Source organism: Pseudoalteromonas sp. 2CM28B (assembly GCF_023161935.1).
In genome coordinates this window covers 173,014-230,684 of sequence record NZ_JALNTH010000003.1, presented here as the reverse complement: position 1 = coordinate 230,684, position 57,671 = coordinate 173,014, and the positions used below count along the sequence as shown (strand labels likewise).

At 40.2% G+C, this 57,671-nt stretch carries 50 protein-coding genes and 1 tRNA gene (2 of these 51 only partly in view); 34 read left to right on the top strand and 17 right to left on the bottom strand.

Going from position 1 to position 57,671, the window contains the following annotated elements:
• Positions 1 to 307 carry the 5' end (the start) of a GlxA family transcriptional regulator gene (locus MTN96_RS05720; RefSeq protein ID WP_008131596.1) on the bottom strand. The gene continues 704 nt to the left of window position 1, outside the view, so 307 of the gene's 1,011 nt are visible here — the first part of the coding sequence; its start codon is at positions 305 to 307; the stop codon falls past the left edge of the window.
• Between the two features lie 124 nt (positions 308 to 431).
• Here MTN96_RS05720 and MTN96_RS05715 point away from each other — a divergent pair, with 124 nt between their 5' ends.
• From MTN96_RS05715 to MTN96_RS05705, 3 genes are all read left to right on the top strand, one after another.
• Entirely contained in the window at positions 432 to 2,339 is a 1,908-nt protein-coding gene (locus tag MTN96_RS05715) for a beta-ketoacyl synthase (protein WP_064385486.1), read from the top strand.
• Positions 2,340 to 2,987: 648 nt separating this feature from the next.
• Positions 2,988 to 4,736, top strand: a complete 1,749-nt coding sequence (locus MTN96_RS05710) for a DNRLRE domain-containing protein (RefSeq protein WP_248530932.1) — start codon at positions 2,988 to 2,990, stop codon at positions 4,734 to 4,736.
• A 391-nt stretch (positions 4,737 to 5,127) separates the two neighbouring features.
• Positions 5,128 to 6,153 (top strand): energy transducer TonB, encoded by a 1,026-nt coding sequence (locus tag MTN96_RS05705; protein WP_248530931.1) that lies wholly within the window; start codon positions 5,128 to 5,130, stop codon positions 6,151 to 6,153.
• 61 nt (positions 6,154 to 6,214) lie between these two features.
• On the opposite strand, the gene MTN96_RS05700 is transcribed toward MTN96_RS05705, so the two are convergent.
• Together MTN96_RS05700 and MTN96_RS05695 are read right to left on the bottom strand one after the other, a co-directional pair.
• Positions 6,215 to 7,399: a DUF1624 domain-containing protein gene (locus MTN96_RS05700; protein ID WP_248531055.1), complete on the bottom strand. Its 1,185-nt coding sequence runs from the start codon at positions 7,397 to 7,399 to the stop codon at positions 6,215 to 6,217.
• Positions 7,400 to 7,568: 169 nt separating this feature from the next.
• Positions 7,569 to 7,985 carry an MgtC/SapB family protein gene (locus tag MTN96_RS05695; protein ID WP_004587826.1) on the bottom strand — a complete coding sequence of 139 codons (417 nt, stop codon included), beginning with the start codon at positions 7,983 to 7,985 and terminating at the stop codon, positions 7,569 to 7,571.
• 228 nt (positions 7,986 to 8,213) lie between these two features.
• Between MTN96_RS05695 and MTN96_RS05690 the strand changes: the two genes are divergently transcribed.
• The gene (locus tag MTN96_RS05690; protein WP_248530930.1) at positions 8,214 to 9,707 is read left to right on the top strand and encodes a BCCT family transporter; all 1,494 of its coding nucleotides are present in this window, start codon (positions 8,214 to 8,216) and stop codon (positions 9,705 to 9,707) included.
• Positions 9,708 to 9,865: 158 nt separating this feature from the next.
• Positions 9,866 to 10,240, top strand: a complete 375-nt coding sequence (locus tag MTN96_RS05685) for a hypothetical protein (protein ID WP_054982436.1) — start codon at positions 9,866 to 9,868, stop codon at positions 10,238 to 10,240.
• Here MTN96_RS05685 and fghA read toward each other — a convergent pair.
• Positions 10,194 to 11,036 (bottom strand): S-formylglutathione hydrolase, encoded by an 843-nt coding sequence (gene fghA, locus MTN96_RS05680; RefSeq protein WP_248530929.1) that lies wholly within the window; start codon positions 11,034 to 11,036, stop codon positions 10,194 to 10,196. The genes MTN96_RS05685 and fghA overlap by 47 nt on opposite strands.
• A gap of 68 nt (positions 11,037 to 11,104) precedes the next feature.
• The gene (locus MTN96_RS05675) at positions 11,105 to 12,226 is read right to left on the bottom strand and encodes an S-(hydroxymethyl)glutathione dehydrogenase/class III alcohol dehydrogenase (RefSeq protein ID WP_248530928.1); all 1,122 of its coding nucleotides are present in this window, start codon (positions 12,224 to 12,226) and stop codon (positions 11,105 to 11,107) included.
• A gap of 131 nt (positions 12,227 to 12,357) precedes the next feature.
• Here MTN96_RS05675 and MTN96_RS05670 point away from each other — a divergent pair, with 131 nt between their 5' ends.
• From MTN96_RS05670 to MTN96_RS05650, 5 genes are all read left to right on the top strand, one after another.
• A complete protein-coding gene (locus tag MTN96_RS05670; protein WP_029774426.1) occupies positions 12,358 to 13,227 on the top strand; it encodes a LysR family transcriptional regulator in 870 nt (289 codons plus the stop codon).
• A 125-nt stretch (positions 13,228 to 13,352) separates the two neighbouring features.
• Positions 13,353 to 14,570: a lipoprotein-releasing ABC transporter permease subunit gene (locus tag MTN96_RS05665; RefSeq protein ID WP_121637416.1), complete on the top strand. Its 1,218-nt coding sequence runs from the start codon at positions 13,353 to 13,355 to the stop codon at positions 14,568 to 14,570.
• A complete protein-coding gene (gene lolD, locus MTN96_RS05660; RefSeq protein ID WP_029774428.1) occupies positions 14,563 to 15,261 on the top strand; it encodes a lipoprotein-releasing ABC transporter ATP-binding protein LolD in 699 nt (232 codons plus the stop codon). The genes MTN96_RS05665 and lolD overlap by 8 nt, the downstream gene beginning before the upstream one ends.
• Positions 15,251 to 16,495, top strand: a complete 1,245-nt coding sequence (locus MTN96_RS05655; protein ID WP_248530927.1) for a lipoprotein-releasing ABC transporter permease subunit — start codon at positions 15,251 to 15,253, stop codon at positions 16,493 to 16,495. Before lolD ends, MTN96_RS05655 begins: the two co-directional genes overlap by 11 nt.
• 113 nt (positions 16,496 to 16,608) lie before the next feature.
• Entirely contained in the window at positions 16,609 to 17,073 is a 465-nt protein-coding gene (locus MTN96_RS05650) for a DUF1456 family protein (RefSeq protein WP_055253445.1), read from the top strand.
• A 62-nt stretch (positions 17,074 to 17,135) separates the two neighbouring features.
• Here the strand turns inward: MTN96_RS05650 and MTN96_RS05645 are convergent, their stop codons facing one another.
• Both MTN96_RS05645 and MTN96_RS05640 read right to left on the bottom strand, forming a co-directional pair.
• Positions 17,136 to 18,869: an AMP-binding protein gene (locus MTN96_RS05645; RefSeq protein WP_029774429.1), complete on the bottom strand. Its 1,734-nt coding sequence runs from the start codon at positions 18,867 to 18,869 to the stop codon at positions 17,136 to 17,138.
• Between the two features lie 304 nt (positions 18,870 to 19,173).
• Positions 19,174 to 19,620 carry a DUF3010 family protein gene (locus MTN96_RS05640; protein WP_004587837.1) on the bottom strand — a complete coding sequence of 149 codons (447 nt, stop codon included), beginning with the start codon at positions 19,618 to 19,620 and terminating at the stop codon, positions 19,174 to 19,176.
• 383 nt (positions 19,621 to 20,003) lie between these two features.
• Between MTN96_RS05640 and thrS the strand changes: the two genes are divergently transcribed.
• From thrS to MTN96_RS05590, 10 genes are all read left to right on the top strand, one after another.
• The gene (gene thrS / locus MTN96_RS05635) at positions 20,004 to 21,914 is read left to right on the top strand and encodes a threonine--tRNA ligase (protein ID WP_004587838.1); all 1,911 of its coding nucleotides are present in this window, start codon (positions 20,004 to 20,006) and stop codon (positions 21,912 to 21,914) included.
• 59 nt (positions 21,915 to 21,973) lie between these two features.
• Positions 21,974 to 22,534, top strand: a complete 561-nt coding sequence (gene infC / locus MTN96_RS05630; RefSeq protein WP_024034072.1) for a translation initiation factor IF-3 — start codon at positions 21,974 to 21,976, stop codon at positions 22,532 to 22,534.
• 211 nt (positions 22,535 to 22,745) lie between these two features.
• Positions 22,746 to 22,946 carry a 50S ribosomal protein L35 gene (gene rpmI, locus MTN96_RS05625; protein ID WP_004587840.1) on the top strand — a complete coding sequence of 67 codons (201 nt, stop codon included), beginning with the start codon at positions 22,746 to 22,748 and terminating at the stop codon, positions 22,944 to 22,946.
• A 15-nt stretch (positions 22,947 to 22,961) separates the two neighbouring features.
• Positions 22,962 to 23,324 carry a 50S ribosomal protein L20 gene (gene rplT / locus MTN96_RS05620; RefSeq protein ID WP_004587841.1) on the top strand — a complete coding sequence of 121 codons (363 nt, stop codon included), beginning with the start codon at positions 22,962 to 22,964 and terminating at the stop codon, positions 23,322 to 23,324.
• Between the two features lie 419 nt (positions 23,325 to 23,743).
• Entirely contained in the window at positions 23,744 to 25,561 is a 1,818-nt protein-coding gene (locus MTN96_RS05615) for a M14 family metallopeptidase (protein WP_248530926.1), read from the top strand.
• A 1-nt stretch (position 25,562) separates the two neighbouring features.
• Positions 25,563 to 26,204 carry an MBL fold metallo-hydrolase gene (locus MTN96_RS05610; protein ID WP_248530925.1) on the top strand — a complete coding sequence of 214 codons (642 nt, stop codon included), beginning with the start codon at positions 25,563 to 25,565 and terminating at the stop codon, positions 26,202 to 26,204.
• A gap of 90 nt (positions 26,205 to 26,294) precedes the next feature.
• The gene (locus tag MTN96_RS05605; RefSeq protein WP_002960703.1) at positions 26,295 to 26,753 is read left to right on the top strand and encodes an Lrp/AsnC family transcriptional regulator; all 459 of its coding nucleotides are present in this window, start codon (positions 26,295 to 26,297) and stop codon (positions 26,751 to 26,753) included.
• 129 nt (positions 26,754 to 26,882) lie between these two features.
• The gene (locus MTN96_RS05600; protein ID WP_248530924.1) at positions 26,883 to 28,439 is read left to right on the top strand and encodes a SulP family inorganic anion transporter; all 1,557 of its coding nucleotides are present in this window, start codon (positions 26,883 to 26,885) and stop codon (positions 28,437 to 28,439) included.
• Positions 28,440 to 28,668: 229 nt separating this feature from the next.
• On the top strand, positions 28,669 to 29,742 hold the full coding sequence (locus MTN96_RS05595; protein ID WP_024034075.1) for a sensor histidine kinase: 1,074 nt from the start codon (positions 28,669 to 28,671) through the stop codon (positions 29,740 to 29,742).
• The gene (locus tag MTN96_RS05590) at positions 29,739 to 30,563 is read left to right on the top strand and encodes a LytTR family DNA-binding domain-containing protein (RefSeq protein WP_004587846.1); all 825 of its coding nucleotides are present in this window, start codon (positions 29,739 to 29,741) and stop codon (positions 30,561 to 30,563) included. The genes MTN96_RS05595 and MTN96_RS05590 overlap by 4 nt, the downstream gene beginning before the upstream one ends.
• Before the next feature lie 62 nt (positions 30,564 to 30,625).
• Here MTN96_RS05590 and pyk read toward each other — a convergent pair whose 3' ends face one another.
• The gene (gene pyk / locus MTN96_RS05585; RefSeq protein WP_004587847.1) at positions 30,626 to 32,062 is read right to left on the bottom strand and encodes a pyruvate kinase; all 1,437 of its coding nucleotides are present in this window, start codon (positions 32,060 to 32,062) and stop codon (positions 30,626 to 30,628) included.
• A gap of 384 nt (positions 32,063 to 32,446) precedes the next feature.
• Between pyk and gndA the strand changes: the two genes are divergently transcribed.
• Positions 32,447 to 33,820: an NADP-dependent phosphogluconate dehydrogenase gene (gndA, locus tag MTN96_RS05580; protein WP_024034078.1), complete on the top strand. Its 1,374-nt coding sequence runs from the start codon at positions 32,447 to 32,449 to the stop codon at positions 33,818 to 33,820.
• 66 nt (positions 33,821 to 33,886) lie between these two features.
• Here the strand turns inward: gndA and ansA are convergent, their stop codons facing one another.
• On the bottom strand, positions 33,887 to 34,897 hold the full coding sequence (gene ansA, locus MTN96_RS05575; RefSeq protein ID WP_004587849.1) for an asparaginase: 1,011 nt from the start codon (positions 34,895 to 34,897) through the stop codon (positions 33,887 to 33,889).
• Between the two features lie 82 nt (positions 34,898 to 34,979).
• Positions 34,980 to 36,845 (bottom strand): signal peptide peptidase SppA, encoded by a 1,866-nt coding sequence (gene sppA / locus MTN96_RS05570; RefSeq protein WP_096041812.1) that lies wholly within the window; start codon positions 36,843 to 36,845, stop codon positions 34,980 to 34,982.
• A 219-nt stretch (positions 36,846 to 37,064) separates the two neighbouring features.
• Between sppA and MTN96_RS05565 the strand changes: the two genes are divergently transcribed.
• From MTN96_RS05565 to MTN96_RS05535, 7 genes are all read left to right on the top strand, one after another.
• Entirely contained in the window at positions 37,065 to 39,026 is a 1,962-nt protein-coding gene (locus tag MTN96_RS05565) for an FAD-dependent oxidoreductase (RefSeq protein WP_248530923.1), read from the top strand.
• A gap of 90 nt (positions 39,027 to 39,116) precedes the next feature.
• Entirely contained in the window at positions 39,117 to 39,800 is a 684-nt protein-coding gene (locus MTN96_RS05560) for a DoxX family protein (RefSeq protein WP_055253459.1), read from the top strand.
• 243 nt (positions 39,801 to 40,043) lie between these two features.
• Complete coding sequence (locus tag MTN96_RS05555) at positions 40,044 to 40,592, top strand: NAD(P)H nitroreductase (RefSeq protein ID WP_248530922.1); 549 nt, start codon at positions 40,044 to 40,046, stop codon at positions 40,590 to 40,592.
• 204 nt (positions 40,593 to 40,796) lie between these two features.
• Complete coding sequence (locus MTN96_RS05550) at positions 40,797 to 41,174, top strand: hypothetical protein (RefSeq protein ID WP_024034084.1); 378 nt, start codon at positions 40,797 to 40,799, stop codon at positions 41,172 to 41,174.
• Between the two features lie 128 nt (positions 41,175 to 41,302).
• Positions 41,303 to 41,393, top strand: a tRNA-Ser gene (locus MTN96_RS05545).
• Positions 41,394 to 41,446: 53 nt separating this feature from the next.
• Positions 41,447 to 41,833, top strand: coding sequence for a hypothetical protein (locus tag MTN96_RS05540; protein WP_248530921.1), 387 nt, complete (start codon positions 41,447 to 41,449; stop codon positions 41,831 to 41,833).
• Positions 41,834 to 41,902: 69 nt separating this feature from the next.
• Positions 41,903 to 42,523, top strand: a complete 621-nt coding sequence (locus MTN96_RS05535) for an FKBP-type peptidyl-prolyl cis-trans isomerase (protein WP_004587856.1) — start codon at positions 41,903 to 41,905, stop codon at positions 42,521 to 42,523.
• A 267-nt stretch (positions 42,524 to 42,790) separates the two neighbouring features.
• Here MTN96_RS05535 and MTN96_RS05530 read toward each other — a convergent pair whose 3' ends face one another.
• Together MTN96_RS05530 and MTN96_RS05525 are read right to left on the bottom strand one after the other, a co-directional pair.
• Positions 42,791 to 45,178 (bottom strand): TonB-dependent receptor domain-containing protein, encoded by a 2,388-nt coding sequence (locus MTN96_RS05530; RefSeq protein WP_248530920.1) that lies wholly within the window; start codon positions 45,176 to 45,178, stop codon positions 42,791 to 42,793.
• A gap of 124 nt (positions 45,179 to 45,302) precedes the next feature.
• The gene (locus MTN96_RS05525) at positions 45,303 to 45,692 is read right to left on the bottom strand and encodes a YkgJ family cysteine cluster protein (protein ID WP_248530919.1); all 390 of its coding nucleotides are present in this window, start codon (positions 45,690 to 45,692) and stop codon (positions 45,303 to 45,305) included.
• A gap of 212 nt (positions 45,693 to 45,904) precedes the next feature.
• Here MTN96_RS05525 and MTN96_RS05520 point away from each other — a divergent pair, with 212 nt between their 5' ends.
• The 3 genes from MTN96_RS05520 to MTN96_RS05510 are packed head-to-tail and all read left to right on the top strand — an operon-like array spanning position 45,905 to position 47,477.
• Positions 45,905 to 46,333, top strand: coding sequence for a hypothetical protein (locus MTN96_RS05520; protein ID WP_024034088.1), 429 nt, complete (start codon positions 45,905 to 45,907; stop codon positions 46,331 to 46,333).
• Positions 46,334 to 46,372: 39 nt separating this feature from the next.
• On the top strand, positions 46,373 to 46,852 hold the full coding sequence (locus MTN96_RS05515) for a hypothetical protein (protein WP_248530918.1): 480 nt from the start codon (positions 46,373 to 46,375) through the stop codon (positions 46,850 to 46,852).
• A gap of 22 nt (positions 46,853 to 46,874) precedes the next feature.
• Positions 46,875 to 47,477 (top strand): DUF1287 domain-containing protein, encoded by a 603-nt coding sequence (locus MTN96_RS05510; protein WP_004587861.1) that lies wholly within the window; start codon positions 46,875 to 46,877, stop codon positions 47,475 to 47,477.
• 2 nt (positions 47,478 to 47,479) lie between these two features.
• Here MTN96_RS05510 and yfaE read toward each other — a convergent pair whose 3' ends face one another.
• The 5 genes from yfaE to ubiG all read right to left on the bottom strand — a co-directional run bounded on the left by yfaE (position 47,480) and on the right by ubiG (position 53,041).
• Positions 47,480 to 47,752 carry a class I ribonucleotide reductase maintenance protein YfaE gene (gene yfaE, locus MTN96_RS05505; RefSeq protein ID WP_004587862.1) on the bottom strand — a complete coding sequence of 91 codons (273 nt, stop codon included), beginning with the start codon at positions 47,750 to 47,752 and terminating at the stop codon, positions 47,480 to 47,482.
• Entirely contained in the window at positions 47,752 to 48,882 is a 1,131-nt protein-coding gene (gene nrdB, locus MTN96_RS05500; RefSeq protein WP_004587863.1) for a class Ia ribonucleoside-diphosphate reductase subunit beta, read from the bottom strand. Before nrdB ends, yfaE begins: the two co-directional genes overlap by 1 nt.
• Before the next feature lie 73 nt (positions 48,883 to 48,955).
• Positions 48,956 to 51,238 carry a class 1a ribonucleoside-diphosphate reductase subunit alpha gene (gene nrdA / locus MTN96_RS05495; RefSeq protein ID WP_024034091.1) on the bottom strand — a complete coding sequence of 761 codons (2,283 nt, stop codon included), beginning with the start codon at positions 51,236 to 51,238 and terminating at the stop codon, positions 48,956 to 48,958.
• A 412-nt stretch (positions 51,239 to 51,650) separates the two neighbouring features.
• On the bottom strand, positions 51,651 to 52,331 hold the full coding sequence (locus tag MTN96_RS05490) for an HAD family hydrolase (RefSeq protein WP_248530917.1): 681 nt from the start codon (positions 52,329 to 52,331) through the stop codon (positions 51,651 to 51,653).
• Positions 52,331 to 53,041: a bifunctional 2-polyprenyl-6-hydroxyphenol methylase/3-demethylubiquinol 3-O-methyltransferase UbiG gene (gene ubiG / locus MTN96_RS05485; protein ID WP_248451434.1), complete on the bottom strand. Its 711-nt coding sequence runs from the start codon at positions 53,039 to 53,041 to the stop codon at positions 52,331 to 52,333. Before ubiG ends, MTN96_RS05490 begins: the two co-directional genes overlap by 1 nt.
• A gap of 178 nt (positions 53,042 to 53,219) precedes the next feature.
• Here ubiG and gyrA point away from each other — a divergent pair, with 178 nt between their 5' ends.
• The 3 genes from gyrA to aroA all read left to right on the top strand — a co-directional run.
• On the top strand, positions 53,220 to 55,919 hold the full coding sequence (gene gyrA / locus MTN96_RS05480; RefSeq protein ID WP_024034094.1) for a DNA topoisomerase (ATP-hydrolyzing) subunit A: 2,700 nt from the start codon (positions 53,220 to 53,222) through the stop codon (positions 55,917 to 55,919).
• A gap of 110 nt (positions 55,920 to 56,029) precedes the next feature.
• Entirely contained in the window at positions 56,030 to 57,112 is a 1,083-nt protein-coding gene (serC, locus tag MTN96_RS05475; RefSeq protein WP_024034095.1) for a 3-phosphoserine/phosphohydroxythreonine transaminase, read from the top strand.
• Positions 57,112 to 57,671 carry the 5' portion of a 3-phosphoshikimate 1-carboxyvinyltransferase gene (gene aroA, locus MTN96_RS05470; protein ID WP_248442460.1) on the top strand. Its footprint extends 718 nt past the window's final position, so only the first 560 of its 1,278 coding nucleotides appear in the window; the start codon lies at positions 57,112 to 57,114; the stop codon falls past the right edge of the window. Before serC ends, aroA begins: the two co-directional genes overlap by 1 nt.

The window sequence follows — 57,671 nt, the reverse complement described above, 5'->3', positions numbered from 1 at the left end:
TATTAGTACGTACTACAGGGCGAGGGTTTCGCCATATACCGGGCACAATAATTAAGTCGTTGTAGGGCGCGTTGTGTGTGGTGCAGTCGGGGACTATGGCAAGCCCAGTACGGTTTTGTATTGGCTCATTATTTTTAGCAATTAAATTTATACTAAGCGGTCTAAAATCCGTGTGGCTTAAATGGCCTTTTGCATAAGCCTCACCGGCTCTTAGCATTTCAATAGGCAGTGTTAAACTGGTAATAAGTAAATGCGGGTACACTGCTATGGCAATATTTAACGCTGGGTTTACTGATTTTTTATGCATCTGAATGCTCCGACCAGTACTTTTTGGCCTTTAATGCTGAATATTTGGCTATTAAAGCACAAAGTGCTGTGGTTAATCCAATTAAACTGTTTGCTTCTCCTATAACACGTTTTAAAGGTTAATTATGACAGCATTACCCGTAATAGTAGGCATGGGTGGTATTAACGCCGCTGGCCGTACTTCTTTTCATCAAGGTTACCGCCGTATCGTGTTAGACGCATTAAACGCACAAGCTCGTAGTGAAACATTTTTAGGCCTCGCCACATTAATGAACTTAGTACGCGTTGTTGATGGTCAATTACAAGACACAAACGGTAATAATGTTGAGCAAAGCGACATAGAAGCACGCTTTGGTGAGCAAATTATTGCTGGCACACTTATTCGTAAAATTGAAAAAGAACATTTTGACGCAGATGCCACGCCTTGGCAGCAAAAAATGACGTTAAAGTCCTCTGATGAAAACGCAATTGTGTTTGAAACGCGCGCACGCGATTTACCAACCCCAGTGCCTGCCAGTTGGAAAGTTCAAGAGCTTGAAGGCAAAAAAGTAAAAGTGACTATAGCGGCAGAGCTAGATGTAAAATTAGATTCTACCCGTGATAACCCAATTAAATCGGCAGGGCAGTTTCCTACCGGGTTTGATCCATCAATAATGTATAACAGCCGTTACCAGCCACGTGGTTTGCAAGCCACTATATTTGCAGCAAACGATGCTATTAAGTCAACTGGTCTTGATTGGCAACGCATAATGAATAGCGTAGAGCCAGATAAAATTGGTACTTATTCAGCCTCGGTTATTGGCCAAATGGACGACAAAGGATTAGGCGGTTTAGTTAAAGCACGCCAGCAGGGCGATCGTGTTAGTACAAAACAATTAGCACTTGGCTTAAACACGATGTCGACTGATTTTATAAACGCCTACGTTACAGGTAATGTAGGTACTACGTTTTCTACCTCGGGTGCATGTGCCACATTTTTATATAACTTACGCGCTGCAGTAAACGATATTCAAGCAGGGCGCACCCGTGTTGCGGTAGTAGCAAGTGTTGAATGCGCTATCACGCCTGAAGTAGTTGAAGGCTTTGGTAATATGAGCGCCCTTGCTAATGTTGAAGGCCTGCGCCGTTTAGATAATTTAAGCAGTGAACAAGAGCCAAATTACCGTAAAAGCAGCCGTCCATTTGGCGAAAACTGTGGCTTTACATTAGGTGAAGGCGCACAAGTGGCCATTTTAATGGACGATGCGTTAGCACTAGAGCTTGGTGCAGATATTATGGGCTCAGTGCCTGATGTATTTGTAAATGCCGATGGTATTAAAAAATCAATCACCTCACCGGGTCCGGGTAACTACATTACAATGGCCAAATCTGCAGCGCTTGCAACAAGCTTATTAGGTAAAGAGGCGTTACAAAAGCGCAGCTTTATTTTAGCGCATGGTTCTAGCACGCCGCAAAATAGAGTCACAGAGTCACTTATTTACCATAAAGTGGCACAAACGTTTGCCATTGATAGCTGGAAAGTGACGGCGCCAAAAGCTTATGTAGGGCATACAATTGCCCCCGCCAGTGGCGATCAGCTCGCTATAGCGCTGGGTGTATTTAGTCATAATATTATGCCGGGTATTACTACCATAGATAAAGTTGCCGACGATGTTTATGCAGATCACTTAGATATACGTAACAGTCATTACGACTGTGGCGACATGGACATAGCCTTTATAAACTCAAAAGGTTTTGGCGGTAATAACGCCACAGCGACTGTACTTAGCGCTAAAGTAACACTACAAATGCTTGCTAAGCGCCATGGCGAAAAAGCGATGAGTGATTACGCTGATAAAAACACATCCGTTGTTGCTGCGCAAAACACCTATAAAGCGCAAGCTGACCTTGGTAAGTACGAATTAGTATATCGTTTTGGTGATGGCGCCATTGACGATAACGACATTGTAATTGGCGAGGACGGCATAGAGCTTCCTGGTTTTGATAAAGCAATTTCGTTTAATACAACCAACTCCTATCAAGATATGTTTTAAGCACACATACTTGAATCCAAAGGCGCTGTTTAAGGCGCCTTTTTTTCATCTTTTTAATCAGCTAAACCTACGGCGTGTTCTGTTTTGCAATTAAAATATACTGCTGTGAATTTTTACCTAGATGTTGACAATGTTTATTGTAAATAATAGCGAATCACGCTGGTTTAGTTTTTTCTACTTACTAACAGATGTGATCATTTATATGAGTTTAAGAGGTGCTTTATAGCTCATAACTGTTAAAGCCACGATTAGATTGATGAATAAATAGTAAGTATTTTCTTGCGGTAAAAACACACTTTAATAAAAATTTAATTATATTTTTAACTCTATGATATCAAGTTTAAAAAAGATAAAACTAATAACTTATGATTAGTATTAAACAATAAAAATAATTGAAAAACACTAGCGATGTTCCATACTATTTTTAATAGATAAGCCATATCAAAACTACTCCTACAATTAAATAATTACTAATTTGGCTATGAACTTTATTTACAACCCTTTGTAAATTTAACGTACGCCTGAACAGTTAATGATTAATTTCTGCTTAGGTAAATATTCAAATTATTAATTAGTTTAGGAATAGCAATGAAATTAACCTTAAAAATTCGTCGGATAAAAGGTAAGTTTTTACTTAGCTTTTATATTTTGTTGGTTCTACCGCACATTAGTATTGCTGAAACCGTTTTATTTGATGATTACCCCCAAAATGGCACCTCTTTGTGGTCTACTTCATCCAGTGAATCAAGCTTAACGCAGATAGATGAACCAGTAGCAGATGGCGATAGTGCAATCGTAATGTCAGCCCATCATTGGACCCAATCGGGTTTGCGCATTGCACAAGTACCGCCATACGAAGATACCATCCTCGAAGCAAAAATATACCGAAAGTCAGGTAGTAAAGGGACCCTTATGTTTCGTAGGGGGGAAAACTCTTTAAAGATAAATCTAGATGATTCTAATAGCGAGTTTTGGACCATTAATGGCGAGCCAGGACATAATGACTACTCAGATGACACTTGGCATACAATTCAAATACACCTTAAACACTTTAACTTAAACGAAGGAGAGAATGTACTCGCAGTAGGTATTCAGGGCCCTTACGGTACAGGTATATTTTATATGGATTCAGTCTACTTTAAAGAGAATAAATCGATTGTAACTACTAACCCTCCGGCGCCAGGGAATTGGGTACTTACTTTTGAAGATGACTTTAACCAAAACACCCTCAACCCTGATAAGTGGAAAGTTGGCAAGCAATACTTAGGTATGAGTGGCATTGCTGCTAATGCAGGAAGTGAAAATATTAGTGTTGAAAACGGTATGCTGATGTTCAAAGCCGAACGAGAACTCTTTAATCAAGGAGATAAAACGCATCATTATAAAGGGGCTGAGATCAGTACTTTTGGCCAGTTTAGACAGCAATATGGATACTTCGAAGCCAAGATTAAGTATGACTCAATACATGGTACGTGGCCTGCTTTTTGGCTGTTAGCTGATAAAGGAATTTATGGGAGTGATACTTATAGGCGCCAAGCTTTATTGAAATTTAGTCTTGATGATATATCAGATACGGTTGACTCAGCACTTCTAAAGCTCAAGGTCTCTAAAGCAACAAATAAAAGCAGTGTTGCGGTACATAAAACACTTTCGAGTGGTTGGTCTCAGAGTACAGTAACGTGGGATACAAAGCCGAAGATTGACCCCATTTGGTTTACTCACCGTTATGGTGCTTCATCTGGTGATATTATTGAGGTTGATGTTACTGATTATATTCAGAAGCAGAAAAATGCGGGAAGTGATGCCAGCTTTGCCTTAGTCGATAACTATATGAGAAAACAGCTTTTAGAAATATTCAGTAATGAAGCAGAAAACTCAGCTGATAGGCCTGTACTTATTGTTAATGACACAAATATAGGAATAACTGATGATGCAACAGTTCGTGGTGGTGAGTATGCTAAAGAAAACTATGGCGAGGAGCCTATTTTATTGGTTAAAGATGTGTGGGGCGATACATCAACCACTTTTGGTAGGGGTATGGAATTCGATATTATGGAGTATTTAGGCGTGTGGGGAGGCGGTGTCAGTTGGGCTGCTCTACATTGGGATGGATACGGTAGTAAACATGCATCAGTAGAGTCAGATAAACTTTACCTTAATGAAACAGAAGATGACTTTCATCTATTTGGTATGCATTGGGCCCCTAATTACGTTGGAATGTATATCGATGGTGAAAAAGTATGGGAACATGAAAGCGAGCGGATTGGCAGCTTACCCTCATATGTGATCTTATCATTACAAGTCGGTGGATGGGACGGTAATACTCGTAATATTGATGATGATTTTGTGGCCACAATGCTTGTTGATTATGTCAAAGTATGGAAAAACCAAGAGTAAAATTAGTATTAAAATTTAGGGTAACCGGCTACATAAAAATGAATACTGATTTAAACTATTTACTTAGCAACGTGTAGCAAAGGCGCTGTTTAAGGCGCCTTTTTTTATGCCTGTGTCTTTTATAAAAGCCATAATAATACCAATCCGTTATACTCAGTCATTTTGCGCGGCTAAACATGTCGCTACCTGCGTTAAAATTCTCAATTATAATAATTAAATAGCCAACTCTTTTCCTAGCTAAAAACACGTTTTCCAGCCTCATAATAGCTCACTTAATGAAGTGGATTGTTATAAAGTTGATTAAAAAATGACGTGTTTTTTATGGATTAACTTGCATTTATGGAGTACCTTTGTTTTTATAATAGAAACATAATCTAGGATGGATATATCGATGAAAAAACTTTTACTAGCACTTTCTCTCGCTTCAACCTTTACTCACTTATCAGTATCAGCAGATGATTTTGTAGCTGCTGAAATTATTAATAAAAATTACGACCAGCTCACTAATACCTCGCCGCGTGCATCGAGGTTAGAAGGGATTAATTTAAGTAGCTACGTGGTTGATGAAAACGGCCTGGTGAGTGATATCGAAATTGTGGCTTCGCTTGGTCAAAAAAAATATCAACGAGAAGTTCTCGATTATGTTTCTAAGCTTAATTATAAAAGTGCACAGATAAATGGCAGTGCCGTGCCTACGGCGAAAACTATTACGGTAAGCTCGCAAAATGTACATGCTAGTTTTTCGAACGATCAGGCATCCCCGGCGTTTTTTGACGATTATGAGAAAGCCAGCCAGCTTATTGATGATAAAAAGTACGATGAAGCTAAAACGTATATTACTGAGCTTGAAAACGAACACACTAAAAACACAGTCGAAATAGTTTTACTGGCTTGGCTTAAAAGCCAACATAGCTACTTTGTGCAAGATTGGAAAAGCTTTGATAAGTCAATTTATGAAGCCTTTTTGTTTAGAGATAACTTACCGGATCAAATAAAAAAACGTGTTATTAAAAATGCCTTACAGTGGTTTATTTCAAAACAAGACTACGTGCGTGCTTACGATGCAATTGATGCATTAGGCGATATTGAATCAATAACGTTTAGCGAGGAAAATAGAGCGCAATTACTTGCACAAGTGAATGACATTTATAAAAACTCTGGCGCTATAAATCAGCAAATAACGCTTGAGTCTGAAAAAGCGGTTTTACCTTTACTTTCTAAAGGTACGGTTGAACTTAGTGCGAGTAAACCGTTATCTAAAGTACAACTTCGCTGTGAAAACAAAGTCGTTGATTATAATACCAATGAGATTGATAAAATATTAATTTCAAAAAATGATATTCGTTGTGGGCTATTAATTAAAAGTGCACAGGCGCAAACGGTTACTTTAAAACAAACTGGTAAAAGCTTTTTATAAAAAGTATTTTATTGGTAATAAACACTTAAATAAAACCCCACGTTATTATGTGGGGTTTTTGTTATATATACTTAGCAATTAGAGTGTGTTTATTATTGCGCTTCCAGTCTAAATAGCGTTTTGCAAGTAAAGTGGTTAAGCCTATAACCACAGCTATAAATAACAAAGTTGCGCCATAACTCATACCGTACCCCGGTGGAAGGCCTACTAATGTGTCGCCGTATGTCATATCGCTAAAACTAAGCCCTAAAACAGGAATAAGCAACCAAGCAACAGCGTGCAATAAATACAAATGTGCAAGGTATGAGAACATACTGGTTTTACCAAGCACTTGTAAAAAGTTACGAGAAAAGTCGGCTTTAACATGGCTTAAAAGTTTAAGCGCAATTAGCCCCAGGCCCACGGTTAGCAACATAAATTGTAATGACAGTGGGTATTTAGTCGGGTTTAAAAACGACATAACAGTATTAATAGTATTGGTATGAATAGTAAATACTGAAGTGTCGCCGTATAAATTAAAACCGCGCAGCACAGTATATAAAGCAAGGCAGCTTGCACCTAATATAGCTGCATAATTCATCACCTGAGCTTTGTACTGGTGTTTTTTATAATATACTCCCGCGCAGTAAGCTAAAGCCATTAAACCTACAATGGGCGCAACTGGGTAAGTTGTTCTCATTTTTATGCCCAAAGGTAGTTCAAGTACATTTTTTTGATGTGCAATAGACCAAAGTGTATGTGCAAGCGTATTTGGCTCAAAGCTTACGCCATCAAATAGATTATGGCCAAACACCAACAATAAAGCACTTATTAGCACTGCATAAATGCCTAATAAACGTAATAAGCCTAATATGACAAATCCCCAGCCTATCGCCCAAATGACCTGTGCGTATAACATTGGAAAAGCGGGGTTAAAGCTCCATGACCACGAAACAATGGTAAATTCAAAAATGATTAGCACCAAACCACGGACAATTAAATTGTAAGAAAATGCCTTAGTTGAAGCGTATTTATGCTCGGTAACAGCTGCTGAAAGGCCTGCTAAAAAAACAAATAAAGGGGCGCAAAAGTGCGAAATAAAGCGGGTGAAAAAAGTAACAGGGCTGGTACCCGGAACCGCCATAGGGTCGGTTACTGAGTAATTAAGACAATAATACATACCATGGTCAATCACCATAAATATAATGATAATGCCACGCAATAAATCAATATGATGCAACCGAGGGGTTGTAGAGTGAGACGACATCATTAAGCTCAAATACGTTGTATAAATTTGGCGATATTATATGTTATATAGTATCGCCATGCGAGCTTGAGCGCTTTTAAGCGCCTTGATTTATTGCATTAATTTAGGTTGCAGTAGTTACTCACAATTTATCTTCTTTTTAGTAATTACATAATGGTACACCTTAGCATTACTTAAACTTTTTAATGTACCTCAGTGTTATAAAATTAATGATAGCTAATAAAATAGCAATTTCGTAACGGCTGTAGGCAACCGCTATACCAATTAAACCCATATTCCATATGCTTGCTGCTGTTGCGGTACCTGATGTAGATTTATTATTTTTTAAAATTGCACCACCGCCAATAAAGCCTATGCCGGTAATAATCCCTTGTAGCATTTTAGATTGCGCTTCTGCACCTTCTAGCACTGACATAGCAATTACCGCATAGCCACATGAGGCAACTGCCACAAGCGGAAAAGTCCTTAACCCTGCGCCATGGTGGCTTCGCTCCCTGTCGTAAGCCATAGGCAGTGCGAGTATGTAGGCAATGCCAAGGTGTACTAAATTATCGATGATTTCGTTCCACTGTAAATCAATTTCCATAATGGTCTCTATTGGTTAAGGGTGTAAACTAATAGCAACCTATAGGCCAGCTTATTTTATTATATAAATTCAATGTGTTAAATCTAAATGTGAGATGCATTCATTAATTAATTGGTAACATTTACATAGTTAATTTACGCTTTTACAGATAAACGCTGCCTATGCGTTTAATTAATTATGCAAAGTGCGTATTATTTTATTATTAAACATAAATAAACAGTATTTCACTTGCCTTTACATACAACCAAGCTTGAAAAAACAGCGTTATTACTTTGCCTTACTCTTTGTGCTATTGCATTTTTGGCGCCTCAATTACTTACTAATCATTTGCAACCGCTTATAAATAACGCTTTAAGTTTTTTAGGTGCGCCGTTTTTTTTGTTAGTAAATTTTTTATTACTTGCAGTTATCGTTATTGCCATAAGCCCGCTTGGGAGGCGAAAAGTAGGCGGTGACAATGCCCGTATTGAATTTGGCTTATTTGGCTGGCTTTCTATGCTTTTTGCCGCAGGGATGGGGTCGGGCTTAATTTTTTGGGGAGTTGCAGAGCCTGCGTTGAATGTAGTCAATTCTCCTTTAAAACATACACTTTACCCTGACAAAGTAAGTAGTGCTTTAGCGCTGACGTTGGTTAACTGGGGGGCGCATGCGTGGGCTCTTTATGCTGTATTTGGGCTTGTGTTAGGTGGCTTAACAAAAAACAGTCATTGCAGTGGTGATATTAGCGCACCGGTAATCAGTGCGTTAAAAGGCGCTATAAATATAAAATACCAAAACAGGCTTACCTTTATTGTTAAATTAGTGGCCGTGCTTGCCATTTTTTTTGGTGTGGTTGGGACAATTGCAAACTCTACGTTATTGCTACGCAAGGGAATTGAAATAAACTTAGGGGTAGAGTCCGCGCTTGTATCTGGTTTTATCATAATCAGCTTAATTGTATTGCTGTATACAATATCGGCTAAGCTTGGGCTTAAAAAAGGTATTCAAACGCTGAGTAAGTTTAATGTTTGGTTAGCTTTTTTACTTTTATTTTGGTTGCTTTTGTTAATGCCCATACAGCCTATAATGGCTATTGCCTTTGAGGGCACAAGGGATTACCTACGGCTTATTTTTACAGGGGCATGGCAATTACAAAGCCAACTTAATAACCCCGAGTGGGCAAATGACTGGACCTACAATTATTATTTTTGGTGGTTAGCGTGGGGACCTTTTGTTGGCGTGTTTTTAGCTAAAATTAGCCAAGGCCGGCCAGTGTGGCAATATATATTGGGCGTAGTTTTGCTACCTACGCTTGTGACTATTGTGTGGTTTAGTGTGTTTTCGGGCTCGGCTATCGCATGGGATAAAACCTACCATGCCGGTATTTTAGATGCCATTAAAGCCGACTACACCCAAGGGCTATTTATATTTTTTCAGCAGTTAGGCTGGCAAGGCGCCGTACTTATTTGGTCAAGCTTGTTATTGTTACTTATTTTTGTGGTTACCTCAGCCGATTCGGCCATATTAGTAATACGTGATTTAACAAATAGCAAAAAGGCAAAAGCATGGAGTATTTATGGTTGGTCACTCGCGCTTGGGCTTTGTGCCTTTATATTACTGGTACAAAATAATGAGCCACTAAACAGAACCATTGCTATTATTGGCGCTTTACCGTTTTTAGTTATTTTTATTTTACAGCTGGTGGGCTTTATAAAAGAGTGTATAAGTGAATTTAAGTATTAGGGCTTAAACCTATTTTATTAATAAAATGATGATGCACTGTATTAAATTGTACGCTTAGGCCGTTCAAAATTAAGTATATAGAACAGGTATACATATTTTTACAATACTATTTTTAAAGATGTTTATAATTTAGGTAATATTTTTGATCAGGATGAGTCATGAGAGCGCTAACTTTATGTTTATGTGTTATTTACCTAAGTGGCTGCACAGTCGCTGGTGTTATAATTGATGGTCAGGCACAGTCAAATGCACGCGCCAATAAATATAGTAATAGCCCAGCTCGCTCTGAGCCTTATAAAAATCCACTCGAACCTCTACCGAAAGACAAAAATGGGTTTAGTTTTACCGATATAGGGTTAAAAATAGATTCATTGCTGATCAATTTAGTAAAAGGTGAGGGCAATACGGTACAAGTGTGTAGGCAAGTGAGTAAAGTATTGAAAGAGTGTGTAGAAGTAGATAAATCTGATCTACACACTAATGAGATTACGCAGTTAAAAACTGACTATGAAATGATAAGTGTTGGTCAATAAAGCTGCTTATAAAAAAGTAACTATGATCGTAGCCTGCTTGCATTTCAATGCTAAGCGGATAACCTTTATTTTTAGCAACAGCCGCTAAATTTTGTGGCTTAAGTTGCTCTTCTAAAAACCCATCGGCATCGCCCTGTGTAACAAGCATAGGGATAAAATCAGCCTGCTGCGCTTGTTTCATCAATTCGCACGAATCGTATTGAGCCCAGAGCTCTTTGTCAGTGCCTAAGTAACCCGTAAATGCTTTCACGCCCCATGGGCAGTCAATTGGATTAACAATAGGGCTAAAGGCCGAAGCGCTAACAAACGCTTTAGGGTTTTTAAGTGCCACCATTAAAGCGCCGTGCCCGCCCATAGAGTGACCACTAATTGCTTTAGTACCGGTTACTGGGAAGTGTTGCTCAATAAGCATAGGTAGTTCATCAACTACATAGTCATACATATTAAAATGTGTATTGAACGGTGCTTGTGTTGCGTTTACGTAAAAGCCTGCGCCTTGGCCAAAGTCGTAGTTGTCGTCATCAGGGACATTATCACCACGTGGGCTTGTATCAGGCGCTACAATTGCAATACCCAGCTCAGCCGCTTTTTTAAATGCGCCGGCTTTTTGCATAAAGTTTTCGTCTGTACAGGTTAAACCCGATAGCCAATAAAGCACTGGCACTTTATTTGTTTCGCTTGCGCCAGGGGGTAAAAATACCGCAAAACGCATTGTGCAATGGGTACTTGTTGCAGTGTGGGTGTACTGTTTGTGCCATCCACCTGCTACTTTTGTACTTGAGATATTTTCTAACATAAAAATCCTTAAAAGCCGCAAACAATTAAGTATTACGGCTTTTTAATACATAGGTTACCAATAGCGTATTAGTAGTGAATTACTGTACGAATACTTTTACCTTCGTGCATTAAATCAAACGCATCGTTAATTTCTTCAAGGCTCATGGTATGCGTAATAAAGTCGTTAAGGGCAAATTCGCCAGCCATGTAACGCTCAACTATTTCAGGTAATTGTGAACGGCCTTTAACGCCACCAAATGCGCTACCACGCCATACACGCCCTGTTACTAGTTGGAATGGACGGGTTGAAATTTCTTGGCCAGCACCGGCTACACCAATAATTACCGACTCACCCCAACCTTTATGACAACACTCAAGTGCTGAGCGCATTACATCAACGTTACCAATACACTCAAACGAGTAATCAACACCGCCATCGGTCATATCAACAATCACTTCTTGAATTGGTTTGTCGAAATCTTTAGGGTTTACTAAATCTGTTGCGCCAAGTTTTGTTGCAAGGTCAAATTTGCTGGTATTAATATCAACACCAATAATGCGACCCGCGCCTGCCATTTTTGCACCAATAATAGCCGATAAACCAATGCCACCTAAGCCAAAAATAGCCACGGTATCGCCAGGTTTTACGTTTGCAGTGTTTGTTACCGCGCCCATACCTGTGGTTACGCCACAGCCTAATAAACAAATTTCTTCAAGCGACGCTTCTTTGTTTACTTTTGCGAGTGAAATTTCTGGAAGTACTGTGTACTCAGAAAAAGTAGACGTACCCATGTAGTGATAAATTGGTTGGCCGTCTTTAAAAAAGCGTGTAGTGCCATCTGGCATTAGGCCTTTACCTTGTGTTTCGCGCACTGCTGAACACAGGTTAGTTTTGCCTGAAGTACACATTTTACATTCACCACATTCAGCGGTGTAAAGTGGAATAACGTGATCGCCTACTTCAACACTGGTTACGCCTTCGCCCACTGCATACACAACGCCTGCACCTTCGTGGCCTAAAATTGCTGGGAAAATACCTTCAGGATCTTCACCTGATAAAGTAAATGCATCAGTGTGACAAACACCAGTAGCGGTAATTTTTACCATTACTTCGCCTTTTTTAGGCATCATCACATCAACTTCTTCAACGCTTAGAGGTTGGTTTGGACCCCACGCAATAGCTGCTTTTGATTTTATAAATTCAGACATGTGTTTATCCTTTGTAGTGGTTTTAAATAACAATTGTAGACCCAATTTGTTTGGGTGATGGCTCTATTGTATTTGTTTCTCAAACAATGATAATCTCTGATTTATTAAAACACTTTTACAGTATGGTAATAATGGCGCGTTGGGATGGCATAGACGAATTTATAGCAGTGGGTGAAGAGGGTAGTTTTACAGCAGCGGCTAATGTACTGGGGTTGTCGGTTGCCCATATAAGTCGCCATGTTACGGCGCTGGAGCAGCGTTTAAATACCCAGTTACTCACCCGTACCACCCGCAAAGTGGTATTAACCAAAGAAGGCGAAGCCTTTTTACATCAAACTAAGCAACTACAACACGCTATGGACGATGCCACGCAAAGCTTAGCAACGCAGCAAACAACGCCTAAAGGTAAAATTAAATTAACAGCACCAGTTATGTATGGTGAAACTTTTATTATGCCCATTGTGCACAATTTCATGCACGCTCATCCTGAGGTCGAAGTTATTGCTACGCTTTCTAACGAGCAAGAAAATTTACTCGAAGGCGGGTTTGATTTAGCCATTCGGTTAGGGCATTTAAAAGATTCAAGCCACAGAGCACGGCGTTTAAGTGCTAGGCGCTTTATAATGTGTGCCTCCCCAGATTATTTATCCCGAGTAGGTGAGCCTCATACCCTAGGCGAGCTAAACCAACATCAATGTTTAATTGGTAACAGCAGTTACTGGCGAGTAAACGAAAACGGCCGCGATAAACATATTAAAATTGCAGGACGCTTGCGCTGTAATAGTGGTTGGGCATTAGTTGATGGTGCAAAAAAAGGCTTAGGAATAGTGCAGCTGCCAAATTATTACATTGAAAATGAGCTACGAACGGGCGAGCTTGTGCCAGTATTAACTTCTTATCAGCCGGATCAAGAAGGCGTGTGGGGAATTTACCCGCCGCGTCAGTTTGTTGCCACTAACGTAAGAGTATTACTTGATTATTTAGTGGCAGGGCTTGAATAAAGCGCGCTTAAAATATAGCCAAGTATAAGATTTATAAATTATTTCTTACATTTATGGTCATATTCAATTCATCTTAGTTCGTGCTACTATAGCCGCACACTTTTAGCATAAATGTTTTAAATAATATGTTTCAACCGGTTAGCTTATTTATAGGGCTCAGATATAGCCGCTCCTCCAAAGGAAATGCGTTTATATCGTTTATCTCGTTTTTTTCTATTGCCGGAATAGCCATAGGGCTAATGGCCTTGTTCACTGTAAGCAGTGTAATGAATGGCTTTGAAAACAGTTTAAAAACAAATATGTTAGGGCTCATTCCTCACGTAGAAGTACAAGCCAATAAACACACCAGCGCACAAATGACAGCGTTAAAAGCCGATTTAGAGCGCTCAGATTATGTAGATCACGTAAGCCTTTACCGCCACGGCGAAGCCATCTTACAAACCAATAAAGATTTACACGGCGTATTACTGCAAGGCTTGTATGGCGATAATGGCTCACTATATAAAATTACTGATAAAGTTGTGCAGGGCAATTGGCAAAACGTTTTAAATAATAGCTACAACATAGCTATTAGCCGTTACTTAAGCCGTAAACTTGGCGTTGGTATGGGAGAAAAACTGCGCGTAATTATGCCTAATGCCTCAACTTACACGCCGCTTGGGCGCGTACCTAGTCAGCGTTTATTTAAAATAGCCGCAATATACGAAACCGGCTCAGAGATAGATATGAGCCTTGCATTTACCAGCGGCGCATCTTTACAGCGGGTATTAAAGCTTAACAAAAATACCGCGCCTAACTTAAGTGTGTCGTTACATGAACCCTTTGAATTAGCGCAATTTACAAAGGACAGCCAGCACATTTTACGCGATTACCAAGTAAGTGACTGGCGCAGTAGCCAAGGTACTTTATTTGCCGCGGTTGCCATGGAAAAACGGATTATGTCTATGTTGTTAGGGCTGATTGTATTAGTGGCTGTATTTAATATTGTTTCGGCACTGACTATGATGGTGAGTGAAAAACAAGGCGAAGTGGCTATATTACAAACCTTAGGTTTAACGCCTTCACAAGTACAAAAAGTGTTTATGGTGCAAGGCTTGTATAACGGGGTTATTGGCACCGCGATAGGAGCACTTTTAGGTGTATTGTTTAGCTTATATATTAATGAACTACTCGCTGCTGTAGGGCTAAACCTACTAGCAGGTGTAGAGCTTCCGGTAAAATTTGATGTGTTAAGCCTCGTTATTATTGCGCTTAGCAGTATTGCAATGAGCTTTTTAGCCACTTTATATCCTGCGCGCAAAGCCGCAAAAGTAAAACCAGCAGAGGTATTGCGTTATGAATGATTTAGTTATTAGCTGTCAAAACTTAAGTAAAGTTTATCAAGATGGCCAAAATCAAGTAGAAGTATTAAAAGGGGTGGACTTATCACTTAACCAAGGTGATATGCTGGCTATAGTGGGCAGCTCAGGCTCAGGGAAAAGTACCTTATTACATATTTTAGGAACCCTTGATACGGCTACATCGGGTAGCGCTAAAATAAAAAATCAAGACGTTGCTAAATTATCGCGAACAGAGCAGGCGGCGTTTAGAAATAAAAACTTGGGCTTTATTTATCAGTTTCACCATTTATTAATGGAATTTAGTGCGGTTGAAAACGTGGCTATGCCGCTACTAATTAAAGGGCTCAACGCAAAAGAGGCGAAAGAGCAAGCCTTGCAAATGCTAGATAAAGTAGGCCTTGCGCATCGTAGCGAGCATAAACCTTCGGCACTGTCTGGTGGAGAGCGCCAGCGTGTTGCTATTGCTCGTGCTTTAGTGACTAAACCCGCATTAGTGTTAGCCGACGAACCTACCGGTAACCTTGATAAGCAAAACGCGATTAAAATTTACGATTTAATTAATGAGCTAAATAAAAGCTTAAATACTAGTTTTGTGGTGGTTACTCACGACTTAGAGCTTGCAGACAAACTAGGTAAAATTGCGTATTTAGATGATGGGAAACTTGCCATTAAAGAGTCGCACCATGTTGCTTAGTTTATTTTTAAGTGAACGCTTTAGAGCGTATTCTGGTCATAAAGACGAAAAAAACGCATTTGTAAGCTTTATTGCCAAAGCCTCTACCGTTGGTATTTTATTAGGGGTGGCGGTGTTAATTGTTGCACTTTCGGTTATTAATGGCTTTGAGCAGCAATTAGTGCATCGTTTATTAAGTGTGGTACCGCAAGTTGAATACGTAGCGCCTAGCCGACCGATTGCTGACTGGCCTAACAAAGTAGAAAAACTTAAAGCAGAGCCTCATGTTACAGGTGCTGCGCCATTTATAGCAGTAAATGGTATGGCGCAATTTAAAAGCCAGCTAAAAGCGGTAGAAATACGCGGCGTTGAACCTAGCTATGAAGGGAATGTATCGGCCATAAATCAATTTACTAAAGGCACACTGGTTAGTCAGCTGCGCACGAATGACGTTATTTTAGGCAAGCAAATTGTAAAGCAATTAGGCGCTAATATAGGCGATAATATTACTTTACTGATTCCTAAAATTAGCAAGCAAGGCAAGTCTCTATTAGCCCCTAAACGCGTAACGTTAACACTTGCGGGCATTATAGAAATGGGTGGGCCAATTGACAGTAGCGCTGCATTTATTCACTTAAATAAAGCACAGTCAGTTTTAGGTTACGACGCCAGCCAAGTGACAGGTTTACGATTGAGCGTAGATGATGTGTTTGCTGCGCATCAAATTGCACTGCGAGTAGGGCAAACTATTAGTGATTATGTGTATGTCTCTAGCTGGTTTAGAACGCAAGGTAGCCTGTATCAAGATATTCAAATGGTACGCACAATTGTGTACATTGTGGTGTTTTTAATTATAGCGGTAGCTAGTTTTAACATTGTATCGTCGCTTGTAATGGAAGTGCGCGAAAAACAAGGCAACATAGCTATTTTAAAAACCATGGGCGCTAAAGACAGTACTATTTTAGCGACCTTTGTCATGCAAGGTTTAACGCAAGCCTTTGTTGGCGTGTTACTTGGCACACTAGTTGGGGTTATATTAGCGCTTAACATTAGTGAGCTGTTTACATGGGTTAGCCAGTTATTTGCAGCTAATCCGCTTGAAGGTGTTTATTTTATTGAGTTTTTACCCAGTAAATTAGTACTCAGTGATATTGGAATAACAGTTATTGTTACCTTTGTTTTAGCTGTACTTGCTACTATTTACCCGGCGTGGCAAGCAACTCGAGTCGACCCTGCCAAGGTATTGGGTAATTAACAACTCTTTATAGTGTAAATATCAATAGGGCAGCGTGCCTTAAGCTGCTAAACTGCGCGCTCATTTAACGTGGGCGCTGTAATTTAGCCTCGCTCTCTACTCAGGAAATTACTTTGACAAATAACGATATTTTACGCCGTGTTCGCTATACCTTTAATTTAACCGATACTGCCATGGTCGGTATTTTTGCCGCCGCAGAGGCTACAGTTACCACTGAGCAAGTCGTTGCATGGTTAACAAAAGAGGGTGAGCAAGGGTTTGTTAAAATGTCAGACACTGAGTTTGCTACCTTTTTAAATGGCTTTATTAATACTAAGCGTGGCAAGCGCGAAGGCCCACAGCCTGTGCCAGAGGCTAAGTTAAATAATAATATTATTTTTATGAAGCTACGTATTGCTTTAAACATGAAAGCAGAAGATGTCATAGCAACACTTGCAAAAGTTGACTTTGAATTAAGTAAACATGAACTCAGTGCGTTTTCTCGCAAAGTAGAAAATAAACATTATCGTGTGTGTAACGACCAGGTTTTGCGTTTGTTTTTAACAGGTGTTCAGCAGCAGTATCGCCCTGCAGAGTAAATAAATTATTTAACGCTAAAAGCTCAGCAATTGCTGAGCTTTTTTGTAGTTAATGTTTGCGGTTAAGAAAAGGCCTTATCAGTAAGGGATTGCTGCATTTGCTCTCGCATTTTAAACTTTTGCAGTTTGCCTGTTACTGTCATTGGGTAACTCTCTACAAAGCGAATATAACGAGGCATTTTAAAATAGGCGAGTTTGTCTTTTAAAAATGCACGTATTGCTTGCTCATCAAGTACTGCATCTTCTTTTGGCTGGATCCACGCACACACTTCTTCGCCGTACTTCTCATCACTAATACCAAATATAGCGGCATCTTGAATACCTGGGTAAGTGTAAAGAACCTCTTCAATTTCGCGTGGGTATATGTTTTCGCCACCTCGAATGATCATGTCTTTAATGCGGCCAACAATACTCACAAACCCTTCGCTGTCCATTACCCCTAAATCACCAGAGTGTAACCAGCCTTCGTCATCTATAGTGGCTTTTGTTTTTTCTTCGTCATTCCAATAGCAGCGCATTATACCGGCGCCCTTACTGCAGACCTCACCAGGTACACCTATTTTTTGAATGTTACCCAGTTCGTCAATAATTTTAACTTCAGTGTGAGCAAGGGCTCGGCCAACGGTTGTTACTTGGCGCTCTATTGATGAGTCGGTTTCGGTTATATTGTTGATTGGGCTGCACTCAGTTTGCCCATACGCAATTAATACTTGATGCATGTTCATTTGTGTTTGGACTTTACGCATGACTTGCTCAGGGCACGTTGAGCCCGCCATTACACCAGTGCGTAAAGTGCTGAGGTTATAATTGGTAAAATTAGGCAGCTCTAGTTGGCTAATAAACATAGTCGGCACACCATGCAGCGCGGTACAGCCCTCTTGCTGCACAACATCAAGTGTGGTTTTTGCATCAAACGCATCGCTTGGGTATATAGCTGCGGCGCCTTTACTTACACATAACAGGCTGCCAAGCACCATCGCAAAACAATGATACAGAGGTACAGGTATACACAGCTTATCTTGCGCTGTAAAATGCATAGCCTCTGCAACAAATAGCGCATTATTTAGTATGTTTTTATGGGTGAGTGTAGCGCCTTTAGGGTTGCCCGTGGTGCCAGAGGTAAACTGTATATTTATGTCTTGATCCGCGTTTAAATTTGCTGCAATCGCATTTAATTCAAGCTTGTGGGCTGGGGTGGCAAAATTCATCACATCATCAAACGTAAACATACCAGGGCTTTTTTCATTGCCAATGCGTATTACATTTTTAAGGCTAGGTAGGGCATGTGCATTTAGCTCACCGGGTTCACATTGGGTAAGCTCTGGCGCTAAGCTGTTAAGCATATCTATATAATTGCTGCCTTTAAAATGTGACGCGGTAATTAACGTGCTGCATTCTACCGAGTTCAAAGCATAAGCTAACTCGTTTGGCCTGTAGGCAGGGTTAATGCAGACCATAATGGCACCTATTTTGGCGCTCGCAAATTGGGTTAAACACCACTCAATGTTATTAGGTGACCATATTCCTACTCTATCTCCTGGTTTAACGCCTATTGCTAGTAGCCCCATAGCGAGTTGATTAACTTCATTTTGAAATGCTTTATACGTTAAGCGTACATTTTGATGGCTAACAACGACAGCGAGCGAATCAGGGTGTTTGTCGACAATAAAATCAAAGTACTCGCCAATTGTTTTATCCGTTAGCGGCGTGCTTTGCGCACCTTTAAAATAGCTTTTTGTGAGCGGTAATGTGTTTATTTGTTCTACTTCTTTTACCGAGCGCGATGGTGTGTGCATATGCTTCTCCGTATTAATGTGTGTCAGTTACTTATATCAATCCGTGCTGATAAGTCAGTATTCATTTGCTTAGCCACGAATAGCTGTGTAGCAAAATAAAAAATAGTTAAGCGAATTGTTATAGGCTGTAGTTAAAATAAACACAAATTGTCGACAAAGAAAGGGTGGTTAGACTAATGTACTAAGCATAAAGAAAAGTTAAATGGAACGTTTTACAGAGGGGCAATAAAAACTAACTTTTATAAAGGCATAAAAAAACGCCACTAAATGGCGTTTTTATAGTTTGTTTTAATCGCTGTGTGACTTATAGCTCGTCACTGCGGTAGGTTTTTTTCATAATGTATACATAGGCATTAACAAAAGCGTTTTCTTGGTACTTTTTAAGGCCTGTGTCTTCAAACGCAATAGGTATAGGGTTGCGTTTAAGCTGCTCTTTAATTTCGGTCGTTGAGAACACGCGAACGTCTAACTCTTCAATTAATTGAATCGCTGTTTCCATTTTAAAGCCCTTTGCACTGCCTGCAAATTTACCTTTAGGTTGGCGCTCACGAATGGCAACAGAATCAATTTGGTAATCTTGCATTAGTTTTGCAAAATCAAATTGAAATTTACGCATTATTTCAGTGTCGTTACCGTTACCTAAGGTAAAGCGTGTTTGGCGCACATCGCGAATATCAAATACGTCGTTATCTTTACTTAAAATACAAAGTAGTACATCACTACCGGTAATTTCTACACCACATGTTCTCATTGCTGTTCTCTAATATAACTTAATTGCTTGGTATTATACCCAACATCTAATAAATTGCGAGAGCAAGGCGGCGCAGGTGCATTTTAATAATCAATAAACTCAAGTTGTCACATGCTTAATTTAAATTAGCGAACGAAAAACAAAAAAATGACAATTTTAGGTAAAATTTCAAGTAATGAGCGCGCTTTAAACTTGTAATTGATACTCTATCACGCGACAATATCTTTTTTGTAGTTGAGCAGACTCAGCATCTACATTAGTCATTTATGGCGAAAAATAGTCAATGCTTATTCGTAAAAGCGTTGTCGAGTCATTCTCATTTAATTTATTTTAAAATACACGTGATACATTGTAGGTGTCACCACTGTATGTAAGGATTTATAATGCCAGTTATTACTCTTCCTGACGGCAGTCAGCGTAGTTTTGAAAACCCTGTAAGTACTCTTGATGTAGCTAACGATATTGGCCCTGGTCTTGCTAAAGCAACCATTGCTGGTCGTGTTAATGGCGAGCGTGTTGATGCGTGCGATATGATCAACGAAGATTCGCGCCTTGAAATCATCACCGCAAAAGATGACGACGGCCTAGAGATTATTCGCCACTCGTGTGCTCACTTAATCGGTCACGCAGTTAAGCAGCTTTTCCCAGACGCTAAAATGGCTATTGGTCCAACTATTGATAACGGTTTTTACTACGATATTGATATGGAACACTCTTTGTCTCAAGAAGACTTAGACGCCATTGAAAAGCGTATGTTGCAACTTGCAAAAACAAACTACGACGTAGTGAAAAAAAATGTAAGCTGGCAAGAAGCACGCGATACGTTTGAAGCGCGTGGCGAAACATACAAAATGGAAATTTTGGACGAAAACATCGCAAAAGATGATCGCCCAGGATTATACCACCACGAAGAATACGTAGACATGTGTCGTGGTCCGCACGTACCAAACATGAAATTCTGCCAAAACTTCAAAATAATGAAAGTAGCTGGCGCTTACTGGCGTGGCGACTCTGAAAACAAAATGCTACAGCGTATTTACGGCACTGCGTGGGGCGATAAAAAGCAGCTTAAAGCGTACCTTAAACGCTTAGAAGAGGCTGAAAAACGCGATCACCGTCGTATTGGTAAAGCGCTTGATTTATGGCACTGGCAAGAAGAAGCGCCAGGTATGGTATTTTGGCACAACGATGGTTGGAGCATTTACCGCGAGCTTGAAGAATTTGTTCGTGAAAAACTGCGTGAGTACAGCTACGAAGAAGTTAAAGGTCCAATGATGATGGACCGCTCTTTGTGGGAAAAATCAGGTCACTGGGAAAAATACTCAGACGCCATGTTTACCACAGAGTCAGAAAAACGTGAATACGCTATAAAACCAATGAACTGCCCAGGTCACGTGCAAATTTTTAACCAAGGTTTAAAATCGTACCGTGATTTACCACTGCGTATGGCCGAGTTTGGTTGTTGTCACCGTAACGAACCATCAGGCGCTTTACACGGCTTAATGCGTGTACGTGGCTTTACGCAAGATGATGCTCATGTGTTCTGTACAGAAGAGCAAGTAATGGACGAAGTTTCAGCGTGTATTAAGATGGTTTATGATACATATGAGACATTCGGTTTTGACAAAATTGTAGTTAAGCTTTCTACGCGTCCTGAAAAACGTATCGGCGATGATGAAATTTGGGACAAAGCAGAGGTTGCATTAGCCGATGCACTTAAAGCAAACGACATTGAATTTGATTACCTACCAGGTGAAGGTGCCTTTTACGGACCTAAAATTGAATTTACTTTGTACGATTGTTTAGACAGAGCGTGGCAATGTGGTACAGTGCAACTCGACTTTGCATTACCGGGTCGTTTAGGCGCTACTTATGTAGCAGAAAACAACGAACGACGCACTCCAGTTATGATACACCGTGCTATTTTAGGCTCAATTGAGCGCTTTATCGGTATTTTAACTGAAGAATACGCTGGTTTATTCCCAACGTGGCTTGCTCCAAAGCAAGTGGTAATTATGAACATTACCGATAAACAAGCAGATTACGTGCACGAAATTGTACAAAAATTAAATAAACTTGGAATTAGAGCCGCTGCTGACTTGAGAAATGAGAAGATTGGCTTTAAAATCCGAGAACATACACTTAAGCGTATTCCTTACTTACTCGTTGTTGGCGATAAAGAAGTTGAACAACAGGAAGTAGCAGTACGTACCCGCACAGGTGAAGACCTAGGCAAATTTAATGTTGATGATTTTGTAGCTAAAATTAGCGAAGAAATTAAAAATCGACAGTAAAAATCGAGCGTGTAGGGCAATCACAAAGAGCCAACTACACGCTTATATTATTGATATTCTTGGAGGAACGTACCATTAGAGGCGGCAAGAAAGGGCAACAAACAGCTCAAAAAAATCGTATTAACGAAGAAATTACAGCTCAAGAAGTTCGTTTAATCGACATCGAAGGCGAACAAGCTGGAATTCAGTCATTAAAAGACGCACAAGCTATGGCTGATGCAGCGGGTGTTGATCTTGTAGAGATTAGCCCAAACGCTGAGCCGCCTGTTTGTAAGGTTATGGACTACGGTAAGTTCATCTTTGAAAAAAGCAAAGAACTAAAAGAGCAGAAGAAGAAGCAAAAGCAAATCCAGATTAAAGAAATCAAATTCCGTCCTGGCACGGATGAAGGTGACTATCAGGTTAAGCTGCGCAACTTACGTAAGTTCTTAGAAGCTGGCGATAAAGCTAAGATTACTATCCGCTTCCGTGGCCGCGAAATGGCTCACCAAGAAATTGGTATCGAATTATTAAACCGTGTTAAGGCTGATTTAGAAGAACTTGCAGTAGTTGAGTCTTTCCCAAATCGTGTTGAAGGCCGCCAAATGGTTATGATGATGGCGCCTGTTGCTAAAAAATAATTTTTAAGCGATAATACGCACCGAATTTAGCTCAGGTACCCAAGTAATATGCAAATATTCACCTGTGCTAACCGGTTTTAAAGTAAAATTGCGGCATTTTTGCTGGGTTTTCACCGGAATATGGCAGTAAGTTAGGCCTAAAAGTGGAGCTATAGAAATATATCTCACGCCTGCTTACTAATTTTTAAGCAATACATTTGGAGTTATTGCAATGGCTTATAAGCTAAAAAGTCACAGAGGCGCTGCTAAGCGTTTCAAGAAAACTGCTTCTGGCGGTTTCAAGCGTAAACAAGCGCATCTTCGTCACATTCTGACTAAGAAAACTTCTAAGCGTAAGTTACACCTACGTCCTAAGATGATGGTTCATAAAAATGACCATGGTCTAGTTTCACGTATGTTACCATTCGCTTAATAGGGGTTTTTAGAAATGGCAAGAGTTAAACGCGGCGTTGTCGCACGTGCACGTCACAAAAAAGTTTTAAAGCAAGCTAAAGGTTACTACGGAGCACGTTCACGTGTTTACCGCGTAGCTTTCCAGGCAGTTACTAAAGCGGGTCAATACGCTTACCGTGACCGTCGTGCTAAGAAACGTACTTTCCGTCAATTATGGATTGCACGTATCAATGCAGCTTCACGTCAAAATGGTCTGTCTTACAGCCGTTTTATCAATGGTCTTAAAAAGACTTCTGTAGAAATCGATCGTAAGATCCTTGCAGATATCGCTGTTTACGACCAAGTTGCATTTGCAGCGCTTGTTGAAAAAGCAAAAGAAGGCCTAGCGGCAGCTTAAGCTTTTTTAAATAAGTAATAAAGAGGAGCCCTAGGCTCCTTTTTTTGTGCCTATAATTTAAGACTCGCCTAATAATATTCCCCCGCAATAATACTTTATTAATTTTAGGCTAAATATGTCGCTATATGCGTTAAAAAACTCTCGTTTAGAACAACTATTTAGCGAAGTTTTTCCTAGCTATCAACACGTTTTCTATTCTCAAATAGATCACTTAATTAAGCGGATTGGTATAAACAACGAATTTTTTGCTAAGCTGCCGATACTTTTCCCCAACCTTAAAATTAACTACTTTAATAATCACTTTATTAAGTCCATGGGTATAAACGGGCTTTCTTTTTTGTTGAATCACCGCACTTTTATAATATCGCTATGTTTACTTGGTATAATTTATTTTATTAAAGCGTTTGTTAGAGAAAACTATGTTTGCAAGCCTGTTATTTTTATCTGCAATTGTGGCAGATAACAGTCATTTACCGCCTCTTATTCCTTGGCAAGGTGATAGCGTTTCGTTATTACAGCAGCAAGGCCCGTTAACCACTGATTTTGAGTTATCTCAGGGTAAAGCCTCGCCAAACTATGCCGATACTATGGCGTTTGTAGATAGGCTTGTAGCGGCAAATCCCACGCAGTTTCAGTCTCAAATAATAGGCTACAGTAATAGTAATCGCGCTATTAAAATGGTGGTTGCCAGTGAACAAGGTTTTTTTGAAGCAGGGCAAATGGCCAACAGCACTAAGCCAACCGTTTTTATCCAAGCCGGTATTCATGCAGGTGAGATAGATGGTAAAGACGCCATGTTTATGTTGCTGCGCGATATTGCAACCGGTAAGCGCCGTGATATTTTAAAAAAGGTAAACATACTTTTTATTCCTATTTTAAACGTAGATGGGCATGAACGCAGCAGCGCATTTAATCGCATAAATCAGCGCGGCCCTGAAAAAATGGGCTTTAGAACCAATGCAAATAATCTAAACCTTAATCGCGATTTCACTAAGTTAGATACACCAGAGGTGAGAAGTGTTTTAAAGGTTATTAATGATTACAACCCAAACTTATACATTGATGTGCATGTTACCGATGGCGCCGATTATCAGTACGATGTGACCTATGGTTATAACCCTGTATTTGCAAGCGAATCGCCTGCTATATCTGATGCATTAGATCAGTATATAAAGCCGGTTATTGACGAAACATTACAAAAGCAAGGGCATATACCTGGGCCATTGGTATTTGTTATGGATAAACGCGACTTTAAAAAAGGCCTTGCAGGTTGGGTGGCTACACCGCGTTTTTCAAACGGGTGGGGGGATTTAAAATCATTACCAACAATTTTAGTCGAAAACCATTCTTTAAAACCTTATCAACAACGCGTATTAGGCACCTATGTATTTTTAGATGGGGCAATAAACGCGCTTTCTCAGTACAGTCATGAGCTTTCGAACGCCGTTAAAAAAGAGCAAGAGTTTGTACCTGAGAAACTAATTGTTAAACGAGGTTATGCTAAACAAGCAGACACAATCAGTGAGTTTAAAGGGGTCGAATACACATCAAGTGTAAGTGCGCTTTCTGGGCAAACTGAGGTTAAATATTTAGGTAAAGCCTATACCTACACTGACTTACCGATTTATTGGCAAAAAGAGGTTGAGCGAGTTGTTGATGTGCCTGAAGCGTTTTTTGTTCCGCCTGTGTATAGCGATATAATAGAAAAGCTTAAGTTACATGGGGTGTCAGTAAACAAACTTAAAGGCGCGAATACGCAACCTTTAAAGCTTGCCAAAGTACTTGATTACTCGTTTGATAAAGCCCCATTTGAAGGCCGCTTTAGAGTCTCTGCAAGTTTTGATTATGTACCAGCAATAAATGTAGATTTAGACGGATGGTATCAAGTAAATACGCAGCAAAAAGCAGGGGAGTTAGCGGTTCATTTATTACACCCAGAGGCTCCTGATTCATTTTTTGCGTGGGGTGAGTTTAATACAATTTTTCAACGAACAGAGTATATGGAAAACTACGCGTTAATCCCTTACGCAAGGAAAATGCTTAAAGACAACCCAAAACTTGCTCTCGAGTTTGATAAAAAACTTCAAGATAAAGCATTTGCGCAAGATGCCAATGCACGTTTGCACTGGTTATATTCACATACACCGTTTTATGACGAAGCGTATTTGAAATACCCAATTTTAATGTCGTATGAGCAAGTAGCCGTTATCCCCGATCAAAAAGATAAAGAAATTTAATATGCACGTTATTACGATACCCGTGACTGCTTTTTCTCAAAATTGCAGAATAATTAGCTGTACAGAAACAAGGCAGGCTGTGGTGATAGACCCAGGTGGTGATGCGCAAAAAATTATAGCCACGCTTAGTGAGCACAAATTAGTACTGAGCGCTATTTGGCTTACACACGGGCATTTAGACCACGTAGGTGCGGCAGATGAATTACGCTCACACTACAATGTGCAAATCATTGGCCCGCAAAAAGATGAGTCATTTTGGTTTGATAACCTGCCTATGCAAGCACAAATGTTTGGTTTTTCAGCTATTGATGCTTTTTACCCTGACATTTGGCTTAATCATAATGATGTATTAACGCTTGGTAAACTTAGCTTTAGTGTTAAGCATTGCCCTGGGCACACACCGGGTCATATTGTGTTTTATGAGCCTAATCAGCAATGCGTTATTGTTGGTGATGTTATTTTTAAAGGTGCTGTAGGGCGTACAGATTTCCCTAAAGGCAATACTGAGCAGCTCATTGAGTCTATTAAAAGCCATATTTTAACACTTGATGACAACACGCGTATTTTAGCTGGTCATGGTGAAGATACCACTGTAGGCCACGAAAAACGCACTAATCCATTTGTAAGTGGCCAATTTGGTTAATTAAAATCCATGAAAATGCAAAATTATTGCAGACGGGATTTTAAATTGGCTGTATAATTTAACCAGTTTATTAGATAAATAAGAAATAAAATGTCTCTAAATCACGTAGATCGCCAAATTTTGGCACTTTTACAACAGGACGCAAGTCTTTCAACTGCTGAAATTGCAGACAAAGTAGGCTTATCTCAATCACCTTGTTGGCGACGCATTGCAAAGCTTGAACAAGATGGCTATATCAAAAGTAAAGTTGCGCTTTTAGATGAGAAAAAGCTTGGTTTTGACATGCTTGTATACGCACATGTGCGCTTATCAAATCATGGCAAGAAAAACTTAGCTGAATTTGAAAAGCTAATTATGAGCTATGACGAAGTGACAGAATGTTACACAATGGCCGGCACCATGGACTTTATGCTGCGTATAATCTCACAAGGTATAGAAGGCTATGAGCACTTTGTACGTGACAATTTACTCAGCTTAGAATACGTTCAAGAGGTACACTCTAACGTAACCATGACATGTGTAAAACGCAGTACATCTCTTCCTCTATAAAATAAACGACACAAAGTTAAGCTATACTAAGAAAGCTAATAACGGTGTGTGCGAATTGTTAAATGAGCGCTAATTTGGTAACATTTAGCGCTTTTTCGATCCTAACCTAATAACCCCCTGAGGAACTCAATGTTTAACTTACTCAGCAAAGCGCCTAGCTCTGCTAAAAACGATATTTTATCTGGCTTAACTGTAGCACTTGCTTTAGTTCCAGAAGCTGTTGCGTTTGCTTTTGTAGCAAATGTCGAACCTTTAGTTGGTCTCTACGCCGCGTTTATCGTTGGTTTAATTACGGCTATTTTTGGTGGCCGCCCTGGTATGATTTCGGGCGCAACCGGTGCCTTAGCTGTTGTAATGGTAAGTTTGGTACTTGATCATGGTGTTGAGTATTTATTTGCCACGGTGTTGCTGATGGGGATACTGCAAATACTCGCGGGTATATTTAAGCTCGGTAAGTTTATTCGCATGGTCCCCCATCCTGTTATGCTCGGCTTTGTTAATGGATTAGCGATAGTAATATTTTTAGCGCAACTAGGGCAGTTTAAAGTGCCAGATGGCGCAGGTGGCCAGCAATGGATGACGGGTAACCCGCTTTACATCATGTTAGGTTTAGTTGCATTAACCATGGCTATCATTCACTTTTTACCTAAGCTCACCACTGCAGTGCCTTCTTCTTTAGTGGCTATTGTAACGGTAACCGCGTTAGTAATAGGCCTTGATTTAGACTCGCGCACTGTACTTGATTTCCTAAAAGGGATGACAGGTAATGAAGCGGCTACCATTGCTGGCGGCTTTCCTGAATTTCACATCCCTATGGTTCCATTTACCCTGGAAACTTTTTATATAATTTTTCCGTATGCATTAATTTTAGCGGCTATTGGTTTAATTGAGTCGTTATTAACGCTTAGCTTGATTGATGAAATTACAGAAACCCGTGGTCACTCAAATAAAGAGTGTATTGGCCAAGGTGCTGCTAATGTAACCTGTGGCTTTTTTGGCGCAATGGGTGGCTGTGCCATGATTGGGCAATCAATGATCAACATTAATTCGGGCGGGCGCTCGCGCTTGTCGGGTATAAGTGCTGCACTAATGCTGCTTGCATTTATTATATTTGCTTCAAGTTTAATTGAAATGATCCCACTGGCTGCGCTTGTAGGTGTTATGTTTATGGTTGTACTTGGTACGTTTGAATGGGCAAGCTTTAAAATGATGAAGCGCGTACCACTGTCTGATGCCTTTGTAATTGTATTGGTATCTGGCGTAACCGTAGTAACCGATTTAGCGATTGCTGTGTGTGTTGGTGTTATTGTTTCTGCCTTGGTATTTGCTTGGAATCATGCAAAACATATCTACACAACTAATTACATTGATGAGCAAGGTGCTAAAGTTTACGAGCTTCACGGTCCGTTATTTTTTGGCTCAGTTAAAAACTTTTCTGAGTTATTCGATGTTAAAAACGACCCTAAAGATGTAATTATTGAATTTGAACACAGCCGTGTTGCGGATCACAGTGCAATTGAAGCCATCGACAGCTTAGCTGATAAGTACACTAAAGCAGGTAAACAGCTTCACTTACGTCATTTAAGTAAAGACTGTAAGCAGCTGTTACACAAAGCGCGTGACTTAGTTGAGGTAAACGTAATTGAAGACCCAACTTATAAAGTAGCCTCTGATAAACTTGCCTAGTTTATAAGGTGGCTTTGCCCATACGAGCTGATTGAATCGGCATTTTAAAAGCGAAAGGTTAAAGCCTTTCGCTTTTTTATTGGCTTAACTTTGCGGTAAGGCTCTTAAAAATTAAGACAGTTGGTACTGCTAACACTTTGTAATAATCGATATAATAACCAAACCAGTGGTTAAATTAGCTAACGTAATTTTAACTTATTGGCTAACTTATACGGAGTTGTATTTTATTTTGAATTGGCAATCTTTAGTTGATAACAGGCAACGTTTTTTTTGGCTATTGCAAATTGCAGGCTGGATTGGTTATGCGCTTGTAAATTATATCGGCTCTAAAGTATTTGAAATGCGTGATATTTACGTGTTCGTTATATTATTAAATGCCTATGCGGGCTGTTTAATGACAGTCCCACTTCGTTATATTTACAGAAAAACCTGGAATGCATCGCCGTGGATATTAATGGTGGTTGTATTTGGTGCCTCGTACATTACAGGTACATTGTGGGCAATTGTACAAAAATTTAATTTATGGGAAATATACCGCCATGGTTATCGCCCAGAAGATTGGTTTTATTATTTACAGCATGGCTTAGACTCTGTTTACATAATTTTATGTTGGAGTGGCTTATACTTTGGCATAAAGTATTATCAGCTATTACAAAGTGAGCGACAAAAAGCGCTTAAAGCAACTACAATGGCCCATGAAGCGCAATTAAAAATGCTCAGATATCAACTTAACCCGCATTTTTTATTTAATACGCTTAATGCTATTTCTACATTAGTTTTGGTAAAAGAAAACAAAGATGCTAACTTAATGGTGGCAAGGTTAAGCGACTTTTTGCGTTATACTCTAAATACCGATCCCATTAAAAAAGTGCCTTTAGAGCAAGAGCTACACGCATTAATGCTGTATTTAGAAATAGAGCGGGTTAGATTTGATGAGCGCTTAAAAGTAAATGTAGATGTAAGCGAGCAAGCAAAAGAGGCACTTGTGCCAAGCTTAATTTTGCAACCGATAATTGAGAATGCAATTAAATACGCCATTGCGCATATGTCACAAGGCGGTGTGATAGACATAAAAGCACAGGTTTTTGCCAACGAGCTACTACTTGAAGTAGGTGATAATGGCCCCGGTACCGAGCTAATAGACGGACAACTTGTAAATGCACAAGGGGTAGGGGTGGCAAATACCAAAGACAGATTAAAAACGCTCTATGAAAATAATTATTCGTTTGTATTATCACATAATACGCCAAGTGGATTGAAAGTTAATCTGCGAGTACCGTTTGAGAAGGCTGTGAAGAAATGACTAAAATTAAAACCATCATTGTTGATGATGAACCATTAGCAAGAAAGGGCTTAGCAGTAAGACTTGAAGAATATACTGATATAGAAGTAGTTAAACTGTGTAGTTCAGGCTCTGATGCAATAGAAGCATGTAAAGAGCACCCAATAGACTTAGTTTTTTTAGATATACAAATGCCAGGAATGAATGGCTTTGAAGTTGCCCGTGCCTTAAGCGAAAGCACTAAAGCGTTACCCGCGATTGTGTTTGTTACTGCGTTTGATCAATTTGCAGTAAAGGCATTTGAAATACATGCTTTGGATTACATTTTAAAACCCGTTGACGATAACAGACTAAAACAGGCGGTAGAAAAAGTGCATAGTTACTTAAAAACACAGCAAGACAACGCCCATAAGAAAAAACTAGCGAGTTTTGTTGCCGGTATTACAGGTAATAACTGTGAAGAAATACTTAAAAAATTAGCCACAGGCGATACCCTAACCGACAAACGTTACCCAGAATCACTGGCGGTAAAAGAGCAGGGTGAAATTATTCGTGTCCCGGTTGCGACAATTCAGTGGGTTGATGCCGCCGGCGATTATATGTGTTTACATTGCCAAGATGGGCAAACACATATTTTGCGCAAAACAATGAAAGAGCTTGAGCAAGAGCTCGACCCACATTTGTTTGTGCGCGTTCACCGCAGTGCAATTGTAAATACAAAACAAATAAGCAAGCTGGTTACACAAGTAAGCGGTGAGTATTTATTAGTGCTTGAAAACGGACAAGAGCTTAAAGTAAGCCGAAGCTACCGCGATAAAGTAAAAGCAGCGCTAGCCAGCTAGTTTGGTATTTTACAGGCATAAAAAATGCGAGCTTAGCTCGCATTTTTTATATAAGGCAGAAATTACGCAACAGTTACAATTTTCATTGTGTTCGTTGCGCCCACAGTTTCCATAGAGTCACCGTGAGTAATAATTACTGTATCGCCAGAGTGTAATGAACCTTGTGCTACAAGGGTATCAAGTGCGGCTTTAACCATTCCGTCTTTTTCAGTTTTTGTAGAATCAAAAAAGACAGGGTAAACACCACGATAAAGCGCTGTTTGGCCTAGCGTGCTTGCATGGCGTGAAAGCGAGTAAATAGGTAAACCAGAGCTGATACGCGACATAAGTTTAGCGGTGCTACCTGACTCAGTTAAGGTAACAATGGCTTTAACCGAATCTAAGTGATTAGCAGCGTACATAGCTGAAAGTGCGATAGATTCTGCATTGTTAGAAAAACGGCTGTCTAAACGGTGCTTAGATACATGGGTTTCTTTTTGCGATTCTGCACCTAAACAAACACGTGCCATTGTAGCGACTGTTTCTTCAGGGTAATCACCGGCAGCGGTTTCTGCTGAAAGCATAACTGCATCAGTACCATCAAGTACCGCGTTTGCCACATCCATAACTTCTGCGCGTGTTGGCATTGGGTTATCGATCATCGATTCCATCATTTGTGTTGCCGTTACAACAGTACGGTTTAATGAACGAGCACGACGAATAATGAGTTTTTGTTTACCCATTAGCGCAGCATCACCAATTTCAACACCTAAATCGCCACGAGCAACCATTACAGCGTCTGATGCTAAAACAATGTCATCTACGGCTTCTTGTGTTTCTACGGCTTCTGCACGTTCAATTTTTGCAAGTAGTTGTGCTTTAGAACCTGCAGCTTCTGCTAAAGAGCGTACATAACGCATATCATCGCCACTGCGTGGGAATGATACTGCAATGTAATCAACATCTATTTCAGCGGCAGTGATTAAATCTTCTTTGTCTTTTTCTGTAAACGCAGGGGCTGTTAAACCACCGCCTAAACGGTTAATGCCTTTATTATTTGATAATACACCACCTACCGTAACCGAGCAGTGCACTAAGTGACCTTCTACTTGCTCAACGGTTAGTTGAATAAGGCCATCGTTTAATAGTAATAAATCGCCAGGGCTTACATCTTGTGGTAGTTCTTTGTAATCAATACCTACCGCGTTTACGTCGCCTTCACCTTTTTCCATTTTTGCATCTAGGGTGAATTTAGCGCCTACTTCAAGGTTTACTTTACCTTCTTTAAACGTTGAAACACGAATTTTAGGACCTTGAAGGTCTGCAAGGATAGCAACATGTTTACCTAATTTTGTGGCTATCTCGCGTACAGCTTGTGCACGGTCTTTATGATCTTGTGCAACACCATGTGAGAAGTTTAAACGTACTACATTAGCGCCAGCGCGAATAATTTTTTCTAGATTGTTATCTCGATCTGTTGCAGGCCCAAGTGTAGCGACTATTTTTGTGCGTCTTAGCATCAAATTCTCCTGTGTGCTTAGATGTGTAAGCAGGTTGACGGTTATTTTGTGACTTCAAAATACTTATAACTTATGTATAAACATTTTTAGTTATAGGCAAACTAGTTAGTATTGCCACTATTTTATACAAAACGAATATGTCATCATTATGACACCGGTGTCAAAATCCGTCAATGATCTTAAATTCAAAATACGCAGAGTATTTGTAACCGCACAGCCCTTATATTTGATACAATTGCAGTGCTTTTTAATAGCGTAATAAAAAAGCATGCTGTATTAGCTCAACGTTCGCATTTTATGACGGTATGAGTATAATGCACGCGGTATTATTTAATGAATTACTTAGTTTACTAACCAAATAGTTGTTACCGAGGAGGACACTAAATGCAAGTTGCATTAGTCGGGTTAGGCGTTATGGGCAAAAATATTGCCTTAAACATGATTGAAAAAGGCATAACGTTAGTCGCATATGATAAAAACCCACATGCGGGTGAAGAGTTATTAAGTTGTGCTAAATCGCAAGGCATGGCCGATAGACTTCATATTGTTTCTGATTTAGGAGACATGGTAAGGCGTTTAGAAGCACCTCGCTCTATTTTATTATTAGTGCCTGCAGGCGAACTGGTTGATGCTGTGTGTAATGAGCTTGTTGAAGCTGGCGTACAGTGTAACGATATGATTGTAGATTGTGGTAACAGTAACTACAAAGACGGTATTAATCGTAAACTTAAGTATCAAAACAAATTTGAATTTGCCACCATGGGTATTTCTGGCGGTGCCGAAGGCGCTCGTCATGGTCCAGCAATGATGGCAAGTGGCTCAGAAGGCGGTTGGGAGCGAATCGAACCGTGGTTTGAAAAAGTAGCCGCTAGCTACAATGGCGAGTCGTGTTTTGCACGCGTTGGTCAATCGGCCAGTGGCCATTTTGTAAAAATGGTTCACAACGGCATCGAATACGCAATTATGCAGCTTATTGCTGAAGTGTATCAACTACTTCGTATTGGTACAGGTCGCTCCCCAAAAGAAGTGGCTGAAATTTTTGATGACTGGTCTACCGGTCACTTAAATAGCTACTTACTTGCTATTTCTAGCCATATTTTATCTCTTGAAAACACCAAGCAAGAGCCGCTTGTTGATTTAATTGATAATAAAGTAGGCGCAAAAGGTACAGGCCTGTGGACTGCGCAAAATGCACTTGAACTGGGTATTGCTGTTCCTTCACTGGTTGCCGCGGTGCAAGCTCGCCACTTAACCAATGTATGTGACACCACCGCAGCACAAGAAATGACATATGCTGCTAAAGCTACAAACAAGGTTGATATTGACCTTGAAGAGCTAAAAGATGCATTTACATTGGCGAGTTTATTAGCGTATCGCCAAGGTTTAGCGTTAATTAAAGGGGCATCTCGTACCCATCAGTGGAAAGTAGACTTGTCTAAAACGCTGCAAACATGGCGTGCAGGTTGTATTATTCGTGCTGACTACTTAGATAGCGTAGCGCAAGGCGTAGAATACATTGATACGCTTGAAAATGAATCTAATGCGCTTCGCAAAGTAACTGGGCAAGCTGTAATGACTGGCTTAGCGTTCCCTGTACTTGCATCAACACAAACGTATTTAGCCACATTAACCACACCAAGTAATGGGCATTTAGTACAAGCTCAGCGTGATTACTTTGGTGAGCATGGTATTAAAACTCACTCAGGTGAAGTGTGCCACTTAACTGATTTAGTGGGTATAGACGCGAAAGTAAGATAATTAACGCGTTTATAAAATAATAAAGGCACGCTATTTAGCGTGCCTTTTTCGTTTTGGTCACTAAAATTAGCGGCTTAATTCACCGCGTAAATTGTCTTGCATTAAATGGCGAATCGTTTCAATTTCTAGGTTTTGGCTAAACAAATAATGCAGCTTTGTTAAACACGCCTCTAGTGTCATATCGTAGCCACTTATTACACCAATATTTAATAACGCGTTACCCGTAGCGTAACCGCCCATATTTACATGGCCTTTTAAACACTGCGTTAAATTAACAATAACCATGCCGCGTTTACTTGCCTCACTTAGCACGTCTAAAAAGTCGGGGTCTTGTGGGGCATTACCTACGCCAAAGCTAAGCAATACTAGTGCTTTTATATTGTCATTCACCAAACTTTTAACCACGTCTTTACTAATGCCTGGGTATAAATAAAGTACACCAATTGGCTGAGGTGTAATGGTGGTTACCTGTAGTTCGTTTTCTACATAAGGGCTTAGCTGACCTTTAATTAGCTGAATATTAATTCCAGATAACGCTAAAGGCTCCAGGTTAGGAGATGTAAAAGCATTAAAACCATCGGCATGAGCTTTCGTGGCTCGGTTACCTCTAAATAATTGGTTATTAAAAAATAAGCTCACTTCAGCAATAGGATAATTAGCCGCTAAAAACATGGCGTTTAATAAGTTAACTTGGCCGTCAGAGCGTAATTGCGATAAAGGAATTTGTGAGCCAGTAACAATAACGGGTTTAGTTAAGTTTTCGAACATGAACGACAGGGCAGAGGCTGTGTAAGCCATTGTATCGGTGCCATGAAGTACCACAAAACCATCGTAATCGTGGTATTTGCTTTTAATGTCATCAGCTATTAGTTGCCAATGCGCTGGCGACATATCTGATGAATCGATTAAAGGGCAGTACTCGTGAATATCAAAAAGGGGCATTTCTTCACGGTTAAATTCTGCGTTATTGACCACTGTTTCTGTTAAAAAACCTTCAGCCGGAATGTAGCCACGGCTCGATTTTTTCATACCTATGGTACCGCCAGTGTATGCGATATAAATGCGTTTACGTTTCATAAAAAAAGCCCAGTAAAAAAACTGGGCTTAGTATAACGTTAAGTTGTTTTAAATACAGCTGCTTGAGTAAATACGTGCACTTTTATTGTGCAACGCTACACTCTAAACAACGTGCGTATACACCTTGCGGATCGTTATAATCTTTTAGATCAGCTACTTCACTACTTAGGCGCTTTATCACCGTATTAATATTAGCTTGAGTGGCTAAAACAGAGGCTGTATCCGTATTTAAGCCAAGCATAGATTTAACGGATGCACTACCAAAAATATCTTGCAGCATTTTTTCTTGTGGGCTTAGGTCTTGCTTAATTGTTTTCACTTCGTAGTGATTAAGTTTAGCAAGCGCCGCTGCAGCATCAATCGCATCTTGTTTATCACCAAGCTTATCAACTAGGCCAAGCTCTTGTGCTTGTGAAGCAATCCACACACGCCCTTGTGCAATTTTATCAACTTGCTCTGGTGTCATATTGCGCGCATCAGCAACCACATCTATAAAGCGGCTATAAGCTTCTTCAACACTCATTTGAATAACTTGCGCCATTTTTTCATTAAGCGGGCGAGTAATAGAAAATCCAGCCATTTCTGAGGTTGCAACACCATCTGAGTACACACCAATTTCAGATAAAGTATCTTCAAAAGTCATAAATGTACCAAACACACCAATAGAGCCGGTGATGGTACTTGGTGCTGCCCAAATTTCGTTAGCTGCTGAGGCAATCCAATAACCGCCAGATGCGGCAACTGAGCTCATTGATGCGATTACAGGTTTGCCTGCGGCTTTAAGTGCTAATACTTCAGCACGAATAACCTCAGAGGCAAACATGCTGCCGCCACCTGAATCAATACGTAAAACAACCGCTTTTACTTTATCATCAAGGCGTGCTTTGCGAAGTAGTGCTGCGGTAGAATCGCCGCCAATTTCACCTGCTTTGCGCTCACCATCAACAATTGTACCTTTAGCAACAACTACGGCAACTTTTTCTGTAATTGGGTTATCAAATTCGATAGGGGGCTTAACTAAGCTTAAGTATTCACGAAAAGACACTTGCTTAAATGTTTTACCGTCTTCTTGTGCGCCAACTAAATCAATGAGTTGTTGGCGAATTTGCTGAGTTGTTTTAAGCGAGTCGACCCATTGATGGTCAAGTGCATATTTACCTGCATCGCCATTTGCTGCCTTCATTTTAGCAAGGTAAGCATCCATGGTTTCGTCAAAGTTAGATTCATCAAAAGGGCGTACCGCAGCAACATCTTGCTTATATTCGCTCCATAATGCACCAAGCCAAACACGGTTTGCTTCTTTAGCAGCATCAGACATATCGTTACGAATAAACGGCTCTACCGCCGACTTAAACGTACCGACACGGAAAATATGCTGCGTTACTTTAAGTTTTTCTAGTGCTTCTTTAAAGTAAAGTGGATACATTCCATAGCCTTCAATGGCTACCGAACCATAAGGATGCATTGCAATTTCATCGGCATGGGATGCAATATAATATTGCGATTGAGTGTAATAGTAGCCCGATGCAATCACTTTTTTACCCGCTTGCTTAAAGGCATCTAACGATTTAGTAATACGCTTTAGCTTATTTAGGTGGGCTTTCGGCATTTCTTGCAAATCTAGTAAGATAACGCTGATGCGCTCGTCATTAGTGGCTTCATCAATCACTTTGACTACATCATCAAGTAAAATTTCACTAGGTGCTTCTGAATTAGACGTAGCATCGTTAATGGCTGCTTCGACAGGGTCTATATATGTTTTTTCTTCCACAATAGGCCCATTAAGATTAAGCCTAAGTACAGAGCCATCTTCTATTATTATTGTATCGTCATCGCTTGATAGCGACATAAAAAATACAACAACCAGTAATAAAAACAAAATGTTGAGTATTAAACGACGAGAAAAGTTTATTCCAGCCCAAATACCTCTAAATACCTTTGCTATCAAAATAGCTCCTTAATTTGGTACAGCTAATACATTAGTTCCATCTTAGCCTAGAATAAAAATAATTTTAACTGCTAAATCGTAACGAAGTGTTTATGAGGTTACATAAATATACGTTTTTAATAGTATTTTTAATTAAATGCAGGCACATATTGCTTATTACTTGCCATTAAAGCAGAATTAGCTAATGTATACAGGTTAGACCAGTTAACGGGGCACAGGATGTTAGAACAACAATTACAATTAAAACACACACAATTACGAAACCGCTTGGTAATGGGCTCAATGCATACAGGCCTTGAAGAGGGCTGGCACAACCGCAAAAGGTTAAGCGCTTTTTACGAGGCGCGTGCTAAAGGCGGCACGGCCATGATCATTACCGGGGGCTACAGCCCTAACTTGCGCGGTAAATTAACGCCTATTTCTTCATCATTTAACAGCTATTATGATGTATTTAAACACCGTGCATACACAGGCGCCGTTCATAAACATGGCGGAAAAATATGTTTGCAGCTTTTACATGCTGGTCGATACGCTTATCATCCGTTTAACCAAGCCCCGAGCGCTATTCAAGCGCCTATAAATCCATACAAACCTAAACAAATGTCGTTAGGCTCGATTAAAAAAACCATTAAAGACTTTGCGCACTCTGCCTATATGGCAGAAAAAGCAGGTTACGATGGTGTTGAAGTAATGGGCTCTGAAGGTTACTTAATTAATGAATTTATGGCGCCACACACCAATAAACGCGATGACGAATTTGGTGGCAGCCTAGAAAATAGAATGCGATTAGCGCTTGAAATAGTTAAAGCCGTTAGGGCTAAAGTATCAGATACGTTTTTAATTATTTTTAGATTATCTGTTATGGACCTAATCCCGAATGGCTCAACCCCTGATGAAGTCACTATTCAGGCAAAAGCACTTGAGCAGGCCGGTGTTGATATTTTTAATACTGGCATTGGGTGGCATGAAGCACGCGTGCCAACAATCGCCAGTATGGTGCCTCCTGGAGCATTTAAAGAGGCTTCAAAACGATTAAAGTCAGTGGTGAATGTACCTGTTATAGCTGTAAACCGTATTAATACGCCGGATATAGCCAACCAAATCCTTAATGATAATGAAGCCGATTTAATTTCAATGGCGCGCCCTTTATTGGCCGATCCGGCGTTTTTTAACAAATATCAAAATCAGCAAACTAAACAAATAAATATTTGTATTGGCTGTAACCAAGGCTGTTTAGACCACGTATTTAAAAATAAACGTGCAACCTGTTTAGTTAATCCACAAGCGGCCTTTGAACTTGATTACCCGTTAGATAAAGCTTCTAACGCTAAAAATGTATTAGTTGTTGGCGCGGGCCCTGCTGGGCTCTCTGCAAGTTGTTACTTGGCTGAAAAAGGGCATACAGTAACGCTTATCGATCAAAAAACACAAATGGGTGGCCAATTTAATCTAGCCATGCAAATTCCAGGTAAAGAAGACTTTAACCATACGCTTAGCTACTTTACTAATGAACTTGAAAGGCTCAACGTAAATGTAGAGCTTGGTAAAGCCTACGATGATGCAATGTTACAAAAATACGATGACATCGTATTTGCCACAGGTGTACGCCCGCGTGAAGCTGCAATTGAATGCGCAGACTCTAAGCGTGTATTTGCTTATGATGAAGTTATACGCGGTGAGGTCGAACTGGGCAAATCAATAGCCATTTTAGGTGCCGGCGGTATTGGCTTTGATATGGTTGCTTTTTTAAGTGAGCATAAATCGCAATCTATTCCTGAGTTTAAAAAGCAGTGGGGTATTGAGTGCGAGGCAGAGCCGCACAAAGATGAGCGACAATTATACATGCTAAAACGTAGTGCAGGGCGTTTTGGTAGCGGGCTTGGAAAAACCACAGGCTGGATACATCGTCAAGTTGCTAAGCAACATGGTGTTAAACAAATTGCTGATTGCCAGTACCACAGTTTTGATAAAAATGGCCTTACAGTTACTGTTGCCGGAGAAAAACAAGTACTGCCGGTTGATACGGTTATTGCGTGTATAGGGCAGGTTTCTAATAATGAAGTGCTTGAGCAACACCGCGAAAATGCAAAGGTACATGTTATTGGTGGCGCTAAATTAGCAGCAGCAATTGATGCAAAGCGTGCAATTTTTGAAGCGCTTCAAGTGGCCAGAGCCATTTAACAGTGTTAATAAAATGAAATAATTTACAGTGCCCTCAGGTCTTGTGTGTATAGAGTCCATAACTTAATACACTGACAAAGCAGGCCACACATGAGTAAATTATTTCGTTTGTATAATAAAATCATGGGTAATCTATCGTATGCCGACGGATTACCTGCGTTACTTTTTCGCTTAATTTTAGCCCCCGTAATGATTATTGCGGGCTTTAATAAATTAGCCCTTAGTGGAGAAACTGACGGCTTTTTTAGCTATTTTCTTGCTGATGCAAGCGTTGTGCAATGGTTTGGCAATAGTGAATGGGGTTTAGGCTTACCATTTCCAGACTTACTTGCCTTTTTAGCAGGCTGGAGTGAATTTTTAGGCGGGTGGTTTTTACTCTTTGGGCTATTTACCCGCTTAGTAAGCATTCCGCTGATGTTTACAATGGTGGTGGCAGCAACAACTGTGCATTGGCATAATGGTTGGTTTGCTATAGCGCCATCAAACCCTACAACCAGTTCAGCTCAAGTACTTGATTGGTTATCAATTCCAGGGGCTAAAGAAAGCCTTGAAAACTCACTAGAAGTACAAGAACGTATAGGTAAAATTAGGGGCATAGTTGAAGAGCACGGATTTACTGATTACTTATATGAAAAAGGGAAACCTTCCATAATAAATAACGGTATTGAATTTTCTGCTATTTATTTTGCCATGTTACTTAGCTTGTTTTTTGTAGGTGGCGGTCGCTTTGTTAGTGTTGATTATTGGCTCAGGCGTGCAGTAGTAAAAGAGTAGCAAACAAATTGGTTTAAAAAGGGCGTATAAATATTTTTTATACGCCCTTTTTGTTTGTAACGTGTGTTAAACGCATAGCGCCTCTATCGGATTTATACAGTGGTATATGAATATTGTTTACGCAGTAATGGCGCTTTTATACGAGAGAAGTAAGTAGGGTTTTAATAAAATTGATAATTAAGCAGAGTTTATTTTTTAAAGGCATAAATGGTACTCTAACGTTTTGAATTATGAGAGTACGCCATGGATGCTATTGAGCTTTTACTAACCCGCCAATCTGACGCTAAATTAACCGCCCCAGGGCCAAATTCAGAGCAGCTCGATATTATAAAGCAAGCCGCGTTACGGGTTCCTGATCACGGATGCATTGCGCCTTGGCAGTTTATTGTCGTTCAAGGTGATGCCCGGCATAAATTAGGTGAGATATACCATCAAAGCGCCGTTGCTGAGCAGCAAGAAGAAAAAGTGATTAAACGCGCAAAAGAGCTTGTGCTGCGCGCACCGATGATCATTATTGCTATTGCTAAATATCAAGCCCATCCAAAAGTGCCGCGTATTGAGCAAGTACAAAGCGCCGGTTGCAGTGTACTTGCCATGCAACAAGCCTCATTTGCACAAGGTTTAGGTGGTGTATGGCGTACAGGGTATTTTGCACAAAGCACAGCGGTAAAAAATGCCCTTAATTTAGATGAACAAGATGAAATTGTTGGGTATTTATATTTAGGCACCCCAGAGATTGAGTGCAAAAAGGCAGCTAAGCATAAACCAGATGATTACTTCACTTATTTATAATAAATAATGAACTATTGCAGTTCTGCGCAGTCATATAGCATTAAGGTTGCTGCTGTTAGGCTCGTCCTTTTTTGATTTAGCTGTGAGAAGCGCACGGAAGCAATATAGGTTAACTTTTTCTTCTTCAGTTTGTTTTTTAATCGGTTGTTTTTTGTTAAAGTATGGAAAGTCTTAATAAAAATAACGATAAAGAAGACGAAAACGATGGGAAATTTATTTTTACAAGAAAAAGAGAATTGGCTGGCATGGTCAATTTGGGGAATAGTGGGTGCTTTTATTACACTTTATGTGGCAATGAGCACGAATACTGCACATTTTATAGCTGGCTCTGCTATGGGAATGCTTGTTTTATTAACCTGGTGGATGCAGCAGTCTAAAAGGTTTGATTTTGGTCGGGCCTTTAAAATTTGTTTTTATGTGTTATTGCTTAGTGTATTACCTGCATTTTTATTTGTGGTTGTACCAAGTGATGATTTAAACCGTTTTGATTTAATATTTCAAAGCGTTACATTTTTAGCACTTAGTTTATTACTGTGCTTAATTTGTTCGTGGATTGCACGCAGACCAAAGCAATATTATTAATAGGGTAACGTGTAACCTAGGTTTTTAGCTATTTGTGGTGATTTTTTGAACCAAATGCTGTTTTTAGCTAATTATTTACATTTAGGTCTTTACAAGTTGCTCAATACCCCCTATTATTCGCGCCGTACGGAGAGATGGCAGAGTGGTCGAATGCACCGGTCTTGAAAACCGGCATAGGTTTGTAGCCTATCTAGGGTTCAAATCCCTATCTCTCCACCATTATTTAAAAAAACCGCCTTATGGGCGGTTTTTTGCTTTGTGGAGTTTAATAAATGTCAAAAGAAGCAAACCTTACAACATCGCAACGCTTAGTAAAGCATGTACTACTGTGGATTGTATTTGGCTACTGTTATCAAAGCGCGATTAATTTATTAATAAAAATGGCAGCAGATGCACAACCAGACGCAACGCTTATCACCGCCTTTGTGTATGGTGTTGGCTTTAACGTATTAACTGCGCATCTTATTACTAAATACGATACGCATTGGCCTGTTATTGGCGCAGCTTTTATTGCTTTAGTTGGTTTAGTATTAGTGCCATTGGTGCTGTTTGGCAGTGGCGGTTTACTAGCGTGGCCATTGCTTGTTGGATTTTTATTCAGTTTACCCCTTTGTAGCTACATAGTTGGCAAAATTAAGGTAAAACACAGTAAAAACTAGCCCCAAACCGGTTTTATTTTATGTTAGCATGTACGCGTCTTTTAACTAACAAAACGTGAAAAACACATTATGTCAGATAATTTTACTACAGATGCTGAAAAAGCAAGTTACGGTATTGGCTTACAAATGGGTGAGCAACTTAAGTCTAACCCTTTTGAAGGCTTAAACCTAAATTCAGTATTTGAAGGCATGAAAGATGCGTACGCTGGTAGCGCTTTTCAAGTTGAGATCCCTGAGATCCAAGCTGCATTTGAAAAAATTAACGAAGAGATCCAAGCGCGTCGTGAAGAAGAAGCAAAAGTACTTTCTGCTGAAGGTATTGCATTCTTAGAAGAAAACGCTAAGCGTCCTGAAATCACTGTTACCGAGTCTGGTTTACAATACGAAGTACTAGCAACAGGCGAAGGCGAAAAGCCAACTGCTGAGTCTACAGTACGTGTTGATTACCACGGTACATTAATTAACGGTACAGTATTTGATAGCTCTTACGAGCGCGGTCAACCAGCTGAATTCCCAGTAGGTGGCGTGATCAAAGGTTGGACTGAAGCTTTACAAATGATGCCAGTAGGCACTAAATGGCGTATTTACGTTCCTCATGAGCTTGCTTATGGTGAACGTGGCGCAGGTGCTGCAATTGCACCTTTCTCAACGCTTGTATTTGACGTTGAGCTACACGAAATCCTTTCTTAATTTAGTTATTAAGTCAGTATTTAAAAAGCCGTGGTCTTGACCGCGGCTTTTTTGTGTCTTGTGGTTTTATACCAAGCTATAAAACGTTAAGAATTTAGGCCAATCCGCATAATTAAGTGAGTTATTTTGGGGGAAAGATAAACTTGCTACCTGCGCTACAAACGCTATTACAACAAGTAAATAACCTAGTTAATTAAATGAGTAGGCATAAAAAAACCGCATATAAAATGCGGCTTTAAAAGTAACTAAATAAATGCCAAAGCGTTATTAAAAATAACCTCTAATACCAAAGCGGAAGTTTCTACCTGGTAGTGGGGCTTTATCTTTTATAAACGAGCTGTGAACAAAGCCAAGTTCGTCTGTAATGTTATCTATATTTAAGTATAACTGCGTATCTATAGCGCCTAAACTTAACTGATAATTAGTTTGAGCATCAACAATTGTGTAGCCATCGGTTTTAGTTTCATAGGCGCTAATATTATCTTGCTCAAAGTAGTGCGTACCTGTGAGTGTTAGTTGTAAATCGCCTACATTGTATTGTAATTCAGATCCTAATTTATTTGCTGGTATGCGCGGCAAGTTACCTTCGTCGTCTTTTAGCTTAGCGCGTGTTGAATCACCAAATACTTTAACCATGGCATTAGGGTCAATTTGATAGTGTACATCAAATTCTACACCATAGAGTTCAGCATCTTTACTGGCAAACTGATATACGGCAACCGCATCATCGTGAGCGCCAATTGCAGACTCTAAACCATCTTCTTCGTCGTAAACTAATCCAGTGTTTTGTTGATAATAAAAGTTTTTAATATCGTTATAGAAAAAGTTAACTGTGTAACCAAAGTCACCGCTAAAACGTCTAAAGCTAAAATCTAAATTGGTCGATTTTTCTTGTTTAATGTCTTCTGGCTCAAAGTGAACCTCGTTATCTTCAATATGATAGCCAAGGCCTAGCTCGTAAGTACCTGTAGCAATGTGTAATCCGTTTGATAAAAGCTCAGCAGAAAGGGGCGCACGCTCAGAGTGAGATAAGCTAAGTGCTACGCTTTGCCCTGGTGTGTATTGCCAAATAGCACCGGCAGAGGCGCTTACATTAGTAAAGCTTTCACTGTATGCAATGCTTTCTTCTTCGCCTTCGTCATGATCTTCTTCTTCATCGTGATCATGTGCGTGCTCGCTTTCGGTAATTGTGCTTGTTATTTCGTAATCTTCGATACGCGCACCAAGCTCGAGTGTAACATCACCAAATTCACGTTCTTCAAGTAGGTATAACGCATGTGTAGTGGTCACACTTGCAGGAGTAAATGCTTCTTCGCCAATTGCGTCGTAGTCCGATTCGCTATAATGATAGCCCATCATACCGTGCCACTGCGCTAACTTGTGCTCTACATTTAAGCGTGCTTCGGTTGTTTCATTTTTAAAGGTGGTGCCAATTTCACCGTCTTCAATTTCACTGTGTTTGTAATCAGTGTAGCCAACACGAAGATTAATATTTTCAATCCAGTTATTATCAAGCGCATAGCTTATAAGGCCTTGCCAACGATCTTGCTCTAGATGTGCATAAACAGACTCTTCTTCCTCTTCATCTGCGTGCTCATCGTGTTCTTCTTCGGTTTCACCTTCATGGTCATGGTCATGATCATGATGCTCATGCCCAGGAATACCGTAATCGGTTTCAATGCTACCGTAAGAAAAGCCAACCGTTAAATGATCGCCCACATAACTCGTACCTACATTAAATGTGTCGCTATCAATAAAAGTGTTTTCTACAGAGTTATGAGTTTCAACATCACCATCTTCATCTGTAATGTTAAATGTAGGCGTTTCATAGTCATCGCCGCTGCGTTTAGTCCCATCAAAATGAAAGTTAAATCCGTCATTTCCTGTTTCTAGTTTTGCAGCCACGGTATTTGAGTTAGAAACCGTGTCATGGCTGTATTCAGCAGCACCGGTTAAATCATCTAAATTGCTCGTTGGAATACGGTTATCAACCACATTTACCACACCACCTATTGCGCCTGAGCCATAAAGTAGGGTGCTTGGTCCGCGCAGTACTTCAATTTGTTCCGCTGCTAAGCTGTCGCTTGAGGTTGCATGGTCAGGACCAATGCGCGATGCATCGCTGGCATCTAAACCGTTTTGGGTAATTTTAACGCGAGGGCCATCTAAACCACGGATAATAGGGCTTGATGATACCGGACCAAAGTAACTGGCATTAACACCTGGTAAGCCCTTTAGTGTTTCGCCAAGAGTCGCTTTTGATTTGTTTTTAAGCTCATCACCTGATAAAACGCTCACCGGCGAAATCATTTCTAAGCTATTTTTATGCAGTGCAGAGGCATATACAACAACGGTTTCTACCGAGGTTGGGGTAAGCGACACCGTTACATTGTTTGAGTTTTCATTTACCGCAATACGCGAGTCTATAAAGTTGTCTTTACTTACATGCAATTGACTTTGAGAGTCTACATCAATAGAAAATTCGCCCTGTGCGTTGGTTTTTACACCTTGGTCTTTACCATGTACGTGTACAGCTGCGTTTGCAATAGGTTGGTTTTTATCGTCTGTTATTTTACCGGTAACGGTAGCAGCAAGTGCTGAATGAGAACATAAAACAGAAAAAACTGCAGAGGAAATTAATGTTAACTTTGTCATTATCTTAAAGGTTCGCGGTTACTATGTTGTGATATAATATAACACCGCATTTTTGACTTATCAACAATGTTATACTATAGCTTAATGTTTTTCGATGAATAAACACGCAAATAAGATAAGCTGATTAAGAGCGGCTATCAAGCATAATTATATTAAGCTTATGTTGTGCTCTAGTTTGGTTTTTTACATCGATAGGTTCTATCATTTCGCATTCATCACGTATCATTTCTGACACTAGGCTTGGATAATGGCGGCAATCTTCTGGCCTATCTAGGTAAATGCTACAGGTATACATTGTTTTATGGGAGGGCTCTTTTTTGGGCGCTATTTCTAAAAAGGGGCAAGTGGAGAGTCGCATTTGCGTTTTTGGATCAAACCAAATTTCATCATCTTTAACATATTGATAAATCTCTGGGTTAAACAGTGCCCACATTTCAATTTCTTGTAAGGTTGCACTTAAATCGCCCCCACCGTATTTAATACAGCATTTACCGCATTGGTTGCACTCTTTCATTTTTAGCCAGTATATTAGGTGTCCATTTGTTTTTCAGTGTATCACTGTAACTAACGTGGATTACTTTTTTATATATAATTTTAAAACCACACTTTTAATTCCAACCCGCTATCTATTATTAATGTATTATTACACCTAAATAATTAGCCGTTCTAATAAGATTAGGGCGCCTCTAAATAGTTAGTTTAGTGACCAGTTAAGGATAGCTCCTGATGATGAACACCAAAGTATATAAAGCAGTACATGATTTAGCAGAGCAACTGATGGAAGCTGCAAATAGAAACGACCGTAAAAGGTTTGAATTATTATTTTCTCGGCTCAAAGCTATTTGTGAAGAAAACGAGAATACTTCAAAAGATCACCCTGTACAGTGGGAAACCTTAGCTGATTTTACCGAAGAACTTGAAGAGGCAATTACCACATATGAAAAAGCGCTACAGAAATCGGTTGCGATTAATAACAAAGATCATATGTCGTCGGTTGCTTATTCAATGGCAACTCTACAAATAGAGCTTGGACAAAAAAATGAAGCGATTAAAAGCCTAAAAAATGCCAAGGTCAGCGCTAATAAAATAGAAGATAAAGCGCTTAAAGCCGAAATTCATGATTTACTTGAGTCACTCACTGAAGAAGAAGGTTAATTAAGCCTAGTTAGTTGCGATTGTAATGAGGTTTGGAATATGGATATATTAACCGCAATCGAGCAATGGATTGATGAGGTAAACCATAAATATAAATACAAACGGGTGTGCTGTACTCAATTTTCATCACAGTTTGCAGGTTTTTACCCAACTGAATTTTTGGAAAATGCCTTTTATGTTGTAATCGATGAAATACCCAAGCCCGATTTTGCTGCTTTACGTGCCATGGGGCTGGGTGATTTTATTGATATGAAAGTCAGCGGTATATCTTATAAAAATACTTACTACTTGTTGCCGACAAGTGTTGATAACTTGCGCGTACATTTTCATGAATTAGTGCATGTATTGCAGTGGCAAAATCTTGGTGCTTTAGCCTTTATAGAGCGCTATATGAATGAAATTAAGCGCTTTGGTTATCACAATGCGCCGCTTGAAATTATGGCTTATTCGCTCGATACTCACTTTATAAGTTCAGGCGAGAAAATAAATGTGCCTGAGTATGTACTGGATGCATTATAAATTTTTTTACAAGGAACAGAATATGGCTAATGTATGGTTATATTTTAGTGTATTAGCGCCTTTTAGTGCGTTAGCTAATTCATTTGAAGAAGACATAACTGCTGCATTAATACAGCGAACAACACACCAAGTTACGTATGATGGGAGTTATCGTTCAATAAGTTACCCAGGTGGTGACGTGCCAAGTAATATTGGGGTGTGTACCGATGTGATTATTCGTGCTTATCGCCAGTTAGGTATAGATTTACAACAGTTAGTACACGAAGACATGCGTGACAATTTTACTCTATACCCCTCAAAGCGTATTTGGGGACTGACCAAACCCGATAAAAATATAGACCACCGCAGAGTGCCTAACTTACAAACCTACTTTAAAAGACAGGGTCGTGCGTTAGTATTATCTGATAGCCCTGAAGAGTATAAAACAGGTGATATAGTGACTTGGATGTTACCGGGTAACCTGCCACATATAGGGATGGTAGTTAATGAGCGTTCAGTACAAACTGGCAATCCATTAATTGTACATAACATTGGGCGTGGGGCAGAAAAAACCGATATGCTTTTTGATTATAAAATCACGGGGCACTACCGGTTTGAACCACAGCATTTGAATAAAACGCAGTAAATTTATTTTAAATTAATACTTATATTACCGTTTGGCTTACAGCAGCACAGCAGTATTTCCCCCTCGCGTACAAACGCTAAAGGCTCTTCGTTATAGTGCACTTGGCCAGAGACTAACGTGGCTCTGCACGCGCCACAATAGCCTTCGCGGCATTGATACGCTACGTCTATTTTTTGGTTTTCTAAGCAATGTAAAACAGAAGGGCAGCCAGTGCTAAACTCTATACACTGGCTGTTATCTGCAAGCGTTATACTTGCAGTGGGTTTGTCACTCATTATAAATCAAAGTCACCAAATTCTGAGGCATCTACTTGTGAGTCAATTTGACCTACAAGGTATGAGCTAATTTCAGCTTCTTGCGGTGCAACTTGCACGTTGTCAGACACAAGCCATGAGTTGATCCATGGAATTGGGTTACTGTTGTTTTCAAATTGCGCAGGTAGGCCAATGGCGGTCATACGTGCGTTGGTGATGTATTCAACATACTGACATAAAATGTGTTTGTTTAAACCAATCATAGAGCCATCTTTGAATAAGTACTCTGCCCATTCTTTTTCTTGCTCTGCGGCTTCAACAAACATTTTAATGGCTTCTTCACGGCACTGCGCGGCAACAATCGCCATTTCAGGGTCATCTTTACCATCTTGCATAATGTTTAAAATATGCTGCGTACCCGACAGGTGAAGCGCTTCATCACGTGCGATTAGCTTGATGATTTTAGCGTTACCTTCCATTAATTCACGCTCAGCAAAGGCAAACGAACACGCAAAGCTGACATAAAAACGAATGGCTTCAAGAATATTTACCGACATCATGGCAAGGTAAAGTTTCTTTTTAAGATCAAATAAGCTGATCACAACGGTTTGACCGTTAATTTCGTGCTTGCCTTCGCCATACAGGTTATAAAGCGACACGCCATTGATTAAATCATCGTAGTAAGTGGTTACCGCATCAGCACGTTCGCTAATTTTTTCGTTACTTACTATGTCGTCAAAAATAAGTTCTGGTGACTGTGTAACGTTACGAATAATGTGGGTGTAAGAGCGACTGTGAATAGTTTCACTAAATGCCCACGTTTCTATCCATGTTTCTAGCTCAGGAATAGACACAATAGGGAGTAGGGCAACGTTTGGCGAGCGGCCTTGTACACTATCAAGCAGCGTTTGATATTTTAAGTTACTTAAAAATATGTGCTTTTCGTGCTCTGGCAATGCTTGAAAGTCTAAACGGTCTTTACTTACGTCTACTTCTTCTGGACGCCAAAAAAACGAAAGTTGCTTTTCAATCAATTTTTCAAAAATAGGGTATTTTTGTTGATCGTAACGCGAAACGTTAACGGTTTGGCCAAAAAACATTGGCTCTTGCATTTGATCATTATGGTTACGACTAAAAGTAGTATAAGACATGTCTATCACTCAAAAAACTATCACTAAAACTATCAGGACAAAGCGGGCAAAGAGCCCGCTTTAAGTTTAACTATTAAATTTTACACGCGCCGCCTGCACAATCATCATCTTCCACTTCTGGAGTGTCGTCTTGTGCATCTGATGCGCCATCGCGGGTGTTATGGTAGTAAAGTGTTTTAACACCAAGCTTGTATGCACCTAGTAAGTCTTTTAATAAGACTTTCATAGGTACTTTACCGCCTTCGTATTTGTTTGGATCATAATTAGTATTGGCCGAAATAGTTTGGTCAATAAACTTTTGCATTATGCCCACTAACTGTAAGTAACCATCGTTTGATGGAATATCCCACAGTAGCTCGTAGTTATCTTTTAAGCGTTCGTACTCAGGAACTACTTGTTTTAAAATACCGTCTTTACTTGCTTTAACGCTAATGTGACCACGTGGTGGCTCAATACCGTTAGTTGCGTTAGAGATTTGCGACGATGTTTCTGAAGGCATTAATGCGCTAAGTGTTGAGTTACGCATGCCGTGCTCTTTAATGCTGGCACGTAACGAATCCCAATCTAAGTGCAGTGGCTCATCACAAATTTTATCTAAGTCACGTTTGTACGTATCAGTTGGCATAATACCTTGAGAGTACGTTGTTTCGTTAAACTTAGGACACGCGCCACGCTCTTTAGCCAGCTCGTTTGATGCCTTCATTAAGTAGTATTGAATTGCTTCAAACGTTTTGTGAGTCAGTGCATTAGCACTGCCATCTGAGTAACGCTTACCATTTTTAGCAAGGTAGTAAGCGTAGTTAATTACGCCTATTCCTAACGTACGACGGCCCATAGTGGCATTACGTGCAGCCGGTACTGGGTAGTCTTGGAAATCAAGTAGGTTATCAAGTGCACGTACTGCAAGCTCAGCAAGCTCTTCAAGTTCATCAAGTGACTCAATAGCGCCTAGGTTAAATGCAGATAGCGTACAAAGTGCAATTTCGCCTTCTTCATCGTTTACGTTATTTAACGGCTTAGTTGGCAATGCGATTTCTAAACATAAGTTAGATTGGCGAATTGGCGCCACTTTAGAAATAAACGGGCTGTGCGTATTACAGTGATCCACGTTTTGTAAATAAATACGACCTGTGCTGGCACGCTCTTGTGCGAACATTGAGAAAAGCTCAATCGCTTTAATGCGCTTTTTACGAATAGACTCGTCTTGCTCGTATTTTACGTATAACGCGTCAAACTCGTCTTGGTCTTCAAAGAATGCATCGTAAAGGCCAGGCACATCTGATGGGCTAAATAACGTAATGTAGTCGTCTTTAATTAAACGAGAATACATTAGTTTATTAAACTGTACGCCGTAATCTAAATGACGAACACGGTTATCATCAACACCACGGTTATTTTTAAGTACTAGTAGGTTTTCTACTTCTAAATGCCAAAGCGGGTAGAATAACGTTGCAGCACCGCCACGTACGCCACCTTGCGAGCAGCTTTTAACCGCTGTTTGAAAGTGCTTATAAAAAGGAATACAACCTGTGTGGTACGCCTCGCCATTACGGATATGGCTACCTAATGCACGAATACGACCGGCGTTAATACCAATACCTGCACGTTGTGAAACGTACTTAACAATGGCAGATGATGTGGCGTTAATTGAATCAAGGCTGTCGCCACATTCAATAAGTACACACGAGCTAAACTGACGCGTAGGCGTACGCACACCCGACATAATTGGCGTAGGTAAAGAGATTTTAAACGTTGATACTGCATCGTAAAAACGTTTGATGTAGTCAATACGTGTTTCGCGCGGGTAGTCAGAGAATAAACTCGCAGCCACTAAGATATATAAAAACTGGGCGCTTTCGTAAATCTCACCCGTTACGCGATTTTGTACTAGGTATTTACCTTCAAGCTGCTTAACTGCTGCGTAGCTAAAGTTAAGATCGCGCGAATGATCAAGATAAGCATCTAGCTCATCAAGCTCTTGCTCTGTGTAATCAACAAGTAAGTGAGCGTCGTAGCGTTTGTCTTCAACCATTTTTGTAACATGGTCAAATAAACGTGGAGGCTCAAACTGGCCATACGCTTTTTTGCGTAAGTGGAATACAGCTAAGCGGGCAGCTAAGTACTGGTAGTCAGGCGACTCTTTTGAAATTTGATCGGCTGCTGCTTTAATGATGGTTTCGTGAATGTCTTTTGTACGAATACCGTCGTAAAATTGAATGTGTGACTTTAATTCAACCTGTGAAACCGATACGTTGTTTAAACCTTCGGCGGCCCATTCAATAACGCGATGGATCTTATCAAGATCTAAAGGCTCTTTACGCCCGTCACGCTTGCTTACAGATAACTGTTGGTTCATAGCTTTGCCTGTATTCCTTGGGAATTGTGTATTTTGACCAATGCTTTATACCTCGCTAAAGCAAGGTACGTATTCATTTATTATAAGTTTCAGCGTATTGGCGAATTTAATTGAATAACATTTGGCCACAATATCTGGTGTTGTTCAATTTAGAGATCACAAGATAGTGTGGTCTGAGCTGATTTGCAAGGGACATAATTGCCCCTATTTGTGGATAACTTTGGGATAACGTATTTGTGTTAGTAGTCACTCACCTTCGAACAATCATTTAAGTTGAAATAGCTAAAAATCAACTAATGATCTGCTAAATTTACGCATTTTGAAAATAAATTTCGACTGCTTTTTTTATCATCAAGCTTTGCATAAAAACTAACACAATCACAATATATAGTGTTTAAAAATTTACATAGCACTATATATGGTTAAAAGCATCAATGGGGCTGTGCCAGTTAAAATCGGCTTCCCAGCCCTTGGCCTCATCAATACTTGGTATATAGCCCCAAAGCGCTGTTGCTGTGTGCATACCTGCGGCTTTACCTGCTTCTATATCACGTTGAGCATCACCTATGTATAAACAACGCTTAGGATCTACGTTCATCAGTTTTGTACAGTGTAGTAAGGGTAAAGGTGATGGTTTAGCCTCGGTGAGGGTATCGCCACTGATCACAACGTGTGCATTTTTTAAAGCGGGTATAGCAGCCACTAATGGATCGGTTAAAAACCCGGGTTTATTAGTCATTATTCCCCATTTTATACCTTGGTTCTCAAGGGCTATGAGTAATGATTCTATACCTTCAAAGCAGCGGGTGTGTGTCGCTAGGTTTTGGCTGTAGTGGCTGACTAACTGTTTTATACGTTCAGTTTGTGGTTGCGATGCCCATTGCGCTTTAAAGCCAAGTTCAAGTAGTGCGCCGGCGCCATTAGACGCTACTTTTCTATACGCCTCAGGCGTAACTTGCGCAACACCTTCACTTTTAAGTACGGCATTTAAAGCAGCACCTAAATCGTCTGCTGTATCAAGCAAGGTGCCATCTAAATCAAATAAGAAAGCGTCGTACTCAAAAGGAGTTAAGGGGGTATGAGAGCTAGCCATTATGCTAACTTCTCAAAGTGAAGAATGTAATTAACACTCACATCTGTATTTAATGAATACTGCTTAGAAAGCGGGTTGTAGCCCAGGCCAGCACTGGCACGTACTTTTAAACCGACTTGTTCAGCCCATGCAATAAGTTGTGCAGGTTTGATAAATTTGTTGTGATCGTGTGTGCCCTCAGGCACCATTTTTAACAGCTTTTCAGCACCTACAATAGCAAACAAGTAAGCTTTAGGCGTTTTATTTAGGGTTGAGAAAAACACATCAGCCCCTGGCTTGGCAAGCTCTGCGACTGCATGAATAATAGAAGCAGGGTCAGGTACATGCTCTAGCATTTCCATACAGGTTATTACATCAAAGCGAGCAGGGTGCTGGGTTGCAAATTCTTCTGCAGGTACTTTTATATAGTCAACATTTACACCGGTTTCTAGGCTATGAAGCTTTGCTACGGTGAGTGGCTCTTGCCCCATGTCTATACCGGTTACGTGTGCACCCATGCGTGCCATGCTTTCGCTAAGAATGCCGCCACCACAGCCTACATCGAGTGTTTCTTTATCAAATAAGCCTTGGGTTTTGTTAGCCACAAAGTCTAATCGTAATGGGTTAATTTCGTGAAGAGGTTTAAACTCTCCGTCTTGGTCCCACCATCGCTCTGCAATGGCTTCAAATTTTGCTATTTCTGCGTTATCTACATTTTGATGTTCGGTCATAAAATACTTCCTCGTCAATCTGAGGCCATTATATAGGGCTAAATTGATAAATCGCAAAGTTTTGCGCCTGTAAATTTAAATTAATTGTGATAGCATGGTCGCTTAGAAATAATAACAAATACTCTTGGCGCCTAATACCCGGTTGCTAAGAGCTGATACTGAAGGAATGTGATATCAAATGACTGATCTCGCCAATGAAATTCTGCCAGTCAATATTGAAGACGAGTTAAAAAACTCCTACCTTGATTACGCAATGAGCGTAATTGTAGGACGTGCATTACCAGACGTACGTGATGGTTTAAAACCTGTTCACCGCCGCGTTTTGTTTGCAATGAACGAGCTTAGTAATGACTGGAATAAGCCTTACAAAAAATCGGCCCGTGTGGTCGGTGACGTAATCGGTAAATACCACCCACACGGCGACAGTGCAGTTTATGACACCATCGTGCGTATGGCACAGCCATTCTCACTACGTTATATGCTGGTAGATGGCCAAGGTAACTTCGGTTCGGTTGATGGTGATTCAGCAGCGGCAATGCGTTATACAGAAGTACGTATGGCAAAAATGTCGCATGAGTTATTAGCCGATCTTGAAAAAGAAACGGTTGATTTCGTTCCTAACTACGACGGTACCGAACAAATTCCTGACGTTTTACCAACCAAAGTGCCTAACTTACTTGTTAACGGTTCATCGGGTATTGCGGTAGGTATGGCAACAAACATTCCACCTCATAACTTAACTGAAGTGGTTAATGGTTGTTTAGCGCTTATTCAAAACCCTGATTTAACGATTCATGAATTAATGGATTACATTCCGGGTCCTGATTTCCCAACGGCTGCTATTATTAATGGTAAAAAAGGCATTGAAGATGCTTATTTAACCGGCCGTGGTAAAGTGTACATGCGTGCACGCGCCGACATCGAAACCGATGAAAAAACAGGCCGCGAAACCATTATCGTGCACGAAATTCCTTATCAGGTTAACAAAGCACGCTTAATTGAAAAAATTGCTGAGCTTGTTAAAGATAAAAAAATTGAAGGCATCAGCGCACTACGTGATGAATCAGATAAAGACGGTATGCGTATCGTTATTGAGATCAAACGTGGTGATGTAGGTGAAGTTATTCTAAACAACTTATATTCACAAACTCAGTTACAAACTGTGTTTGGTATGAATATGGTTGCATTAATTAACAACCAACCTAAGTGTTTCAACTTAAAAGAAATGCTCGAAGAGTTTGTTATTCACCGCCGTGAAGTGGTTACACGCCGTACCGTATTTGATTTACGTAAAGCGCGCGACCGTGCTCATACCCTTGAAGGTTTAGCAATTGCGCTTGCCAACATCGACCCAATTATTGAGTTAATTCGTAAATCGCCAACCCCAGCAGAGGCTAAAGTGGCCTTAACAGCTCGCCCATGGGATTTAGGTAACGTACAAGCTATGCTTGAAAAAGCAGGCGAAGACAACGTAGCACGCCCAGATTGGCTGGCAAGTGAGCTGGGTATTCGCGATGGTCAGTACTATATTTCTGAGCAGCAAGCACAAGCAATTCTTGATTTACGTTTACACAAACTAACCGGTCTTGAGCATGAAAAAATCTTAGCAGAGTACCAATCGCTGTTAGATTTAATTGCTGAGCTACTACACATTTTAGGTAGCCCTGAGCGTTTAATGGAAGTTATTCGTGATGAGTTAGTAGAAATTAAAGAGCAATATGGTGATGAGCGTCGTACAGAAATTAACGCGGCAGCGCACGATATTAGCCTTGAAGATTTAATTAACGAAGAAGATGTTGTTGTGACCCTATCGCACGAAGGTTACGTTAAGTATCAGGCATTGTCTGATTACGAAGCGCAGCGCCGTGGTGGTAAAGGTAAGTCAGCAACGAAGATGAAAGATGAAGATTTCATTGAGCGTCTTTTAGTGGCTAATACCCACGATACCATTTTATGTTTCTCTACTGCGGGTCGTTTGTATTGGCTTAAAGTATACCAGTTACCACTGGCTAGTCGCGCCGCTCGCGGTAAGCCAATTGTTAACTTACTGCCACTTGAAGATGATGAACGCATCACTGCTATCTTACCTGTACGCGAGTACGAAGAAGATAAATACATTTTCATGGCAACTGCATTTGGTACTGTGAAGAAAACACCACTAACGGCATACAGCCGTCAACGTGCAAGCGGTATTATTGCGGTAAACCTTAACGAAGGCGATAGCCTAATTGGGGTTGATATTACCGACGGTAGCAACGAAATTATGTTGTTTACTGATGCAGGTAAAGTGGTACGCTTTAAAGAAGCGGAAGAGTCTGCTGTTGTTGATGAAAACGGCAACCCGGTACTTGACGAAGAAGGCAACCCTGAAATTCGTTTCAAAGGTGTTCGCCCTATGGGTCGTACTGCTACCGGTGTTCGTGGTATTAAAATGGCCGACGACCAACGCGTAGTGTCGTTAATTGTGCCTAAGTCTGATGGTGCTATTTTAACTGTGACTGAAAACGGTTACGGTAAACGTACTCAACTTGAAGATTACCCATCTAAGAGCCGTGCAACACAAGGTGTTGTATCTATTAAGGTGAGTGAGCGTAATGGCGCAGTAGTTGGCGCTGTACAAGTTGACGACAACGACGAAATAATGATTATTTCAAACCGTGGTACGCTAGTACGTACCCGCGTTAATGAAGTATCGACGGTTGGACGTAACACCCAAGGTGTTATTTTGATCAGAACTATTGACGAAGAGCAAGTAGTTGGTTTACAACGTATCGAAGAGATTGAAGTTACAGACAGTGACTTAGTTGATATTGAAGACGTTGAAACGGTTGATACAGTAAATGAAGAAGCAACGGATGATAATCCACCTTCTGAATAACTGAAATTGAAAAAGCGGCTAAGGCCGCTTTTTTTAATCATGTTGAAAAAAATTAATAATCCTTTTTTGTTTATCAAAAGAGTTTAAATTACTGGAATGAGGCAAAGGTAATGAGTAAATATAATTTTTGTGCGGGGCCAGCTATGCTTCCACAAGCTGTTATGCAAAAAGCACAAAAAGAATTTTTAGACTGGCAAGACTTAGGCGTATCTGTGATGGAAATTAGCCATCGTAGTAAAGATTTTTTAGCGCTTACTGCAAAATGCGAAGCCAGCCTTCGTCGTTTAATGAACATTAGCGATGAATTTGAAGTGTTATTTATGCACGGTGGTGGCCGCGGTCAATTTAGCGCTGTGCCATTAAATTTACATCAAAATGGTAAAACGGCGGTTTACTGCGAGAACGGCGTTTGGTCTAAAAGTGCCACTGATGAAGCTAATAAATTTACTCAAACCCACTCAATCAACGTTAGAAATGACGCAAACGGGCTGTTTTCTATAAAAGAAGTGGCGCAGTGGGAGTTACCTGCAGATGCATCTTACATTCACTACTGCCCAAATGAAACAGTAGACGGCTTAGAGATTTTTGATGTGCCGAGCCACCCAACGGCACCTATTATTGCTGATATGTCATCGACTATTTTGTCGCGTGAAATTGACGTAAATAAATTTGATTTAATTTATGCCGGTGCACAAAAAAATATAGGTCCATCAGGTATAGCTATTGTTATTGTGCGCAAAACATTACTTGAGCGTGAAGGTTTAGCTAAACCTGGCATTTTAGATTACGCACTTGAAGCAAAACAAGGCAGCATGTTTAATACACCGCCTACTTTTGCATGGTATTTAGCGGCCGAAGTATTTGAATGGCTAGAGCAAAACGGTGGCGTTAAGGCAATGGAAGCACAAAATATTGCTAAAGCTAAGCTGCTTTATGACTTTATTGATGAATCGCCTTTTTATACTAATAAAGTAGCCACGCATTGTCGTTCGCGTATGAATGTACCGTTTTGGTTAAACGATGAAAGCTTAAACGAAAAGTTTGTAACGCAATCTAAAGAAGCCGGCTTACTTGCCCTAGAAGGACACAGAATTGTAGGCGGTATGCGCGCAAGTATTTATAACGCAATGCCACTTGCAGGTGTGCAAGCCTTGGTTGACTTTATGGCGGCATTTGCACAGGAGCACAGCTAATGGAACAACTTCGTTTAGAGCCTATTTCTCGTGTAAATGGCAGTGTTACCTTACCAGGGTCTAAAAGCCTATCAAACCGTATTTTATTATTAGCAGCGCTGGCTCAAGGGACTACCGTTGTTGAAAACCTGCTAGATAGCGATGATATTCGCCATATGTTGGGTGCATTAAAACTACTAGGTGTTAACGTAACGCTTAATGATGATCGCACTGTGGCAACCGTAGAAGGGGTTGGCGGTGTATTTAAAACCCCAAGTGACCCTTTATTTTTAGGCAATGCAGGTACTGCTTATCGTCCTTTAACCGCGGTACTCGCTGCTGTAGCTGGGGAATATGAGCTTATAGGTGAGCCGCGCATGGAAGAGCGCCCAATAGGGCACTTGGTCGATGCGCTACAAGCACTTGGCGGCGATATTACCTACACAAAACATAAAGACTACCCACCGCTAAAAATAATTGGTGGGCAAATTAAAGGCGGTACTGTTGAAATTGATGGCAGTATTTCTAGCCAGTTTTTAACAGCATTGCTAATGGCTGCCCCTTTATTTAGTGGTGATAC

Coding starts and splice junctions, on each gene's coding strand:
- MTN96_RS05540 (WP_248530921.1), top strand. CDS start 41,447: ATGTCAAAAGAAGCAAACCTTACAACATCGCAACGCTTAGTAAAGCAT.
- MTN96_RS05675 (WP_248530928.1), bottom strand. CDS start 12,226: ATGTCTGAATTTATAAAATCAAAAGCAGCTATTGCGTGGGGTCCAAAC.
- MTN96_RS05565 (WP_248530923.1), top strand. CDS start 37,065: ATGTTAGAACAACAATTACAATTAAAACACACACAATTACGAAACCGC.
- MTN96_RS05515 (WP_248530918.1), top strand. CDS start 46,373: ATGGATATATTAACCGCAATCGAGCAATGGATTGATGAGGTAAACCAT.
- MTN96_RS05705 (WP_248530931.1), top strand. CDS start 5,128: ATGAAAAAACTTTTACTAGCACTTTCTCTCGCTTCAACCTTTACTCAC.
- MTN96_RS05535 (WP_004587856.1), top strand. CDS start 41,903: ATGTCAGATAATTTTACTACAGATGCTGAAAAAGCAAGTTACGGTATT.
- MTN96_RS05715 (WP_064385486.1), top strand. CDS start 432: ATGACAGCATTACCCGTAATAGTAGGCATGGGTGGTATTAACGCCGCT.
- MTN96_RS05695 (WP_004587826.1), bottom strand. CDS start 7,985: ATGGAAATTGATTTACAGTGGAACGAAATCATCGATAATTTAGTACAC.
- MTN96_RS05655 (WP_248530927.1), top strand. CDS start 15,251: ATGTTGCTTAGTTTATTTTTAAGTGAACGCTTTAGAGCGTATTCTGGT.
- pyk (WP_004587847.1), bottom strand. CDS start 32,062: ATGCTAAGACGCACAAAAATAGTCGCTACACTTGGGCCTGCAACAGAT.
- lolD (WP_029774428.1), top strand. CDS start 14,563: ATGAATGATTTAGTTATTAGCTGTCAAAACTTAAGTAAAGTTTATCAA.
- MTN96_RS05560 (WP_055253459.1), top strand. CDS start 39,117: ATGAGTAAATTATTTCGTTTGTATAATAAAATCATGGGTAATCTATCG.
- yfaE (WP_004587862.1), bottom strand. CDS start 47,752: ATGAGTGACAAACCCACTGCAAGTATAACGCTTGCAGATAACAGCCAG.
- MTN96_RS05700 (WP_248531055.1), bottom strand. CDS start 7,399: ATGTCGTCTCACTCTACAACCCCTCGGTTGCATCATATTGATTTATTG.
- serC (WP_024034095.1), top strand. CDS start 56,030: ATGAGTAAATATAATTTTTGTGCGGGGCCAGCTATGCTTCCACAAGCT.
- MTN96_RS05665 (WP_121637416.1), top strand. CDS start 13,353: ATGTTTCAACCGGTTAGCTTATTTATAGGGCTCAGATATAGCCGCTCC.
- MTN96_RS05555 (WP_248530922.1), top strand. CDS start 40,044: ATGGATGCTATTGAGCTTTTACTAACCCGCCAATCTGACGCTAAATTA.
- MTN96_RS05600 (WP_248530924.1), top strand. CDS start 26,883: ATGTTTAACTTACTCAGCAAAGCGCCTAGCTCTGCTAAAAACGATATT.
- MTN96_RS05605 (WP_002960703.1), top strand. CDS start 26,295: ATGTCTCTAAATCACGTAGATCGCCAAATTTTGGCACTTTTACAACAG.
- MTN96_RS05615 (WP_248530926.1), top strand. CDS start 23,744: ATGTTTGCAAGCCTGTTATTTTTATCTGCAATTGTGGCAGATAACAGT.
- MTN96_RS05645 (WP_029774429.1), bottom strand. CDS start 18,869: ATGCACACACCATCGCGCTCGGTAAAAGAAGTAGAACAAATAAACACA.
- gyrA (WP_024034094.1), top strand. CDS start 53,220: ATGACTGATCTCGCCAATGAAATTCTGCCAGTCAATATTGAAGACGAG.
- MTN96_RS05525 (WP_248530919.1), bottom strand. CDS start 45,692: ATGAAAGAGTGCAACCAATGCGGTAAATGCTGTATTAAATACGGTGGG.
- MTN96_RS05550 (WP_024034084.1), top strand. CDS start 40,797: ATGGGAAATTTATTTTTACAAGAAAAAGAGAATTGGCTGGCATGGTCA.
- nrdA (WP_024034091.1), bottom strand. CDS start 51,238: ATGAACCAACAGTTATCTGTAAGCAAGCGTGACGGGCGTAAAGAGCCT.
- MTN96_RS05530 (WP_248530920.1), bottom strand. CDS start 45,178: ATGACAAAGTTAACATTAATTTCCTCTGCAGTTTTTTCTGTTTTATGT.
- MTN96_RS05520 (WP_024034088.1), top strand. CDS start 45,905: ATGATGAACACCAAAGTATATAAAGCAGTACATGATTTAGCAGAGCAA.
- MTN96_RS05510 (WP_004587861.1), top strand. CDS start 46,875: ATGGCTAATGTATGGTTATATTTTAGTGTATTAGCGCCTTTTAGTGCG.
- ansA (WP_004587849.1), bottom strand. CDS start 34,897: ATGAAACGTAAACGCATTTATATCGCATACACTGGCGGTACCATAGGT.
- rpmI (WP_004587840.1), top strand. CDS start 22,746: ATGGCTTATAAGCTAAAAAGTCACAGAGGCGCTGCTAAGCGTTTCAAG.
- fghA (WP_248530929.1), bottom strand. CDS start 11,036: ATGTTAGAAAATATCTCAAGTACAAAAGTAGCAGGTGGATGGCACAAA.
- MTN96_RS05640 (WP_004587837.1), bottom strand. CDS start 19,620: ATGAGAACATGTGGTGTAGAAATTACCGGTAGTGATGTACTACTTTGT.
- MTN96_RS05670 (WP_029774426.1), top strand. CDS start 12,358: ATGGCGCGTTGGGATGGCATAGACGAATTTATAGCAGTGGGTGAAGAG.
- rplT (WP_004587841.1), top strand. CDS start 22,962: ATGGCAAGAGTTAAACGCGGCGTTGTCGCACGTGCACGTCACAAAAAA.
- thrS (WP_004587838.1), top strand. CDS start 20,004: ATGCCAGTTATTACTCTTCCTGACGGCAGTCAGCGTAGTTTTGAAAAC.
- MTN96_RS05590 (WP_004587846.1), top strand. CDS start 29,739: ATGACTAAAATTAAAACCATCATTGTTGATGATGAACCATTAGCAAGA.
- MTN96_RS05490 (WP_248530917.1), bottom strand. CDS start 52,331: ATGGCTAGCTCTCATACCCCCTTAACTCCTTTTGAGTACGACGCTTTC.
- nrdB (WP_004587863.1), bottom strand. CDS start 48,882: ATGTCTTATACTACTTTTAGTCGTAACCATAATGATCAAATGCAAGAG.
- gndA (WP_024034078.1), top strand. CDS start 32,447: ATGCAAGTTGCATTAGTCGGGTTAGGCGTTATGGGCAAAAATATTGCC.
- ubiG (WP_248451434.1), bottom strand. CDS start 53,041: ATGACCGAACATCAAAATGTAGATAACGCAGAAATAGCAAAATTTGAA.
- MTN96_RS05610 (WP_248530925.1), top strand. CDS start 25,563: ATGCACGTTATTACGATACCCGTGACTGCTTTTTCTCAAAATTGCAGA.
- MTN96_RS05685 (WP_054982436.1), top strand. CDS start 9,866: ATGAGAGCGCTAACTTTATGTTTATGTGTTATTTACCTAAGTGGCTGC.